Source organism: Comamonas sp. MYb21 (assembly GCF_037479395.1).
Classification (GTDB): Bacteria; Pseudomonadota; Gammaproteobacteria; order Burkholderiales; family Burkholderiaceae_C; genus Comamonas.
This window is the reverse complement of record NZ_JBBGZC010000018.1, coordinates 1-56,248: the sequence shown is the minus strand read 5'-3', so window position 1 is coordinate 56,248 and position 56,248 is coordinate 1. Positions and strand designations below refer to the sequence as shown.

Below are 56,248 nucleotides of genomic sequence, written 5' to 3'. Positions count from 1 at the left end.
GCAGCCGCAAGTTCTTCCGCTCAGCCTGCTGGACCTCTGCCGAAAGAAGAGTTACTGGTTCTCTCTGCCGCATATGGTGTGCTCCAGCGCTCCCTGGTGGTGAAGCCAGACGATCGCGCGCTGATTGTCGCGGCCACAAAGGGCATGCTTCGGGGTGCTGACCCGGATTCGGGTGAATACTTTACCGCGGACGAGTTTGAAGCGTATCGTCAGCCTAGGCGAGCGAACCTAGAGTCAATTGGTGCGGAAGTCAAATTTCGAGATGGCCGATATCTTCTTGCACCGTTGGAGGGTAGTCCAGCGGCTCAGGCAGGAATTGTGTTCCCGGACCAGCTGTATGCAATTGATGGTGTTCGGATCAAGGGGCTCGATGCGTCTCTGGTGGCAGAGAAGCTAGCAGGACCTCCTGGAACCACTGTTGCGCTCACCGTTTTTCGTGAATCCACGCTTTCCGTGCACACTTTCCAGGTAGAGCGCAAAGCTTTTACAGTGCGAGGCGCCCAGCTTTCCCGCTTGGCGGCAAATGTAGTACACCTGCGCGTTGCCCATTTCACAGCTTCCTCCCTGCAGGAAGCAGCTGATGCTCTAAAGGCAGCTTGGCAAACTGAGCCGTTTCAGGCGATCGTTCTCGATTTGCGCGGATGTCCGGGTGGTCTCCTTGACTCCTCGGTGGGGTTTGCTGCCATGTTCTTGCGAAAAGATGCCATGGTGGTGCGGACGGCAGGCGCTAGCACTGAGTCAAACATCACCTATCTGGCAGCTCCCGCGTTCTACCTAAGAAAAGGGAGCCCCGATCCGTTGGCTGGCTTGCCTACAGAGGTCCATACCATGCCCGTCGCAGTGTTGGTCGACAACGCCACGTCATCCGGTGCAGAGATAGTGACAGCCGCGCTGCAGGATCACAACAGGGCGGTGATCATTGGACGTCCGACTTTCGGGCGGGCCAGCATTGAAACTGTGCAGCCTTTGCAAATTGGCGGTATCAAGTTCACCAGTTCTTACTACTTTCCGCCTAGTGGTCGCAGGATACAGGGCGTCGGAGTAATCCCTGACCACATTGTCGAAGATGCATCTGCACCCGACACAATGCGTGTCGCACTGAGAGAACTAAAGCAAGGGAAAGAATGATTCGGTTAGCAGGGGTTCAGAGTTACAGGTCCTTCTCACTCGATTTTCGTCGCCCTTCCAGCTAGACGAAGGATGCAGCAGTAGTAGGCCAGTAAGCTTCGCGCAATTGCCCAGGTTAGTGAGGAAATATCGGAGATTCCAGCAGGGGTTCGATATAACCATCAACCAGTCAATGACCATGTCTAAATGCGTAAAACCCGAACGGAAAAGACGTGCAGAGCCCACCATGCCGGTGGGATCCACACAAAACCACTCAACCATCAATCAATCTTCAAGCCAATCGCGCTGATCACCGCGCCATAGCGGTCCAGCTCGGCCTTGGTGAATTTGGCGAGCTCGTCCTGGGTGCTGGCCTTGCTGCGCACGCCCAGTTTGGTCAGGCGGTCCTTGGCGTCGGCATCGGCCAGGGCTTCGTTCAGCGCCTGGTGGAGTTTGGCCAGCACCTCGGGGCTGGTCTTGGCGGGGGCGTAGAGGGCGTACCAGGCGTTCACGACAAAGTTGGGGTAGCCGCTTTCGGCAAAGGTGGGCACATTGGGCAGCTCGGGCAGGCGCTCGGTGCTGGCAACGGCCAGGGGCCGCACTTTGCCAGAGGTGATCAGTGGCGTGGCGCTCGTCAGCGTGTCAAAGATCATGTCGATGCGGCCGCCCATCAGGTCCATGGTGTGGGCATTGCCGCCCTTGTAGGGTACATGGGTCATGTCCACATTGGCGGCGCGCTTGAACAGCTCGGCACTCAAATGCAGCGGCGAGCCATTGCCGGCCGAGCCGTAGGTGAGGGTGGCCGGCGTCTTTTTGGCCTGTTCCACGACCTGCTTGACATCCTTGAATGGCGAGTTGGTGGCGACTTCCAGCACGATGGGGGCTTCGCCGATCATGCCGACCGGGGCGAAGTCCTTGATCGCGTCATAGCCTGGCTGGCGGTACAGGTGCGGGCTGATCGCATGGCTGGAGAGGGAGCCCAGCACCAGCGTGTAGCCGTCACCGGGCGCCTTGGCCGCCAGCGCGGTGCCGATGGTGGTGCCCGCGCCGCCCCGGTTGTCAACGATGACGGACTGCTTGAGGATCTCCCCCATCTTCTGGCCCACGATGCGGCCCACCGCATCGTTGGCGCCGCCGGCCGGGTAGGGCACGATCAAGGTGATGGGCTTGGCAGGATAGGCGGCATCTGCCGCCTGGCTGGCCAGCGGAGCGAGGCCCAGCAGCAGGCTGCTGGCAAGGAGGAAGCGGCGGCGCGTGGCGGCAGAAGCGGGGTTGGAAGCGAACATGGTGGGACACCTCAAGGGCTGGTGGTTCAGAAATGACTTCAGGGCTGAAGACGGAATGGTTTTTGGTGGTTATTTGATCAAAACAATCAAAATTGATAATTTTTTGAACGCTTCGATCAGAACTCTTTTTACCAAAGTCTCCAATCAGGACTTTCCCCGAGTTGGTGCATGCACCATGGTGCGGAATTGCTGCACATTGGCGGTGCGTGCGCGGGCCTGATGCTACGGTTTCAGCCTGATTTCACTGCTTCAACGATCAAATCGATCATTATCGGTGCGTTAAATCTAGGGTTAACCCTTGTTTTATGTTGCTTTTAATCAATTATGATTGAATCAATCAATTTTAAGGCTTGGCGTGATGACTGAGTCGACCGAAAGCCCCGCATGAGCCCGCGTTCCCTCCCGCACTACCTGGTTGTCGCCGACGACCTCTCCGGCGCAGCCGACTGCGCTGCGGGGTTTGCGAGCGCTGGCCTCTCCACCAGCGTGCTGCTGGATGCGCAAGCCAGCGCTGGTGCCCAGGGTGATGTGGCGGTGCTCACGGTAGACACCAACAGCCGGCGCGATACGGCGGCTGAGGCTGCTGCCAAGCTGCAGGCGGTGCTGGCTGCGCCTGCATCCCAGGGCCGCCGGGTGCTCAAGAAAATCGATTCCACCCTGCGGGGCGGCTGGGCGCAGGAGGTGGCGGTGTTGCAAACTGCGCTCCATGCCATTGCGCTGGTGGCTCCGGCCTTCCCGCAGATGGGCCGCACGATGCAGGGCGGCGTGGTGTATGTGCACGGTGTGCGCCTGGCCGCCACTGCTACCTGGCAGCTGGAGCATGCGGACCGCGAGGACCGCGCGGCGCAGCAGCTGCAGGCCGCAGGACTGCGCTGCGACAACCTACCCGCCAGCGTGCTCGATGCCGGCCCAGAAGCGACCGCGCAAGCAATTGCCAATGCACGTGAGCGGGGCGTGCAGGCGCTGGTGTTTGATGTGCTGACTGACGAACACCTGCAGACCTTGGCCCAGGCCAGTCTGCAGATAGAGCAGGCCTTTTGCGTCTGCTCTGCCGGCCTCTCGCATGCGCTGGCGCAGCAGGTGCAGCCAGTATCTGCCTCGGCCGCATCGCTGGAGGTACCGCATGCAGCCGGGCGTTTGCCCAGCGTGGTCACCGTCGTTGGCAGCATGTCGGCGATTGCGCAGCAGCAGCTCGCGTATTTGGCCGAGCAGCCACGCACGCGGCTGCATGTGGTGCCACCTGGCTGCTTGCGCAGCGACGTGCAGACGACCCAAGGCCAGACCCTGGTGCAGACGCTGGTGCAGACGCTGGTGCAGACCATCAGCGACGAAGTGGCCCAGGGCCTGGATGTTGTGGTCAGCCTGGGAGCGGACGCGCAGACGGATCCGGCCGAAGGCCCGATGCTGGCCCGGCAGCTGGCGCGTTTGCTGCACGCGCCCATGGCCGCCGCCGCAGGCCTGGTCATCACCGGTGGAGAGACGGCCCGGGCGGTACTGGAAGAACTGCAACTGCGCAGCCTGCGTGTGCATTCCGAGAGCGAACCCGGCGTGGTGCTGTGCATCACCGAGTACCAGGACATCGAACAAGACACCCGGCGCCAGTGGATTGCCACCAAGGCGGGAGCCTTTGGCCATCCCGCATCGCTGCAACGCGCAAGCTGCGCCATCCATTCATTGCTGGCCGCCCAAACCCCGGGCGGCCGCACCGATACCCTCCCTACAGAAAGCAAGCAAAGATGAGCCATTCTCTGCCCGTCATCGGAATCACCATGGGAGACGCTGCCGGCGTGGGCCCTGAAATCATTGTCAAGAGCTTTGCGAACGACAGCCTGTACAACCTGGCCAAAGCCGTGGTCATTGGCGACGCCAAGCGGCTGGAAAAGGCCAATGCGCTGCTGGGCACCCAGGTGCGTGTGCGGGCGATTGAGGACATTGCCGACGCCGCCTTTGAGCGGGGCGTCATCGACTGCATCGATCTGCAGCTGATCCCCGATGACCTGGCCTTTGGCAAGCTCTCGCCCGTGGCCGGGGACGCGGCGTTCCGCTTTATCGAGCGCGCGGTGGAGCTGGCCAAGGCCCGAAAGATCGATGCGATCTGCACCGCGCCGCTGAACAAGGAGGCACTGCATGCCGGTGGCCACAAGTTTCCCGGCCACACGGAGATGCTGGCGCACCTGACGGGCGTGGAAGAGGTCTCGATGATGCTGGTTGCGCCCAATCTGCGGGTGATCCATGTGACCACACATATCGGCTTGCTCGATGCCATCCGCAAGATCGAGCCGGGCCTGGTCGAGCGCACCATCCAGCGCGGCTACGACACCTTGCGCAAGGCGAGCATCGCCAACCCACGGATTGCAGTGTGCGGCATCAACCCGCATGCCGGTGAGAACGGCCTGTTTGGCTATGGCGAGGAAGAAGAAAAGATCATCCCCGCCGTGCAGAAGCTGCGCGAGAGGGGCATGGACATTGAAGGCCCACTGCCGGCCGACACGCTGTTCTTCCGCGCCGGGCGCGGTGATTTTGACCTGGTGGTCGCCATGTACCACGACCAGGGCCATGGCCCCGTCAAGGTGCTGGGCCTGGAGGCGGGCGTGAACATCACCGTGGGGCTGGATGTGATCCGCACCTCGGTGGACCATGGCACGGCGTTTGACATTGCGGGCAAGGGCATCGCCGATGAGCGCAGCCTGCTGGAGGCTTTGCGCCAGGGCGCAGAACTCGCAACGCGCATCTAAAAAATCCGGGAGACAAAGACATGCATATCCATAGCACCGTCCTGAGCGGCCACAAGGTCCTCGACGACATCCCCTACCTGGTAAGCGGCAAACACAAGCTGCTGTTTGTCAGCGACCAGAACATCTCCGGCATCGCAGGCGTGCAGGCGCTGCTGGCCCAGCTGCGGCGCGCGGCGGCCGAGGTGCTGTTGGTCGACGATGTGCCGCCCGAGCCATCCGATGCCGATGTGGAGCGCATTCTGCAGGAGCGCGATCTGCGCGGCGTGGATTTTGTCGTGGGCGTAGGCGGCGGCAGTGTGCTGGATGTGGCCAAGCTGCTGTCGGCACTGGCGCACCCGGAGTCGCCCAGCTTGGCCGAGTTGCTGGCGGGCACCAAGGTCACGCAGCGGGTCAAGGCGCTGATGGTGCCGACGACGGCGGGGACGGGCTCGGAAGCGACGCCCAATGCGATCCTGGCGATCCCTGCGCGCGAGACCAAGCAGGGCATCATCTCGCCGGTGCTGCTGCCCGACTATGTGGCGCTGGCGCCGGAGCTGACGGTAACCATGCCGCACAAGATTGCGGCCTCGACCGGTGTCGATGCGCTCTGCCACCTGATCGAGTGCTTTACCGCCAGCATTGCCAACCCGGTCGCCGACAACTACGCGATGATCGGCATGAAAAAGCTGTTCGAAAACATCGAGCTGTCGGTGGCCGAACCCGACAACCTCGAAGCCAAGCTCAACATGCTCTGGGCCTCGTACTACGGCGGCGCCTGCATTGCCCATGCCGGCACGCACCTGGTGCATGCCATGTCCTACCCGCTGGGCGGCAAGTACCACATCCCGCATGGCGTTGCCAATGCCATCTTGCTCGCGCCTTGCTTTGAGTGGCTGCGCCCGCTGTGCGTTGCCAAGCTGGCACGCGCTTACGAGCTGGTGCCCGGTGCCAATCTGGCACTGGACGACGAGGGCAAATCGCATGCGCTGGTCGCTTACTTTGCCGATCTGGTCAAGCGCCTGCGCCTGCCGGCCAGCCTGCAAGAGCTGGGCATTGGCCGCGACCACCTGCCCGATCTGGTGAAGGCCGCGCTCGATGTGCAGCGCCTCATCAAGAATGTGCCCGGGGCCGTCACGGGCGCCGATATCGAAAAGGTCTACCTGAAGCTGTTCAACTGAGACAACACCATGGCAAACAAGCAAAAACTCCAAGGCATTCTGACGGCCATCATCACCCCCATGGACGCGGAGGACCGCTTTGCCGAGGCACCGTTCCGCGAGCAGATCGACCGCCAGATCCAGGCGGGCAATGGCATTTTCTGCGGCGGCACGAATGGCGAATTCTTTGCACTGACCGAGGGCGAAAAGCGTCGCGTGGCCGAGGTGGCGATGGAGCAAGTCGCTGGGCGCGCCAGCGTGGTCGGCCATGTGGGCGAGGTATCGACGGCAGAATGCATCCGCGCCGGCCGTGAGATTGCCCGCCTGGGCGTGGATGCGGTTGCCGCCATCACGCCCTGGTTTGTGCCGCTGTCGCAGGACGACCTGCATGGGCATTTCAGCGCGATTGCCGATGCGCTGGAGGTGCCCGTCTATCTATACAACATCCCCGCACGCACTGGCAACACCATTGCGCCAGAGACCGCCAAGCGCCTGGCCGCGCACCCCAATATCGCTGGCATCAAGGACAGCGCCGGCAGCCATGAAAGCCTGAGCGGCTTTTTGAAAGTCGCCAAGGAAGTGCCGGATTTTGTCGTGTTCAACGGGCCTGACAGCCTGATCCACCAGGGCTTTGTCGAAGGCTGCGCAGGCGCCGTATCGGGCCTGGCCAATGCCGCGCCGCGCCAGATCAATGCGATCTGGACCCGCTTTGCCGCGGGTGACATTGCCGGCTCGCGCCAGCAGCAGGAGACCGTCACCAGCCTGCGCGAGACGCTCTACAAGGTCTGCTTTGCGCCGGCCGCCGTCAAGCGCGCCGTGCAACTGCTGGGCTACCACGTGGGCAACAGCAAGTACCCCGTGCGCATCAGCGCCGAGCAGGAGGCGCAGATGCGCGAAATCCTCAAGGCCCATGGCATCTCGGGTTAAGCTCTTATCCGTTATCGCTATTGTGCTGTAGCCAGCCACGCATCCCATGAAGGTCGCCAACCGTAGAGAGTCCATTTTGCATGCCGTGAATTCGGGCATGACCGATGTGGCCGCGCTGTGCGCGAGGTTTGCCATCTCCGAGGCCACCGTGCGCCGCGATCTGCAGGCGCTGCAGCAGGACGGGCGGCTGCTGCGCGTCTACGGTGGCGCCGTGGCGGCGCCGATTCGCCATGAGCCCGAAGAATCGCTGGAGCTGCGCAAGGTGCATGACGGCGAGGCCAAGGCCGCGATTGCGCGCAAGGCCATCAGCCTGATCGAGCCGGGCGACACCCTCTTTATCGATGGTGGCACTACCACCGATGCGCTGGCGCGCCTGCTGCCCAAGGACGATTCGCTGCGCATCATCACCAACAACCTGCTGGCGCTGAACACGCTGAGCAGCCGGGATATCCCCGTCACCTTGATCGGCGGCGACCTGCGCCGGGGCAGCATGAGTGTGTACGGGTCACTCGCTGACATGGCGCTCGAGCGCCTGACGTTTGACAAGGTGTTTTGCAGCGCCGATGGCATCGATGCCGAGTTTGGCGTTTGCGAAGGCTCGATCGAGCAGGCCTGGTTCAAGGAAAAGCTGTTCCGCCGCACGCGCGAGGTCTATATGCTGGCCACTGCTGAAAAGCTGGGCCGCAAGTCGCAGATGAACTGGTCGCCCATCCACCGCCAGTGGACCCTGATCACCGATGCTGCGCCCGAAAGCCATGCCGTGCAGGCCTTTGGCAACCACCCCTTTGTGACGGTGCTGCCGGTCGCCTGAGGGCATGGACCCCCGTCAAGGCCTGAGCAGCACCTTGCCTTTGCGGCCCGGCTGCAGGCTGGCTGCGGCCGCTTGGGCGGCGTCGCCCAGGTCATAGATGGCCTCGGTTGGCAGCTTCAGTTCACCACCCACAATGCGTTGGATCAGCTCAGTGATCAGGCGGCGTTTGTCCTGGGCGGACAGGGCCTCGCTCACCTTGCTGCCCCAAAAGCCCTTGACGGTGGCCTGTTTGAAGATCATCGCGCCCGAGTCAATCTGCATCGGCTCGCCGGCCATGGTGCCAAACGACACCAGGGTGCCGCCTTCGCCCAGCAAGGCCAATAGCGCTGCGCTGGATGCGCCGCCAATGGAATCGACGGCGGCGTAAGCACCTTGGGGGCCAAGCAGCGCGCTGGCGCTTTGCTTCCAGTCCGCTTGCGCGGTGGACAGGACGTTGGCAATGCCCAGCTGGCTGAGCTCCTCGACACCCGCATCGCGGCGCACCAGGTTGAGCACCTGCACACCCCGCGCACTGGCCAGCATGGCCAGGGTCTTGCCGACGGCGCCATTGGCCGTGTTCTGCGCAATCCATTGCCCGGCTTGCACGTTCAAAAACTCCAGCAGCATCAAGGCGCTGAGCGGCATGGCGATGAGCTGGGCGGCCACTTCATCGGGGATGGCTTCGGGCACGGGCACCAGCAGGCGCGCGGGCGCCAGAAAGTGCTCGGCCCAGGTGCCGTGGACGCCGGCCACCGCAACGCGCTGCCCCAGCGTGACGCCTTCGACGCCAGCGCCGAGCGCATCGACCAGGCCCACGGCCTCGCTGCCGCCAATGGCCGGCAGCTCGGGCTTGTAGCCGTAGCGGCCCCGGATGGTCCAGAGGTCATGGTTGTGGATGGGGGCGAGCAAGGTCTTGATACGAACCTCGCCAGCCGCCGGCTGGGGCATGGGCTGCTCGCCCAGGCTCAGGACCTCGGCGGGCTCGCCGAAGCTGGTGTGAATGGCACTGCGCATGGTGACTGTCCTTATTTTGCGAGCATGGACAGCAGGGCCTGGGCCACCGCTTCGCTGCTGGCGGGGTTCTGGCCGGTGACCAGGCGCCCATCGACCTCGACATGCACCTGCCAATCCGGGCCCTTCTGGTAGTCAGCGCCCAAGCGGCTGAATTCATCTTCAATCAAAAAGGGCACCACGGCGGTGAGGCCAACTGCGTTTTCTTCGCTGTTCGTAAACCCCGTCACGCGGCGGCCTGCCACCAGGGGCTGGCCATCGGCGGCCTTGACATGGATGAGGGCGCCCGGCGCATGGCAGACCAGGCCCAGCGGCTTGCCTGCGCGCTCAAAGGCCTCCAGCAGCGCAATCGACTTGGCGTCATTGGCGAGATCCCAGAGCGGGCCATGGCCGCCGGGGTAGAAGACGGCATCAAAGTCATCGGCCTGGATCTGGGCCAGTGGCGTGGTGGCAGCCAACGCGGCCTGTGCCTGCGGGTCCTTGCGGAAGCGCTCGGTGGCGGCGGTCTGGGCATCGGGCTCATCGCTCTTGGGGTCCAGCGGCGGCTGGCCGCCCAGCGGGGATGCGAGTGTGATGTCGGCGCCTGCGTCCTGGAAGGCATAGTAGGGCGCGGCAAATTCTTCCAGCCAGAAACCGGTCTTGCAGCCTGTGTCGCCAAGACGGTCGTGCGAGGTCAGTACCAATAGAACTTTCATGGGGACTCCTTGAGGGGTGGGTGGAGGGGTTGGGGTGAGGAGGGTGCCGATGCGCTGCAGGTCAGCAGGTGCACCGTGGCCGCCCGCGCTTGCAGCAGAGACGATCGGTCCTGGCTCAGCTTGGCCAGCAGCGCTGCGCCCAGCCACATCTGGTAGAGCACGCGCGCGACCACGAGCGACGGCGGGCCTGCGGGCAGCGAGCCATCGCCACGCGCCTCGTCAATGACGGCAGCAATCCTGGCCAGCAGCCGCTGCACGCCGCCATCGAGCACCTGGCGCATTTCTTCGGACAGGTCGGCGACCTCGGCCGCGAGCTTGACCACCAGGCATTCTTCGGCCCAGCCGCAGTGTGCATCACCGGGCGCCGCAATCCAGGCGTCCCAGTAGCGCATCAGGCGTTCATAGCCCGCGCCATCTGCTGCCAGCAGGCTATCCACCTTGTGGCCATAGCCATCGACATACTGCTGCAGCAACGCGCAGCCAAAGGCCTCTTTCGACGGGAAGTAGTGGTAGAACGAGCCCTTGGGCACGTTGCAGGACTTGAGAATTTCCTGCAGGCCCACAGCCGCAAAACCTTTGCGCAACACGAGCTGGTGCCCGGTGTCGAGGATGTGCTGGCGGGTGGCTTGCGCTTTCGGGGTCAAGGTCATGGGCCCGATTGTAGTAAAAAATAGACCGGTCGTCTACAAAGCGAAGGTGTTGGTTCCTGTGTCCCTGAACCTAGGGACCTGACCGCGTGGTGATCCGCCCGAATTGCGGCGCCCCAACCGTACGCTGGTCTGAGCCGAATCCTGCAGAAACCGCTACAAATCTGCCCGATGTTTCAAATGGATAGTAATGTAAACAATTGTTAACAAATCTTCCTTTGGATTTTTTAATTAATATTTTTATAGTTGTCACCGCTAAGATGGATGGACGCGACTTCCTGCTATTTTTTACCGCTGAATTTTCCATGCCTGGAATGACATTCTTCTGAATCAAGAGGCTATTTTTTGATAATGATTGAAGAGTGGATATATTCCTATCGCCCTATTCGTGGCGGATGCTGATGTTTGCTTGCTGGTGGCCTGTGTGATTTTTGACGTATGGGCAAGATGTCGTGAATGCTCTTGGTGGGGCTATTTATTATCAATACACGGCTTTGCCCATGATGATGTATAAAAATAATGCGACAAAATTTACAGGTGCTGCTGCACTCTTACTGGCTGCCGTGGCTGGCATGGGTAAAGCAGAGGCTGCCGCTTGCCGGGTATTGTTCAATGGTCTGAATACCTACCCTGCAGCGCAGTCGTTAATTCTCAATGGCGTGAATGTGGTGCCCACCAATTCGCCGTCCGCTATTTCAAATTTCTTGTCTGGTCCCAGCGCCAATTTGCCGCAGTATGATGCCATCTGGCTGCATTGGTATAACGCAACCTATTCTTCGGCGAGTACCCCTTCTGTTGCGGACGCCGCTGCATTGGTCGCCTACCTGGGCGGGGGTGGCCGGGTGCACTTTACCCAAGATTATGGCAATAATTTTTATAATGAATGGGCTGTAGGTGTCATGAATGCCAGAGTGGCCTCTGGCTCTGGCGGTGGAAGTATAGCAACCGGGCCTAATTCGGTTTATGGTGGTGCTTGGACAGTGAACAGCGCGGCTATTGGGAATATCGATGCCTTTCCGTTTTCGTTAGGTGCTTCGGTCATGTTTGATAACGGCGGTGTGTTGCTGGGCCCGATTCCTGCGCAGAATCGGCTGGCGTACCAAATGTCGTTGAGCGATCCTGCGGCACCGATCAGTGTGGCTGCCTTTGGCGAAGCAGATATGAACGGCAATGCCGGACGCATCACTTATTTTGGTGATGGCGGCAATCTAGGGGGAGCGAACCAAACCGATGCGAACATGCAGGTCATCAAGAACCTGCAGGCGTTTTTGCTGGCTCCATCAGCCTGCCGAGCCCCGCTGGCTGCGCAGGAGGACTCCGGCACGATGGATGCGGCCGGAGGGATTGCGATCAGCAATGTGCTGGCCAACGATGATATGAATCCAGGTGGTTTGCATGGGCAGGTGGTACCGACGCTTGGATCCGTCGTGACGATGGCGGAACTTCCGGGGAACAATACGTCCCCTGCGGGCTTTCCCATGGTCCTGGATACCAATACCGGCAGCGTGAGCCTGAGCCCCGCAACTCCGCCGGGAACCTATTCCTTGGACTACCAGTACTGCCAGATCAGCAAGCCTGATAACTGCGCGACAGCAACAGCGACCGTGACGGTCAGCGGGCCGACGGAGTTGAGTGCAGTGAATGATCTGGCCTACACCACACAGGGGCAGTCTGTCAGTATCGACGTTCGCGCCAATGACACCACGGTGCCGGCGGCGCAGAGCATCGGTGTGCCATCCATCAGCCAGCAGCCATCCCATGGCAGCGTGAGCATCGATGGCTCGGGCAACATGGTCTACACGCCCGATGCCGGTTTTTCCGGCACCGATAGCTTCGACTACCAGGTCTGTCTGGAGGCGGCACCTTCTGAGTGCAAGCCCGCAGTCGTGACCGTGAGGGTATTGGGCGTGACTGCCACGGCGGATTCAGCCAGCACCGCGATCAATACCCCCGTGACGATCCGCATTTTGGGCAATGATGCCTCCAGCGACACAGCCAGCGCGCCACTGGGGGGGATGGCGACAGGCGTGTCTGCGCCAGCGCATGGTGCGGTGGCCTACAACGCCGATGGCTCCGCCAGCTACACGCCCGCATCGGGATTCTCGGGAACGGATACCTTCACATACCAGATCTGCAGCCTGCAAGGCCCGTATCCGCAGCCGGTGTGCCAGACGGCGATGGTCACGGTGGTGGTGAGTCCCGTGCAAACACCGTCGGGTGCTGGTCCTGTACAGGCGGTGCCGGTCGATAGCCCTTGGGTGCTGTGGCTGGTATCGATGGGCTTGGTCGGTCTGGCAGCGCGTCGCTATCGCTTGCGTTGATCGCTGCAGCGGTGACGGGTAGGGGGGATGGCGCAGCCGACTGCCGCTGCGGTGCCTGGCAGTGCAAGCGGGCACTGGCGACGTCTCTGCCAGTAGGCTGCCCCGGCCTGCCTTGGCGTGGCCGGGGTTAGGCCGGATCACTCTGGTGGCTGCTTTGCCTTACCCATGGTCAGCGATCCTCTGCCAAACTCCCTGCCGTGGTCTGAGCGCGCTGTCAGGCGATCGGCTGCGTTGTTTTCCTTGGCCATAGCGACAGCTCGGCTGTAAATACCGCCTTGTGTCACCTCCAGATCCGCATCCCTTCGATTGGGCAAGGGCCATGCAGGCGACCGCCCTGGCTGGGCGGGGACCTTGCCCTTGGCTTGTGCCGATCCGCATTTCGGCTGGGTGATGGAGGCAATGAAAAGCCTTTGCACTGCCGCAGGCAGCAGATGCTGGCTTGACAGCTTGCGTCTGTATAATTAATATCCATCCGGTCGGAAATAAATATTGCTGCCATGGGACGCTCAAGAGTCATCGACCAAGATCAACTGCTGGATGCCGCCGAAGCGGTCATCGCGCGAGACGGTGCGGCCAAGCTTACGCTCGATGGGGTTGCGGCCCAGGCGGGTGTCAGCAAGGCCAGCGTCACCTACGACCACAAGACCAAACAGGGTCTGATCAAGGCCCTGGTCCACAGGGCCCTGGAGCGTGATAACGCATTCAACCAGGCCGCCGCCCGGCAGTTCAATGGTGGCGACGCTCAGACGGTGCGGGGGCGCATTGCGGCAGCGGCCCATCCGCTTCCGCCACCTCAGCGCGCCGTGGCCTTGAATCTGTGCGCGGCCCTGGCGCAGGATGGGGAGCTGCGCGCGCTGATGCAGGCCAACCAGGCCATGGTCATCGCGGCCCTGCAGGCCGACGCCGCCCAGCCGCGCGCGGCCCTGGTGGCCTATTTGGCGCTCGAGGGCTTGAAGCTTCTGGAAAGCCTGGACTTCCACTCCTTCGCTGCCGCTGACAGACAGCGCCTGCTTGCGGACATCGAAGCGCTGTTGGGCGCTGCTTCTGCAGCCGCACCGGTAGCTGCGGCGGACTAACTCCCATAGGTCTCCTGGCGTCGCTAGCGCGGGTCGCGCCGGCGCTCCCTTCTCGACGAGCCCGACGGGCTGCATGCGCAGCCTGTGGCCGCCCCCTTTTCATTGCTCATTGCCAGCCCATGTTTGATTCTTCACTTCCTTTGACAGCTTCGCACGCCATGTCTGAACCGCGCCTGCGCAGGCTTTTTATCACCGGTGGCAGCGGCTATGTGGGCCGCAATGTCGTGCGGCATTTTGTAGCGCAAGGCGTTGAGGTACACGCGTTGGCGCGCAGTGCCCAGGCGGGTCAATGCTTGCATGCGCTGGGTGCCAAGCCTGTCGAGGCAGACCTGTTTTCTGCGCAACTGCCACTGGCCATGCAAGGCTGCGACGCGCTGGTGCATGCAGCGGCGGACACCCGGCATGGCCTGGCGAGCCGGAGCCAGCATCTCGTCAATGTCGAAGGGACTCGTCGGGTGCTGGCTGCCGCAGCCCAGGCACAGGTCGCGCGTGTGGTGCACATCAGCACGGAGTCGGTGTTGCTCGATGGCCGGGCGCTGGTCCATGCCGACGAAAGCCATCCCTATCCTCTGCGGCCTGCCGGGGGCTATTCGGCCAGCAAGATAGAGGCGGAACAGATCGCCTTGGCCGCAGCGCAGCGGGGCTTGCATGTTTGTGTGCTGCGCCCGCGCTTTGTCTGGGGGCGGGATGACACGACAGCCCTGCCGCAGCTGCTGCAAGCGGTCGACGCCGGCAAGTTTGCCTGGGTTGGTACGGGGCGGTACCGTACCTCGACCACCCACATTGGGAACCTGGTGCATGGCATAGAGCGGGCATTGCTGGCGGGCGAGGCCGGGCAGTGCTATTTCATTGCCGATGCGGATGTGGTCGAATTTCGGACGTTCATCAGCGACCTCCTGGCCACCCAAGGGCGGTGCGCGTCTGGCAAGTCGGTGCCTCGGTGGTTGGTGTATAGGTTGGCCTCGGTCTGCGAAGGTATTGCGCCGTGGTTGGGCGGGCGTTGGCAGCCACCGGTGACGCGGCAGGCGCTGGCCACCTCGGCCGTCGAGGTAAGTCTGAATATCGACAAGGCCCGCAACAGCCTGGGTTATGCCCCAGTGGTAAGCCGGGCTGATGGTTTGGAGGAGCTGCGGCAGCTGCGCAAAGCCCAAGCGCAGCGCAAGGATGGAAACGCCAGCGAGGCCGCTTAGCTGGAGCCCGAACCGCTTCCGCTTGGCGCTCTGCAGTGCCAGCAATTGCCGACACCTGCCGAAAGCCTGGCCTGCATCGGGAGCGGGTGCCCGCCAATTGTGCTTGGGCCCGGCGCCGCCTTCTTGGGCAACAAGCGGGCCGGCATGGCCAGCGTCGCTGGGAGCAGAGGCTGGACATCGGGAATGTCTCTATGGCAGGTGCTCCATGTTTGGCTGGGGAGGGCGGGTCTGTTGTCAGCCATTGCCGCAAGTGACTGTTCTTGGGTGCTGCATATGAAACAAGCCGGTACTCCTATGCTATGTTTGTGACAGCCGCAGGATGACAACACGCGACCGGTCGGAGGGTTGTGTGTTGCAGACCTGATTTTTCATTGCGATGCGCCCGAAGAGGAGGCCGTATGAGATCCCGTGCAAAGTCTTTGTCGGAATTGCAAATCACCGTGGTCACCCCCGACCAGATCAAGCTGTTCAAGATGGCTTATCTGGCAGGCATTACCGATGCGGCAGCCATTTTTGATGCCGACAGTGAACTGGTCGCCAGTGACGAGGTGGCCGAGCGTATTACGCAGGCCTTGGACGAGGCGGTAGCCTCTTTTGAAGACGATTGCCTCTCGGTGGGGCCCTGCCATCTGGCACCCGAATCCGATACCTAACGCCCCTTGCTGCGCCCAGCCAGCCCCGCCTGCGGGGCTTTTTTACGCCCGTAGCGAGGGCAGGTCTGGGTTCAGGGTCATTAAAAAATTCATCTGATACAGCTGTTGAAAGTTGTTCGTTAACTTTAAAATGAAACGGTCGTCACAAAAATGGATGAGCGATGGATGCTGTTAAATGGTTGCTGCTGACCTATAAAGTCCCGGCTGAGCCCACGGCCAAACGCATGGCGCTGTGGCGGCGCCTCAAGGCTCTGGGGGCCGTGTACCTGCAAAACGGTGTGTGCTTGCTGCCCAAGACCGATGACCATGTGCGCCGGCTCAAGGTGCTGGAGAACGACATTGCCGCGATGGACGGGGATTGCGTGCTGCTGGAGACCATTGCGCTCGACCGGCTGCAGGAGGACAAGGTCATCACCCGCTTCAAGGCCGACCGCGACGACCAGTACCGCGAACTGCTGGGCCGCTGCCAGGATTTCGAGGCCGAGATCGCCAAGGAGATCGCGATCGAGAAGTTCACTTATGCCGAGCTGGATGAAGAAGAGACCGACCTGAAAAAACTGCAGGCCTGGTACGAGAAGATCCGCAAGCTGGACTTCTACGACGCGCCACTGGCAGTGACGGCGGCCGAGCGCCTGCAGCACTGCGAATCCTTGCTGGAGGCCTACGCCCAACGGGTGTACGACGCGCATGACGAAAACCGTTGAACCCCAACAACCCGCAGGCGACAGCGCGTTGCAGCGCGGCGCACGCGCAGTGCCGCGCAGCGTCTGGGCGCTGGGCTTTGTCTCGATGCTGATGGATATCTCGTCCGAGATGGTGCATGCGCTCTTGCCGATCTACATGGTGGCAGTACTGGGCACCTCGGTGCTGGCGGTGGGCCTGATCGAGGGCATTGCCGAGGCCACGGCCTCCATCGTCAAGGTGTTCTCCGGCGCGATCAGCGACCGTTTTGGCAAACGCAAGCTGCTGGCCGTGCTGGGCTATGGCCTGGGCGCACTGACCAAGCCGGTGTTTCCGCTGGCGGGCGGCCTGGAATGGCTGGTGGGCGCGCGCTTTGTGGACCGGGTGGGCAAAGGCATTCGCGGCGCGCCCCGTGATGCGCTGGTGGCCGATGTGACCCCGCCGCATTTGCGCGGCACCGCCTACGGCCTGCGCCAGACCCTGGACACCATCGGTGCCTTTACCGGCCCCTTGCTGGCCATCGGCCTGATGTGGTGGACGGCGGACAACTACCAGCTGGTGTTCTGGCTGGCGGTGCTGCCGGCATTTGCGGCGGTGGCGGTGCTGGTGTTTTTTGTGAAGGAGCCCGCATCTCCTGTCGCCAAACAGCCGCGCCAGCTGCCCTTGCGCAAGAGCGAACTGCAGCGTTTGCCCCGGGCTTACTGGATGGTCGTGGGCCTGGGCCTGGTGTTCACCTTGGCGCGGTTCAGCGAGGCGTTTTTAATTCTGCGCGCGCAGTCGGCTGGCCTGCCTCCGATGTGGGCGCCTGCGGTGCTGGTCGTCATGGGCCTGGCCTACGCGCTGTCGGCCTATCCGGCCGGGGTTCTGTCGGACCGCCGCCCCCGGCAGGATGTGCTGCTCGCCGGCCTGGGCTTGCTGGTGGCCGCCGATCTGGTGCTGGCCTTTGTGCCAGGTGTGCTGGGCCTGGGGCTGGGCGTGGCGCTGTGGGGCCTGCACATGGGTTTTAGCCAGGGCCTGTTCAACGCGATGATTGCCGACAGCGCGCCGGCCGAGCTGCGTGGCACGGCGTTTGGCATTTTCCATTTGCTCACCGGTGTGGCCTTGCTGCTGGCCAGCGTGATTGCCGGGCTGCTCTGGGACGCCATTGGCTACCAGGGCACCTTTGTCTGCGGCGCGGGCTTTGCGCTGCTGGCGGCGCTGGGGGTGCTGCTGCAGCGCCGGCGGGGTTGAGCCGCCCGGCTGGCCCCGCGTTGGTTTCAAACGGCCCTTCGGGGCCGTTTTTGACGGGGCCGTTTGCAGCGTAGGCATTGCGCTGGCTCCTCCATTGCGGCTCTCATGGCGCTGGGCCGCAGCATTATCGGTGTTCAAATATTTATCAAGACTCATTCTCATTTAAAATACCGCGCGGCGCTGCCAGGCCTGCGGTATGACAGGCATGCTCTGGCGCCCCGGGCCATGCCGCAGTGGCGGGCCCTGCTCACAGGATGGTCAAGATGCAAACAGTCCCCAACCCCCCACCAGCACCCAGCCTGCTGGGCTACCGCACGCGTGTCGCGTCGCGGGCCATCGCCGCCATCGGCGGCGGTTATGCCTTGGCAGCGGCTTCTGCCGCAGCGGGGGCCGTGGGCTTTCAAGAGTTGGGCATGGCCCGGGTGGATGCAACGATGGCGGCCACGATGCTGGCCTTTGTGGTCTACGCGATCGCGGCGATGTGGGCCTTTGGCTGCGCAACGGCACTGCGCGCCTGGCTGGGCATTGCCTTGCCGACTGGCGCATTGGCACTGATCGCCTGGGCATTGGCACCGGGAGCAGCGGCATGAGGGTCGACGGCAAACCGGAGGGCCTGCGCCAGTCGATGTCCTGGTTGCATACCTGGAGCGGGCTGCTGCTGGGCTGGCTGCTGTATGCGGTGTTCTTTACCGGCACCTTGAGCTTTTTCCGCAATGAGATCACCGACTGGATGCGGCCCGAGCTGCACCAGTCCGTGCCCGATGCGGGCACCGCCCAGCGCGGGCTCGATGCCATGCAAGCGATTGCGCCCAAGGCCACGACCTGGACCTTGTCCCTGCCCAACGAGCGCCAGACGGCGATTGAGGCCTCTTGGCGCGAGCCCGGCGCCGCCGCTGGCCGTGCCGGCACCCAGCGCACCACCTTGGATGCCGGCACCGGCGAGCAGCTGCAGCCGCGCGAGACCCGGGGCGGCGCCTTTTTGTACCGCTTCCATTTCGAGCTCTATGCGATGCCGCGTATCTGGGGCCGCTGGATTGTGGGCTTTGCGACGATGCTGATGCTGGTGGCCATCATCAGCGGGGTGATTACGCACAAGAAGATCTTCAGCGACTTCTTCACCTTCCGCCCGCGCAAGGGCCAGCGTTCCTGGCTGGATGCGCACAATGCCACGGCCGTGCTGGCGCTGCCTTTTCACCTGGTGATCACCTTCAGCGGCCTGGTGCTGCTGATGAATATGCTGATGCCCTGGGGCGTGCAGACGGCCTACAACGGCGACAGCAACGCCTATTTCTCGGAATTGCGCGGCAACCGCCAGGCGCAACCGGGTGCGGCCAATGGCAACGCTGCGCGCGAAGGCGGCCGCGCCAACCGGCAGGCCGATGCCGCAGCCGACACGCCCATCGCCATGGCCCCGGTAGGCCCGATGCTGGACGCCGCGCTACAGCAGTGGCCCGCCCATGGCGTGGGCAGCATCACCGTCAACGCACCGAACACCGCCCGCGCCACGGTGGAGCTGCGCGAGGGCGGTGGCTCCAGCCTGGTCAACCGGGGTGCGGCATCGACCTTGTTGTTTGATGGCGTGACAGGCGAGCCACGCCAGGCGCCCGAAGCGGCCGCCATCTCCTGGCCACGTGCGACCAGCAATGTGGTGTCCAGCCTGCACCTGGGCCGCTTTGCTGAGCCGCTAGTGCGCTGGCTGCTGTTCTTGAGTGGCGTCGTCGGCACCACCATGGCGGCGACCGGCATGGTGCTCTGGGTCGTCAAGCGCCTGCCCGAGCGGCGCAAGCTGGGCCGCACGCCCCATGGCCACCGCCTGGTGGAGGTGCTCAATGTGGGTGCGATCGCCGGCCTGTCGGTCGCTACCGCCTCGTTCTTCTGGTTCAACCGCTTGCTGCCTGCCGATCTGGTTGGCCGCAGTGATTGGGAGATTCGCGGCTTCTTTACGGTGTGGGCGCTGTGCCTGCTGCACCCCCTGCTGCGCCCGCACCGCCAGGCCTGGCGCGAGCAGATGCTGCTGGCCACCGTGCTGCTGGCCTTGTTGCCGCTGCTCAATGGCCTGAGCGGCGGTGCATGGCTGCCACAGAGCATCGCTAATGCGCAGTGGAGCATTGCCGGTTTTGATTTGATGATGCTGGCGTTGGCGGCCTTGCATGGCTGGGTCGTGTGGTGGCTGGCACGCAGCAGGCAAACTGCGACGCCCGCTGCGCGCAAACCCGCAGCCGCTGCCAAGCCTGCAGCCGCTGATGCCGGTTTGCTGGCGCCGCATGCAGCTGTAGCCAGCGCGATGGAGCAGCAACGATGATCGCTATCGCAAGTCTGCTGTGGGCCTTTGCCGGTTTTGCGGCGCTGGCGGCCGCCATGGACCGCCATGAGGAACAACTGGCTACCGCCGCGCTCGCCACCACAAAGCGCCATGGCTGGCAAGCGGGCGGCAGCGCCTTGCTTTTGCTATCGCTGCTGGCCTGCTTGCAGCGCTGGAACGCCTCGGTCGGCATCGCTGCTTGGCTGGGCCTGTTGACGTTGGCGGCGATGGCCTGGGGCCTGGTGCTGACCTATGCGCCCGAGCGCGCGCGTCGCTTGGCCCTGGCTGCCGCTGCCTCGGGGCTGCTGGCAGCGGCCCTCGCCTACTGAACGCAGAACGCCGCGCCAGGCAATGACCTGACGCGGCGTTATTGTCTCAAAGGCAGTCTGTTTTAGCCCTGGTTGGTCTGCTTGTAAGCGCGGTTGGCGCGTTCCCAAGCGGCCTTTACGGCGGGCTCAGCCTCTGGCCAGCCCAGGCGGCTTTGCGCACGCTCTGCCTGCCAGCGGCGTTCCCAGTCGCTGCGCGCATCGTCCCAATCGACCAGGCCATCGCGCACCGACTGGTAACCGGCGCGGTAGGCGGGCGCGTAGTCGTCATAGGTATAGCCGTCGGCAAAGTAGGGCTCGCGCTGGTAGGCGTCCGACCAGTAGGCATCTTCAGCGGTGGGGTTGACGGCTTCGGCAGCGCCCTTGCCGGCCAGGCCGCCAATCACGGCGCCAACGACACCGCCCACGGCGGTGCCGACGGGCCCTGCGACCGAGCCTGCGGCCGCGCCGGTCAGCGCGCCACCAGCGGCGCCAATGCCCGTGCCAATGGGGTGGGCGCCGGGCTCATCGGTGATCGGATCGGGGTTGAGTTTGGGGTCATGGGGATGGGTCATGCTGTGCTCCTGGGTTCGGTGGAGGACTTGGGTCCTGGTGCCTCCATGGTGCGGCGCTGACCGCGCCCGGGCCGTAGGACAAGCGCAGCAGCGCTGGTACGACGGGCCTGTGCAGGTCTGTCACCCCCGCCTTGCAGCCAGGTAGTGGGGGACCACAAGGGAGCAGGGCGTTTGCCTGACAGACGGCGTCTGCATCTGGCCGCACACTGGTTGCAGCGCAGCCGTTTGCCAATGGATGCGGGCTGGGTCTGCCACCAGCCAGGAATCTTCCTCAACGATGGCCCAGAAGCCCACGCCATGATTCGACTGCAGTTCTCTTTGGAGCTTGCCTATACGGTGCTGACCCCCAGCGCCGACTTTTTCTTCAACTTCCACCCCGCCTTCACCCCGCAGCAGTCGGTGGTGCAGGAGCACCTGAGCGTCAACCAGGCCGGTGCCACCTGGCAGTTGCAGCAAGATGCCGATGGCCAGCGCAGCCTGCGGCTGCAAGCGCAAACCGGCCCGCTCCAGCTCAACTACCAGGCCACCGTCGAGATGCGCCACTACTGCGACGACCCCGAGAGCATTGCCGAGGTGCCGCTCTACCAGTTGCCGCTGGAAGCGCTGCGCTATATCTACCCCAGCCGCTACTGCCAGTCCGACCGGCTTGCCGCCTATGCCTACGATTTGTTTGGGCAACAGGCCCCCGGTTATGCGCGTGCCCAGGCCGTGTGCGACTGGGTGCAGCAGCATGTGAAGTTCCGCTCCAACAGCAGCAGCGGCACCACCTCGGCTGTCGATACCTTGGTCGAGTGCGTCGGCGTTTGCCGCGATTTTGCGCACCTGATGATCGCCATGTGCCGCGCCATCAACCTGCCGGCCCGCTTTGTGACAGGCACTGACTATGGCGCCGACCCCGCCCTGGGACCACCGGATTTCCATGCCTATGTGGAGGTTTACCTGGGCGGGCGCTGGTACCTGTTTGACCCTTCGGGCACCGCCATTCCCATGGGCATGATGCGGCTCGCGACCGGCCGGGATGCCGCCGACGCAGCGTTTGCGACCATCTTTGGTGGCGTGACCAGCGAGGCGCCGCGCATCGAGGTGGTGGCTGAGCACGATGGCGGGCAGTGGCAGCTGCCAGTGCACACCCGGCAGGGGCTGTCGACGGCGCTGGTCTGAGCTGTTGTCCATGCATGGAGGTAACGGCTAGCTCATTTGGCAAATGAAAGGAGCCATTGAATCTGGCTCGCTACCAAAGCGGGTTGTCAATGTAAGTGAGTGCCAATTGACATTTTTATTTCTTTGCAGAAGAGAAACAGAAAATTCGTACTGAATTTTGCGTGTTTTTTTGCTAGGCACGCCTAATTTTCTGCTTCTACTCCCTCAAGGGCAGCGGTTGTTTGAAATGCACGCGTTGATTTGTATAAATTTAGCAACATTTCGGCGCTGAAAAGTCTGATTTTAGGTTTCCAAGGGTAAGTGAATTGTTATTGCTGTGACAATTCTTGCGCGAATCTTACCCATTGGAAAATGTATGCATCTATTTGAAGAGTTGTTTAAGCGATGTGGTGCGGCGAGGCGCGCTATTGCCGCTGCCATGCTGGCGTTTGTTGCTGTGCTGCCAGGCACCGTTTTGGCGCAGGATGTGCTCTACCTCACACCTGATAACGCCACTCCCGATAACTACGGCATTTTGACGTTCACCGCCGGTGGATTGACCAACCGCTTTGGCCCGGCTGGCACTGGCTGGGTAGATGGCCGTGGTTGGCTATCCAGGGCTACCCCGCTGGATCCGGCGATATTTGACGGCAAGAAACTGGTTGTGGTGACGACGGTATTTGAGCCGCTGAATCTCAACCAGATCGATGTGCTCAAGACCGCAATCACCACCCGTCCAGACACGGCTTTTGTGATATTTGCGGATGGCTGTTGCCAAGCGGATCGCAATCTTGCCCCGATTGCGTCCATTCTGAATGACGCGACTAACTGGGGTATCAGCATTGCTTCTACGCAGACTGGCGGCGCCATTGCCTCGCCGCTCAACACAGCGTCGCCCTACCAGGCAAGCTTTAACGGCTTGAACCCGCTCCAGGGCTCCGCCTATCGCACGATTCAGAACGTTCCAACAGCCAATGCGCTGTATCTACCTCAGGGGGCCAGCATTCCGGTGGCCGCTGCACGTACCTCGGCTTACGGCTTTTTCGCGCCGAAGACCGCGATGAACGGTGGCAGCTGCACTTTCCTCACGGCCGATGCATCACCATTTGGTACAGACAGCGGTGCTAACCAGGCACGCGCAAATCGGATCATTGATGCGTTTGCGAAGGCGGCGTTGGATGAGGATGGTGCTTGCAAGCAGGCGGTGCCGGATGTCGATTTGGCCGTCAGCTTTGACGGCCCAGCGGCGCTGGGCGCTGTGCCGCAAGCCTATACCCTGGACGTGAAGAACCTGGGTGCGACGGCCAGCACCGCGAATACGACAGTGACGGTGACACTACCTTCGGGCTATTCGGCCCAGCAGTTGCCAAGCGCTTGCGCAGCACTGGCTGCACCGCAAAATGGCTTTGCGTGTACCGTAGGCCCATTGGCTGCGCTAAATGGCCAGGCACGCTATAGCGTAGCATTGCAGCGCGCCGTTGGCGCTGCACCGGCTTCGAGCTCGGCCGTGGTTGACGCCGCTCCCAATGGCGAGACGGTCACCGCCAACAACACTGCGACTTTGTTGTTCACCACCGCTCCGGATGTGGCGATCGACTTGGGTGGGCTGCCCCTGTCGGGCACGGTAGGCAGCGCCTATAGCGGTAGCTTCCAATGCACGAACAGCGGCACGGCGGACATGGCCGATGCTGCCTGCACCGTGACCGGTTTGCCCGAAGGCGTGCAGGTCGGCGCCTGCACCCTCCATGGTGCTGCCTGGTCCTCTCCCGGTGTGATTCCTGAGGGGCAGTCAGTGGTCTGCCAAGTCAGCGGCACTGCTAGCCAGGACAGCGTATTTGCAGTGCAAGGCACAGGCGGCTCCAGCACGGCAAATGCCAGCGTGACCATTGGTGTGCCAGCGCCCGATCCAGATCCAGTTCCTGTTGCAGCAACCCCGGTGCCAACGCTTTCACTGTGGAGCCAATCACTGATCAGCGGTCTGTTGGTGGCTCTGGGCTTGGTGGCGGTGCACCGTAGGCGCAGCCAGCGCTGATCTGCACGGGCCGCTGTGGGTGCGAGCCTGCACTGCAAGTGCAAGCTTGCGCAAGCCCAGCCAAACCGCATGGCTTCCCCGCGGCCCGCTTGCGGCAGGTGCAAGCACCTGTTGGTGGCGAGATTGCGCGATGCTGATTTGTTGATGCAGCACAAAGACTCGCCATTGCGCTTGGCAACTGCGTAGCCCAAAAAAATGCCGCCCCAGTGGGGCGGCAGTGCATTCAAGAAGAAAGCCGATCCTGAAAAACAGGGTGTCCATGCAAATCAAGAGAGGGAGGGAGGGTACGCATGAACTCGGCGAAAGCGATGGTCAAATTCTAGGACGGCTATCGCGGCTCAATGGGCTAACGCATGGCGCAATCGTCAGCAATTGACAAAAAAAAGAGCCCGCATGACTGCGGGCTCCAAGGTCGTTTTCCTTTTCTTCTACTTCTACCTCCCTCCAGAGGAATCGAGATCATATGTCAAAACTATGACTAGCTGATAATCATAAATTCAACAAATGTCAGCTTCTTGAAAGCTAGAGAATTTCAAGCAGAAATTCACCAATCTAATGCTAAATGCTATCAACCTGTCAAATTGATAAATGCTGCAGTGGTTGCCTGTGCGGCAGCCGGATTTTCCATAAACAGCGGCGTCGAATCAGCAGGTTGCACGCGCCGCTAGTTGGTGTCAATCGTTACCGGATGCATTGCTGTTTAGCATGCACTGGGCGCAACTGATTGTTGACCGTGCAATATTATGTACTAATTTTGATAGCGAAAAGCCGCAGCTTGCCGAGCGCGTGACAGCATGAAGAAGCGCTTTGGTGCGGCGGGGCGGGCTTAACGGCGATTTGGAGGGCCGGCGAAGCAGGCCAGCCCTACGAGAGGGCTGGCGTCAAAGGCAGATTGCGTCTTTGAACAGACTCTTAGGCCACCGGCTTGCGGCCCACCGTGCGGATCAGCTCACCCACGCGCAGCATGTACTGGTCAAAGGCCTGGTTGGCAGCAGCCTGGCTGCCGGTGGGCTGGGCAACGGTGCGGCCTTCGGCCTCCAGGCGGGCACGGATCTCGGGGTTTTGCAGCGCCGCGCCAATGGCATTGCGCAACAGGCTGACCCGCTCGGCCGGGCAGCCTTGCTTGACAAAGTAGCCGCCACTGATGGTGTAGGCAAAGTCAGGCAACTGCTGGCTTTGGCTGATCAGCGGGATATGGGCCAGGGGGGTGGGCAGCTCCTTGGAGAAGCTGGTGACCACCTTGAGCCGGCCCTGGGCCTGCATCGCATCAAAGCTGGTCTGGTAAGGCAGGATCGCCAGGTCCACCTCGCCACCAGCCACGCCTTGCAAGGCGGGGGCGCCGCCCTTGTAGGGCACATGCAGCAAGGGCGCGCCCACGCGTGTGGCCAAGGCCTCGCCCATCAGGTGGTAGATGGAATCAATGCCCACGGTGGCGTAGGTGAGCGGCTTGGCGCTGCTTTGCTTGGCCAGCGCAATCACCTTGTCCAGGGAGTCGGCCTGCAGGCCATTGCGGGCCAGCAGCACGATATGCGCTTCGCTGATCGGCGCGACCAGGCTGAAATCCTTGGGTGCGTAGCGGGCCGAGGGGTTGAGCATGGGCGCCAGAAACACCTCGTTGATCGAGCCATGGAAGAACGTATAGGCATCGGCCTGCGCGCTCAAGACCTTGTTGGCGCCGATGAGGCCGGTGCCGCCGCCGTAGTTCTCGACCACGACCTGCTGCTTGAGCGTCTTGCCAATGGATTCGCCAAAGATGCGGGCGGCGGTATCGCTGGCGCCGCCTGCTGGGTAGGGCACCACCAGCGACAAGGGCTTGCTGGGGTAGCCATCGGCGGCCCAGGCCGGTTGTGTGGCCAGCCACGGGGCGCCTGCCAGCAGGCTGGCGTATTGAAGGAACTGGCGGCGATGGGTTGCGGTCATGGTGCTCTCGCTAGGTGGGGGTTATTGCAGATAGCTGTGTGCCAGGCTGGCCCAGAAGGCCGCGCCGATGGGCAGGGCCTTGTCATTGAAGTCATACAGCGGGTTGTGCACCATGCAGCCGCCGTCCTGCCCCAGGCCATTGCCCAGCCGCACATAGGCGCCGGGGCGGTGCTCCAGCATGTAGGCAAAGTCCTCGCTGCCCATGACCGGGCCGCGCGTGACCACGTTGTCGGCGCCTAGCAGTTTGGCGGCCACTTCGCGGGCACGCTCGGTCTGCGCGGCATGGTTGACCAGCACCGGGTATTTGCGCTCGTACAGCAGATCGGCCTGGAGCTGGTAGCTCTGCGCCTGGGCGCTGACAAAGTCGCGCAGCCGGGTTTCAATCTGGTTGCGCACCTCGGGGTTGAGCGCGCGGATGCCGATCTTGATCGTCGCGCTCTCGGGCACGATGTTGTAGGTGGCGCCCGCCTGGATCGAGCCCACGGTGATGACGGCCGATTTGAGCGCATCGACCTCGCGGCTGACCAGCGACTGCAGGCCCAGCACGATGCTGGCAGCCGCCTGCATCACATCGATGCCATGGTGGGGCATGGCGCCGTGCGCCGAGCGCCCGGTCAGGGTGACGGTGGCACGGTCAAACGATGCCATGGCCGGGCCGGTGATCATGCCGATCTGGCCCACCGGCAGGCCCGGCGTGTTGTGCAGCGCATAGATTTCATCGCAGGGGAACTGCTCGAACAGGCCGTCATCGACCATGCGCAAGGCGCCGCCTTCGTTCTCTTCCGCTGGCTGAAAAATCAGGTTCAGGGTGCCGCTGTAGTCCACCGATTCGGCCAGGTAGCGCGCCGCGCACAGCAAGATGGCCGTGTGGCCATCGTGGCCGCAGGCATGCATCTTGCCGCTCAGGGTGCTGGCATAGGGCAGGCCGGTTTTTTCCTGGATTGGCAGCGCATCCATGTCGGCACGAATGCCCAGGCTGCGGCTGCCCTGGCCTTTTTTGAGGCGGCCCACGACACCGGTGCTGCCCAGACCCCGGTGCACTTCATAGCCCCAGGCCTGCAGGCGCTCGGCCACCAGGTCACTGGTGCGCAGCTCTTCAAACGCCAGCTCGGGGAAAGCATGGATCTGGTGGCGGATGCCGACAAACTCAGGCGCAAGAGCCTGCACGGCAGATAGCAAGGAGGGTTTGATAGGTGCGTTCATGGTGGGGCCGTCACAAAAAAGTCAAACCATTATCGAAACTGCCATCCGTCGCGTCCATGACAACGCCGGCAATCAAACGTTGCAAGAATCGCAACAATGGGCGGAGGCAAGCGATGTTGAACCTGGGTATGGACGATGTGCTGGACCGCAAGCGGGCGTTGTGCCTGCTGCAGATCATGGAAACCGGCTCGGTGCGCGGCGCCGCTGAGGTGCTGGCCGTGGACCCGTCGATGGTCAGCCGCACGGTCGCCCGGCTGGAGCAGGACACCGGCCTGGTGCTGCTGGAGCGGCGCGGCCGGGGCGTGGTGGTGACCGATGCCGGGCGCATGCTGGCGCTGTTTGCCCGCCGCCAGCAGGATCTGCACGACACCTTTGTCGCCGAGGTCAACAGCCTCAAGAACGCCCAATCCGGCCATCTGGACCTGGTGCTGGGCGAGGGTACGCTGGATATGGTGATGGCGCCGGTGCTGCAGCCATTTATCAAAGCCCATGGCGATGTGCGCTACCACATCAAGGTGGCGGGCACCGAAGAGGCCGTGCAGTGCATTCTGGAGGACCGCGCGCATATCGGCATCGTGTTCCAGCCACCCAACGATGCGCGCCTGCGCTCCCACCATGCGCGGCTGGCCCCCGTGCGGGTGCATGTACGCAAGGGCCATCCGCTGGCCAGCCACCAGGGCCCGCTGAGCCTGGCCGATCTGGCGCCTTACCCGGGCGCGGCACTGGAGGAATCCTTTGGCGTGCGCAAGCACATCCAGGCCGCCGAGCTGGAGGAGAACATCCGCCTGCAGCCGATGCTGACCACCAACTCCTTCAAGGTTCTGTGGGATTTTGCGGTGATGGGCCTGGGCTACATCATGACGCCGCGCTCCATTCCGCTCCAAGGCGTGGCGCTCGATACCTTGGTGTCGCTGCCACTGGCCAGCCCGGTGCTCAACCACAGCCAGCTGCATGTGGTCACCCGCAGCGGCCGGCCGCTGTCGCCGGTGGCGTCGCAATTGCTGCGCCATATGCTGGCGGCGTTTTCTGCGGCTTGATGTGGCGCCGCAACGGGACGGGCGGTGCAACGGGGCAGCGCAAGAGGGCGGCCTACCGGCCGCAAGCCCCGGCTCTGAGCCTTAGCCTGGCCGCCGTGCCAAGAGCGCCCAGACCCCGGCGGCCGACAGCAAGCCACCTCCCGCCATGTTGAACCAGCGCAGCGACCTGGGTGAGGACAGCAGCTTTCTGGCAGACGATGCAAAGGCGGCATAGAGCGTGGCGTTGAGGGTGGCCATCACGACAAAGGTCAGGGCCAGAATCCAGAGCTGGCGCGCAAGCGGTGCCTCGGCGCTGATGAACTGCGGCAAAAACGCCACGAAGAACACAATGCCTTTGGGGTTGAGCGCCGTGACCAGGTAGGTATTGGCAAACAGCTTCCAGCGCGAGCTGGAGGCAGGCGCGGCAGCCAGCTTGGACGGCGAGATGCCAGCGCGCAAGAGCTTGATGCCCAGGTAGAGCAGGTAGAGCCCGCCTGCCCATTTGACGACGGTGAACCACCAGGCCGACGCCGCCAAGAGCGCCCCCAGCCCCAACAGCGACACCACCAGCGCCGTCGAATCGCCTAGCGCCACTGCTGCGACAAGCGGTACATTGGCGCGGCGCCCCTGGGCCATCGAATAGCTGATGACCGTGAGAATCGTCGGTCCCGGAATGATGAGCAGCACGGCAGATGCTGCGACAAAGGCAAACCACAGTTCGATCGGCATGGAGGCTCCTGGTGGCGGCGGGGCAAAGCGGGATGGGGCGGGAGTCACGCGCCGGGTACTGGCGACTATGTTGGTGAGCGGGCCCTGGCGCTGTGCCATGGTACGGCGAATTGCCCCCGGGCGCTGTCTGTCGTGCGTCCCTGCCTGCGCAACCAGCCATCCACTACCAAATATCTTGGGCTGGTGTGCCCTGGTGGTAGCGCAGCTGCCAATGGCCATCTGTCAGCAACCAGATCGACGAGCGCAGCGTGTGCTTGCTGCGCAGGCCCTGCGCATCGCGCTGCGCGCTGCGGTAGGTGAGCAGCGCCACGCCGGGTGCCAGCTCGGTAGCCGCATAGCCGTCTGCCACGATCTCGGCGGCGTCCAATTCATTGCGCAGCGCCTCCAGTACCCGCTCTCGGGTATAGCGCTGGCCGGAGCGGCCTGTCTCTTCAAAGGCCGGGTGCAGCAGCTGCGACACGCGTTCGGGCTGGTGGCGGATCTCCGGGTGCTGGAGCTGGGCTTCCCGTTGTGAAAGCTGCTGTGTCAGGGTGGGGTCCATGCGCGCGTGCCTGTAGGTGTTGTTGGTGCTGGTTGCCCGCGAGGGGCAACAGGCATCCTAGCAGGCGCGCCATGCCAACCCACCAGCACCAGCAGGAGCACTTGCACGAGGGCCAGCACTAGCCAAACGTAAACGCATAGCCCTGCGCACCCGCATCCAGAAACTCGATCTCCACTGTGCGTTGCTTCACTGGGCCCTGCTGGCGCACCAGCTGGTAGAGCCGCGTGGCATCGACCTGGCCGTAGCCCTGGGCATCGACATCGCTGCCGTGGTGGATGCCTGGGGGCTGGCCGTCGATGGTCAGGCGAAAGCGCAGCGGGCCAGCACCGGCAGCGCCCAGCACCAGGTTGGCATCGCGGGCCTCAAAGCGCAGCGCCAAGCGCCCGCCCGCCTCATTGGCTTGCACCAATTCGGGCATCAAGGTCCAGTTGCCCTGCAAGGTCCAGGTGTTGAGGCGCAGCGACGCGGGCTGGTAGTCTGCCGCCTTGTCGGGGGCGGGGCGGCCTGCCAGGCGCAGGCTGCCGCCTTTGTCATAGCCCAGGTAGAGCTCCGGGCTGCGCAGGCTGGCGGTGTCGGCGGCCATGCCCAAGCCCTGGGTGTCGGGGACCGTGTTAGCAGTAGACGCAGGTGCCGTTGCCGCCGATGGCGCCTGGGCTTCGCGCAGCAGCTCGTTGAGCGCACGCTCGGTAGCCGCATAGCCGCCTTCGCCAAACTGGTGGTGGCGCACCCGCCCTTGCGCGTCGACCAGGTAGAGGGCCGGCCAGTACTGGTTGTTGAAGGCGCGCCAGATGCGGAACCCGTTGTCCTGCACGACGGGGTAGCTGATCTTGAGCTGCTGCAAGGCCTTCTCGACATTGCGGCGGTCCTTCTCGAAAGCGAACTCGGGCGCATGCACCCCAACCACGACCAGGCCGCTATCGGCATACTTTTGCGCCCAGGCCTTGACATACGGCAGCGTGCGCAGGCAGTTGACGCAGGAGTAGGTCCAGAAATTGACCAGCACCACCTTGCCGCGCAGCGCGGGGATGGATTGCGGCGCAGCATTCAGCCATTGCGTGCCGCCGTCCAGGCTGGGGCGGGTCGATTCCACCGGCAGGGAGCTGGTGTAAGGGGCGCCATCATCCAGCTGTGCTGCGGTACTGCCCGCCCGCTCGGCCGCTTGGGCCGAAGGCATGGCCGCTTGCAGCAGGCTGCTTTCCAGCCCATTGCTGCCCAAGCCGTTCAATGCGCCTGATTGTGCGAGCAGGCGGCTGTCCAGCCCGGTGGCAACGGCCAGCACGGCGGCCAGCATCGCGGCGCCTGCGGCGCGCCGGCCGCGCTCGCCTGGCAGCCAATGGGCCCGCAGGCGTGCCATCGTGCCGGCGCTGATGCGCAGGGCCGCCCACAGGGCCAGGCCGGCACCGGCCGCATAGCTCAGCAGCAGCGCGCTGGTGGCGGTGCCCGGCCCCGCCAGCGCAGCACCCGACAGCAGCAGGCCCAGCACCGGGCCGGCGCAGGGCGACCAGATGAGGCCCGTGGCCACGCCCAGCAGCGCGGAATGCAGCCAGCGGTTCTGGGTTTGCTGGGCGGCCAGCTTTACACCCATCTGCACCAGCGGCCGGCTCCACCAGGCGGTCAGGCCGGGGAACAGCAGGGAGGCGGCAAACACGCCCAGCGCCAGCAGCGCCAGGCCCCGGCCAAATTGGCTCAGCTGTACCGCCCAGGCACCGGCGGCGGCGGCCAGCGATGCAGCGGCCGCAAAGGCCAGCGCCATGCCGATCAAGAGCGGCAGGCTGCCGTGGCGGCTGGGTTGGCCCTGGCGTGCAAAGACAAAGGGCAGAACGGGCAGGATGCAGGGGCTCAGCACGCTGAGCACCCCGGCGGCAAAGGCAACAAGGTACAAGGCCATGGCAGCTCCATTGGTGGCTGGTTGGGGGTTACAAGCGGGTGACGTCAATCATGGCCTGGGCAAAGGCGGCGGGTGCCTCTTGGGGCAGGTTGTGGCCAATGCCGCCCTCCAGGTTGCGGTGCTGGTAGGGGCCGCTGAACTTGGCGGCATAGGCAGCAGGCGCGGGGTGTGGCGCGCCATTGGCATCGCCCTCCATCGTGATGCTGGGCACGGCGATGCGCGGCGCGCTGGCCAGCCGGGCCTCCAGCGCATCAAAGCGCGATTCGCCCGGTGCCAGGGCAATGCGCCAGCGGTAGTTGTGCACCACGATGGCGACATGGTCGGGGTTGTCAAAGGCCTGGGCGCTGCGCTGGTAGGTGGCATCGTCAAACTGCCATTGGGGCGAGGCCTGCTGCCAGATAAAGCGGTTGAAAGCGGCGGGGTTGGCGGCATAGCCGTCGCGGCCCCGGTCGGTGGCCAGGTAGGACTGGTACCACCAGGCGTATTCGGCAGCAGGCGCCTGGGGCTTGGCATTGGCCTGGGGGTTGCCGATCAGGTAGCCGCTCACCGACACCAGGCCGCTGACCCGCTCGGGCCAGATCGCCGCCATGATGCAGGCGGTGCGCGCACCCCAGTCAAAGGCGCCCAGTACCGCCTGGCGCACGCCCAGCGCATCCATCAGCGCAATGATGTCCTGCGCAACTGCGCCCTGCTGGCCATTGCGTACGGTGCTGGCGGACAGAAAACGCGTGCCGCCGTAGCCGCGCAAGTAGGGCACGATGACGCGGTAGCCCGCAGCCGCCAGGCGCGGTGCCACATCGGCAAAGGCATGGATGTCATAGGGCCAGCCGTGCAGCAGGATGGCGACGGGGCCGTTGGCGGGGCCCGCTTCGGCATATTCCACCCGCAGGTCGCCGGCATCGATCTGCTTGAGCGGGCCAAAACTCGTCGCGCCGCTGGGGCTGGCTGCACGCGCGCTGCTGGCCAGCAAGCTGCCCATGGGCGCCAGGGCCAGGCCCAGGGCGGCATGGCCCAAGAAGCTGCGGCGGGAGGAGGTAGTGATCGGGTTCATGGGGGGCCTTTGCTTGGTGAAGGTGGTTGGATAGCTGGGTGCCGAAACTTGTGTGTCTTGGCTGTCAGCTAGTAGACCGCCGCCATGTATGTGGCATGTGTCATGCGCAGCCCCCAAATGCATGGCCGTGTAGCACGCGGCGCGGGCAGATACACAGCCATACAAAGCTGTGATGGCGGAGCCCGGAAACGCCACCGCCACCTCAAAGGTGGCGGTGTTGGGGGTGGTGGGGTTGCTCGGGCTTTTTAAGCGCGGGGCCCACGCTTGCGCAGCGGGGTGCTGCTGCTGGCCAAGGGGCAGGGCCGGCCTGCGGGCGAGGCGATTTCAGCAGCCGCACAGCCCAGCAAGAACATGCATGTGTACAGCCATTTGCGAACCCTAAACATCCTGGGCCTCCACCTGAGCGGCAAACACATAGCCCTCGCTGCGGACGGTCTTGATATAGCGCGGCTCGCGGGCATCGTCGTTCAGGCATTTGCGCAGGCGGCTGATCATCAGATCGATGGAGCGCTCAAACAGCTCGGCCTCGCGCCCCTGGGTGATGGACAGGATCTGGTCGCGGCTGAGCACCTTTTGCGGGTGGTCCACCAGCACACGCAGCAGCCGGTATTCGGCGCCGCTCAGCGACACCATCACGCCTTCCTGGTCCAGCAGCACGCGCTCCACCGTATCGAGCCGCCAGTCGCCAAAGGCCAGAAAGCGCGCCTCTTCGCTGCTGCGCATATTGGGCGGCAGCATGCGGGTGCGCCGCAGTACCGATTTGATGCGCGCGAGCAGCTCGCGCGCGGCAAAGGGCTTGGGCATATAGTCATCGGCGCCCATCTCCAGGCCCAGCACCCGGTCAGTCTCATCGCCGCGTGCCGTCAGCATGATGATCGGCGTGGTCTTGAACTTGCCGGCACGCAGGTCGCGGCACAGGGTGAGCCCGTCTTCGCCGGGCAGCATCAGATCCAGGATGATGAGGTCAAACGGCCCTGCCGTCTCCAGCAGCTGCCGCATATGCCGGCCTGTGGGCGCGGTGGTCACGCGCAGGCCATTTTTTTGCAGGTAGGCGCTGACCAGGTCGCGGATATCCCGGTCGTCATCCACCAAGAGAATGTGGTCGCTGGCAGGGGAGGTGCTTGTCATGGCAGAAGGTGGCGATGGTGTCAGTGGATGTCAGTGGATATCGGTGGTATCAGCGGGTAGCCGGCAGCTGCAGGCTGGCGCGCAGGCCGCCTTCGGGGCGGTTGTGCAGGCTCAAGGTGCCGCCCAGCGACAGGGCCAGCTGGTGGGCAATGGCCAGGCCCAGGCCGGAGCCGCCGGTGTCGCGGTTGCGGGAGGCCTCGACCCGGTAGAAGGGCTGCAGCACGGCTGTGAGCTGCTCCTCGGGGATGCCGGGCCCGGTATCGCAGACATCGATGTAGCAATGGCCCGCTTGCAGGCGCAAATGCACATCGGCGCGCTGGCCGTATTTCAAGGCGTTGTCGATCAGGTTGCCCAGAATGCGTCGCAGCGCATGGGGGCGGGTGTGGATGGGCTGGCCCGCAGCGCCATCGAGCGTGACCGGGCTGCCAGTGTCGGCATAGTCATTGACGATGCTGCGCAGCAGCGCATCCATGTCCAGGCGCCGCACTTTCTCGTCGGAGCCTTGCAGGGTCTTGGCGTAGTTGACGCCTTCGTGCACCAGGCTGCGCATGGCCTCCAGGTCCTGGCGAAACTTGTCGGCATCGGGCATATCGTCCATCAGGTCCACCCGCAGGCGCATGCGCGTGATGGGGGTCTGCAGATCGTGCGAGATGGCCGCGAGGATCTGCATGCGCTCGTTCAGGTAGCCGGCAATGCGCTGCTGCATGGCGTTGAAGGCACGCGCAGCGCGCACCACCTCGGCCGGGCCCGCTTCGGCGACGACGACGGGCTGCAGGTCGGGCCCCAGCTGGTCGGCCGCCGTTGCGAGCCTCTCCAAAGGGCGGGTGACCAGGCGCACTGCCAGCCAAGCCAGGCCCGCCAGCACCAGCAGCTGGCCCGCGAGCAGCCAGGTGACCCAGCCCGACACGGGCATTGGCACACGGCGCGCGACGATGTAGAGCGGCGAGCCATCGCTCAGCCGCAGCTGCATGCGCACAGCATCGGGCCGGTCGCCGAGCTGGCCCATCGCCAGTACCGGAAAAGGCTGCAAGGCATCGGCCACCACCTGCGCAAAGCGGGCCAGCGCCGGGTCAGTGGGGGCGGCGCTGCCAACCGTGCCCTCCAGAGAAAAGCTGTAGTTGGGCCGCTCCAGCTTGGGGAACCAGTCCTGGCGCTCGCCCGCCGGCAGCCGGTCGATCAGCGCCACCGAGCTGGCGATATCGCGCTCGACCCCGCTGACCATCAGCCGCATCAGCGCCTGCTCACGCTCATGGCGAATGGCCATATAGGTGAGCAGCTGGGCGACACCCATGCCCAGCACCACCAGCAAGGCGACGCGCGCCAGCAGGGTGGAAGGGACAAGCCGTTGAAAAAATCTGCGCATGGAGGTCAAGCCGGGTGGGGAGCCAAGGGGCGATCAGGCCACGGAAAGATCGACCTGGATATTGCCGCGTGTCGCCTTGGAATATGGGCAGATCTGGTGCGCCGCCTGCACCACGGCCAGCGCCTGGTCATGCGCCACGCCGGGTACCTTGACGTTGAGCCGCGCGGCCAGCGCAAAGCCCTCGGCGTTTTGCACCAGGTCCACCTCGGCATCGACCGCCAGGTCTGCTGGCAGCTTGACGCCCAGCGGCTGCGCCGCCCGTGCCATCGCCCCCATAAAGCAGGCCGACCAGCCCGCCGCAAACAGCTGCTCGGGGTTGGTGCCTGTGCCCGCCGTGCCGAATTGGGTCAGGCGAATATCCAGATGCCCGTCATCGCTGCGCGATGCGCCGGAGCGGCCGCCGGTGGTGGTTGTGCGGCCGGTGTAGAGAACCTTGTCTTGTGCTGCGCTCATGGTCAAATCCTTGTGGAGGTGCTGTTTTGTCAAACTGACGGAGCGATTGTTCAAGCCAGCGGCGCTTTGGCAAAGGGGTTTTCTGACCGAATGTAGCGCTGCGAGAGGCAGTGTACAAAACTATACAAAACGCCTGGGCTTGGGTGGCGGGTGGCGATGTATCCGCCTGGCAAGGCCTAGCAAAAAGCTCGCCTGCGGCTGCTGGAGTGGCGCGGCAGCTTGCCTGGTGGCAGCGCCGATGGGCGCGATCCACCAGCAAGAAAGCGCCCGACCTGTGCCGATGCACCAAGGGCCTGAGCGCTGCGCCTGGCGCAGGCGAAGGCAGCCATCACAGCGCACACCAGCGCCTCTAGGGGCCAGGATGGCATTGGCACAGGCAGAGCAAGGAGTCACTGGCGGATAGCCAGTACCAGCGCGAGCGCAGCGCACAGCGTCACCACGATGACCAGTAGCTCGGCCCATACCAGCCGGCGCTCCTGGCGCGTGTCCTCGGTTTGCAGCTTGGAGAAGCGAGACGATGGATCGGTCATTCGAGAATCCGGCCTTTTCCAGTTTTGATGGTCTTGTCCCAACGGCGATCCGCTCCCTTGGCTTCTGCCAGGATGGCAGCGAAGGCGACGGCACCGTTGAGTGCGCCGTATCCGATGGTCATGACCAGCAGGTTGCGCAGCCAATGGGGCAGCAATCCACGCTTTTCTGCGACATAGAGCGCCCATATCGCCACCATGCTGAGGCTGCTCCAGCTATAGGCAAGAAACATCAGGCTTGCCGTATAGGGCCCGGTGCTGTGGCGGCTGAACTCAACGATGGACGCCCACATGAAAAACAGGCTGATGAGTCCCGGATAGGTCAAACCCTGCAGCCAAGTCCGTCGCCCCGTAGGCGGGTCGATCAGCATGGCGAAAAGGGTAATAAAGAAGTAGATCAACGCGCTGACCATCCAGAAGTGCCTGAGCGTGCTGCCCGCCAGGCCTGGATTGACAAAATGCAGAGCCCACAAACCCAGCGACGACAGGATCGCCAGCAAAGGCACGGCCACCGTTGACATCCAGACTATGCCAAACCATGGCCCACCCAGGCGCGGATGCACGGAAGGGCGAAACCACAGCTTGCGGTAGGTTCGGGTCAGTTGAAGGTTGCCCCGGGCCCAGCGCAAGCGTTGCTTCCACAGGGACTCCAGGCTTCCCGGCTCTTCGGCCCAGACGACGGCGTTGCCATCGAACACGGCCTTGCGCCCGTTCAACTGCGTTCTGAGGGTGGTGTCCGTGTCCTCGGCGAGCGAGGAGGTATCGATGCGGCCACCCATGTCCAGGAGGTTCTGCCGCGTGTGCAGCTGAGCGCCCCCGGCCATGCACAGCAGCGCGCCGGTCACATTCTGCGAGCGCCTGGCAGCCGCCTGTGCGGCAATGTATTCAAACGCGATGAACCGCGTCAGAAGATTGCCCGGCCGGCTGCCTTCCTTGATGTAGGCCGTCACAGCACCTACTTCGGGATCGGCCAGATGCCGGGCCATGCGCCGCAGCGTCAATGGCGGGAACAGCACATCGGCATCCATGATGACGATGGCTTCTGCCCAGGGCTCCTGCAGCACCGTCTCCAGCCCGAAATTCAAGGTATGGGCTTTGCCTTGCCCGCCATTTTCCCGCCGCAGATGAAACACCCGGCCCGCAAACTCGCGCTGGGCCTGTTGCAAGATCTCAGGGGTGTCGTCGGTGCTGGCGTCATCGACCACCATTACCCGTATGCACTGCACCGGATAGTCCAGCCGCATCAGGCATTCGATGGTGGCGCGAATGCTGGCGCCTTCATTCCATGCAGGCACGATGAATGCGACATTGGGGGTGGTGTCTTGGCAGCGTGCATAGGGCTTGCCAAGCCCATGCAGGCCTACCAGCACAAACTGAATGAAGGAGACGAGCAAGGGAACGGTGCCGGCAAACACCCACGCTATCAACAACCATTCAACACCAGGTCTCATCAGTTCCATGTCGTTGGCACTTCAGCTCTGAACCAGAATAAGATAGTACTTTTTGCAAGCTCCATTCGCTCATGAAAATCTTGATCACCGGTGCTGGTGGACCTTCGGCCATCAGCGTTTGGAAGAGCCTCCACAGCGATCATCAACTGTTCATGGCGGATATGGATCCGTGCGCAACGGGGCTCTATCTGGTACCCGCTGCGCAACGTCTGATTGTGCCTCGCGGCGATGATCCTTTTTTCTCGCAGCGTCTTTTGGCGCTGTGCCTGCAGCACCACATTGAACTGGTGATTGCCACGGTCGACGCGGAATTGGTTCCACTGGCCATGAAAATCCAGGAGTTCCAGGCCCAGGGGATCCAGGTGCCCTTGTCGCCGCTCAAGGCGCTGGCGCTGTGCGCCGATAAGCTGGCGCTTCTGCAAGCCGCGCAAGCTGTTGTGGCCGTGCCGCAATTTGAGCCTTTTGTGGGCACCTCGGGCCTTTTGCAATCGGCCACTGCTCCGATGTTTATCAAGCCGCGCCGAGGGGCCGGCGGGCGGGGGGCGCAGATCGTCAGAGGTCCGCAGGATCTGGCCGCCATCCCTCGCGATGGCTCGTATCTGCTGCAGGAATGGCTACCCGGCAATGAGTACTCGGTGGACGTGTACCTGCGCGCCGATGGCGTGGCCATCGCTGCAGTGCCCAGGCTCCGCATGAAAATTGACTCCGGCATCGCCATGGCGGCACGCACGCAGCATTTGCCGGCATTGTCCCAAGCCGCGATCGATGTGGCCCAGGCCATGGGGGTGCGGTTTGCGGTGAATGTGCAGTTTCGGGAGGATGCAGACGGCGTGCCCAAGCTTTTGGAGATCAACCCGCGCTTTCCTGGCACGCTGCCACTGACCCAGGCCGCGGGCGTGGACATGCCCGCCTTGCTGGTCGCGGAGATGCAAGGGCAGCCCATGCCCGATGGGCTGCAGCCGTTCAAGGAAGTCATGGCGGTGCGTTATCTGGTGGAGCAACTGGTGGAAATCAAGGAATGGGAAACACTGAACAAGGCCTGAAGCTGTGGATCGTGCGCCATGGTCAAAGCACGGTCAATGCAGGGGCGGTGGCGCATCCGGACGCACCGCTGACTGCGCTGGGCCATGCCCAGGCCCAAGCCCTGGTCGAGCGCTTTAGCAGCGCCCCCGATCTGGTGATCACGTCGCCGCTGCTGCGCGCAAGACAGACGGCTGCCCCCTTGCTCGGCCACTGGCCGCGCACGCCAGCGGAGGTCTGGCCCATTGAGGAGTTTTGCTACCTGAGCCCATCGCGTTGCGCAGGCTCCACGGTCGAGACCCGCCGCCCCTGGGTCGGCGCCTACTGGGACCGCTGCAGCCCCGACTACGCCGACGGAGCGGATGCCGAGTCCTTTGCTGATTTCATGGCGCGTGTCAGCGCATTCCACCAACGCTTGATGGTGCGGGGCTCCGGCTTTGTCGTGGTGGTCGGCCATGGGCAGTTTTTGCGTGCCTACCAATTGGCGCTGACCCATGGCTTCGCCGCCAGTGCCGATGCCATGCGCCGCTTTCGCCAGAATGAAACGACCCATCCGTTAAGGAATGCCGAGATCGTCGATCTTGGCAGCGTTCTTAACGATCGAGCTGCCGAATGATCTCCAGGGGCTCCACCAGTCCATAGCCAGCATGGCGCCCCCAATAGCGGGCCGTTGCAGAAATGTACGCAGAATCGAGCCCAGCGTGCTTTGCCACCTGGCTGTGGTACTTCTGGATCATCTGCACCTTCTTGTCCATGTGATTCGTGATGTCCACGAACAGGTTGGGGCGGAAGTCCGTCGTCGATGAGGGCGATTGGTAGCAATAAAGGTTCGGTGTGTGCCTGGCCGCTACCAAGGTGGCCAGGTGCGCATTGCGGTGGTCCTGGTGCGAGTCATGCGAGGAGTGGGTGTAGATATGGGTGGGTGCGATTTCACGCACGACGCGCTCGATCAGCTCAATCGTCTGGGCCCCTTCTGGAACCTGCGAGTCTGGCAGATCCCCCACCTTCAGCGTTGCATTGAGCAGCATCGATGCCTGCTGCGCCTCCTCCAGGCGCAGATTGACATCCCCCCCTTTGGCGCCACGGCTCAGTATCAGCACGACAACCTCATGGCCCATGGCACGTTTTTTCAGCAACGTGCCGCCGCAGCCGATCTCCACATCGTCCGGATGGGCACCCACGGCAAGCGTGACCTGGCGCTGGCGCGCACGCTGCTCGCGCTTTTCATGGACGAGGGTGTAGATCTGATCGAGTAGTTCACTGCAGGAGTAAGTTCTGAGCAAGACATTGTCGACTTGCTGGCTCAGCGCTGCGCGGATGTTCATGACCCCAAGTTGGCGCACGATGCCAAGAACAGGCACGCCCCAGCCACCCAAGCGCGGCAAAGCGGTCGGCAGCGCTGCCAGCGCAACCTCATCGAGGTTGGCAATGATCAAGTCCCAGGGGTCTGCGTACAGCACACGCTGCAAGTCTGCGCCCGGCGCGCAGCAAGTCAGCTGCATGTCTGCGCGGTCCGCAAGCCATGCCGATACCTGGCGGGCATGCAGTTCATCACAATCGATCAGCAAGATGCGGAACTGGGCCGCTGCCGGCGGGGTGAACTGCGCCTCGCCTAATTCCAGTATTTGCGCCACCCTAGCTCCACCTGCGTTTCACGGTTGAGGGAAAGGTGCCGAATCGTTGCCAGAATGGCACCTTGCTGACCAATGGGGAGTACCGCTCGCCCATACACATCCGTTGCATTGGGAGAGGTCCCATGGCTGGTTCCAAGCACCCAGAGCATGTGACCGGGTCCTTGCCGTACCGCCTCCAGCGCCAAGGCGCGGCGGTGGCTGTCCTGGTCGATGTTGTGCTCCGAGTAGAGGCGCACCACCGCTTGCCAGCCCGCGCCCAGGCCGATGCCCAAGCCCAGATGGCGCAATTGCGACCGCCAACCAGAACCAAAGCTCTGTCGCAGTCCCCCGGACAAGAGCAGCCCCTCGGTGATCTGGTACTCGCCTTCCACGCCCAGGCGTCGCTGCGTTGCAGTGTCATCGCGCTCAATGTGCTCTGCGCTCAGCCGGATGCTGTAGTACGACGGCACCTGCCACCGGTAGCCGACGGCGACCGAGGTCGAGGGTAGCAAGCGGCTGTCTGTCGGCCGGTCCAGAGGCCCGACATCGACGCTGTTGCGGCGCAGGTCCACATCCAGAACCTGTCTCGCATCGATGGCGGTGGAAAAGCCCAGGCTGCCACCCCAGAGCTTGCCGACATCGTTGCGGAGATAGCTGCCTTTGGCATCCAGCTGGTAGCGGAACACGTTGTCGGACTGCGCAAGCCCTGCGAGGGCTTCTGCATTGTGCGGATGGGCCTCGAGCGTTTGCCCAAACCCTTGCCGGGCCTGGGCAACGTCATAGTCCGCCAGCAGCACCCAGGCCATTCCATTTTTCGCCTCCGGGTCCGCGGGATCCTCGGCGAGGATTTGTGCGTAGATGCCGCGCGCCTGCGAAAGCTGGCTCTGCGCCCTGGCCACCCGCGCAAGCCCCAAGAGCGCCGCACGCTTGTCGCCCGGATTGCTGGAGGCTGCACTCTCGCTATAGATCTCGCGTGCAAGCTCGAACTGGCCGGAGTGCTCCAAATTCTGCGCCCGCTCAAGGGCTGGCTGTTGCGCTGGTGCTGCAAAAACGCTGGCTGCAGCAAGGGCGATGGATCCAGCCAACAGGGGTTTGAGGAACATGGCGAAGGCGCGGTAGGTCAGAAATCGAAGTGCAAAAAATTATTTCAGAAAATATGAGAATTGTTCATTTCTTTACAATTTTCTATGGACTGAATGGTGAACAATTCTTTCCTGCACTGCAGCATCGCTGCCAGCGCTGGGCCCAGGCCTGCCATCCCGGCGAATGGGATGTCAGCCGGAATGGCGAGGTGTGAGGCTGGGCAGCATCCGGCTTGGCCCTGCTGCGCAAACAGGGGCTATGAGCGACTGCGATCAGTCCGCTGCAGAGGCTCTCTCGCCCCGCTTCTTTCTGCGGACAAGCCCCGCTGCGCCGGCCACCAGGCCTGTGAGCAACAGGGCGCCCAGGCCACCGAGTGCAGGCACGGGTGTGGCGGCGCGCGGCCCGGAGGGTGATACCACCGCATTGACGACCACCGTCACCTGGGCAGTGGCACAGGTCCTGATCGGCTCTTCCTGGCAAACCTCGTAGCTGAAGCTATCCGTGCCGGTAAATCCAGCATGGGGGGTGTAGACGGCAAGCCCAGAGCTATTGATGGTGACCGTGCCATTGGCTGGCTGCTGCACGATGCTGGGATCGGTCAAGCCAGTTGCTGGCGAGGCGGCGCTGTCATTGGCTCGCAGGTCGATCGTGACTGGCTGGCCCTGCGCAGTGCTGGCGCTGTCATTGACTGGTGCAGGGCTGGGGGCCGCTGTGCAGTCGGCCGACCAGGGCGTACTCCTCGTCGCACTGTCCCAGACCAGGTCATTCGCCGAGCCCGTAGACGGAGAGAGAAAATTCGGACATACCGCGCTGTTTGGCTCGAAGTAAGTCGCAAATGACGGGTTCGATGGTGCAACAGGAATGCTTCCGCTCAAGCGGTTGTAGCCCACACGGAAACTTACCAGCTCAACCGCATCGGCAAAAGAGGGGATCGCGCCTGTCAGCTGGTTGTATTCAGCCGAGAAAATACGCAAGCTGGCAAGTCCAGGCCCCGTTAGTTCAGGCAGCGGACCCGTCAATTGGTTGTTGGCGACGTTGAAGGTGTTCCATGCCGTTTGCCCCGTCAGCACCGGAATGCTGCCCGTCAGCTGGTTGCCGTCAACATTGAATACCTCCAAGTCGGGAAACCCTGTTAACGGCGGAATGGTGCCGGACAACTGGTTGTTTTCAGCTGTAAATCCCCGCAGCTTGCTGTTTGGCCCGAATGCAGGAATGCTGCCTGTCAATTGATTGCCGGACACATAGACTTGCTCAAGGTTGGGAAAGCTCACCAAGGATGGCAAGCTGCCCGTCAAATTGTGCCCGGGAAGAAAAATTCCCCTGACTGAGGTTCTATCTGCCGTGCACAAGATGCCATACCAGCTGTTGTCACAGGGGTCACCCGCCAGCCAGGTACCTTGAAAGGACCAGGTCGGGCCTCCGTTGTTGTTATACAGATCCACCAGCGCTGCACGTTCAGCCGGGTTCATTGCCGCCTGCGCCACCGCAGGTAACGCCCCGGCTGCCATGAGGCACAGCGCTGCGATGGCCTGTTTGGCCCCTGCAGCCCCGTCTTTTGACACCCGCTCAGATGTGCATCGCTGCACGCCTGCGAACCAATCAGGAATACGCATGGCCTCATCTCCAATCTCAAATTTATACACAAGGACACGCGGTGCTGAGACAGACGTGCCAACCATGCCATCGCACAGCGACTTGGATACCATTGCTTACATTGAGAAATCATAGCCATTAACCGGTGGATTTTGTTCAAGCTCCTTTTTGTTAACGGTTTTTCAACATTGGCGTTGTATTTTGTGAGTTTTATAGTTAATTGCTTATTAAGCAATAATATTTTTATAAAAACAAAGAACCATTTTTGCAGTTGTGCTAGCTGTTTTTTCAAAAGGCTGCGTTTATGAAAATAGGTCGCCTGCCATAGGCGGTGAAATATCAGCTCTCTGGTGATTTTCAACTGGGCGCTGCCTTTGCAAGGGCGTGCCGTATATTCAGGCTTAGGTCTAATGGCGAATGCCGAGGCAACTGGTATTTTTTTCGTCCTGTAACGCTGCCGCTGACGATGCAGAGCCGATGGCGCTGAGACATGCCTGCCTGGGGTGGAACACAGGCCACGCTGAGGCTCAGCCGGGACCTTGGTGGGGTGGCTTTTAGATGCTGCAACTATCCCCATCCGTTGCAAGCAAAACGCCGGTGGTACTGGCTACAATCGGCGCCAGTCATAACCACTGGCCTGACCTCCGCAAGTAGCACGGTACCCCTCTTGGCGCACACCCGCGCAGGGTTTGCCAATCCGGAGCGCAGGCTGATCGCAGCGAACCGTGCTATCTCCTTTGATCCCTCGTTCTCATCGAATCCTGTGCCAGCCACCATGCGGCCATGGGTGGCGCAGCTTGGCACCATGAATGCGCGCGTCCCCAATGGCGATGTGGCGCCCGACGATGGATCCCCGGCAAGCGGCGCGCTGGCGCGCACCTACCAGCGCCTGCGTGCGCCCTTGCAGCGGCTGCTGCGACGCAGTAGCGCGCGCAGGGAAGATGCCGAGGATGGGGTGCAAGAGGTGTTCCTGCGCTATGCCGCCAGCAACAAGCAGTTGCCCGAGGACGAGGAGGCCGCCTACCTGCATACGGCAGCGCGCAATGTCTCGCATACTGCCTGGCAGCAGGCCCAGCGGCGCGAGCGCGTTGAGGCAGTGTCGCTGGAGGACTGCAGCGAGATGGCAGAAGGGCTGGCCGCTGATGAGGCCAGCGATCCTCTGCATTGCGCCGAGCACAGCCAGCGCCTGGGCCTGATGGAGCAGGCACTGGCCGAACTGCCGGAGCGACGCCGCGAGGCCTTTGTGTTGCATGCCATCGATGGGCTGACGCAGACCGAGGTCGCGGCGCGCATGGGCATCACACGCCGCATGGTCCACAACCATGTGACCCTGGCCTATGCCTATTGCCAGATGCGCGTGCAGTACCGCAGCGCCGAAGACATGAAGCTCGCCCAGGCCCTGCAAGCGGAGGCCTCGCCATGACCCCCCTCAACCCTGAACTGGCGCAGCGCCACCAACGGGCTGCCGATTATTTTGTGCGGCGGCGTGAGCACGACTGGACGGGTTCGGACGAGCGCGAGCTCAACGCCTGGCTCAGCGATCCGGTCAACCGCAGCATCTTTGAAGACCTGAGCCGCGTGGCACTGGACCTGCGCCAGATTCCCCGGCCCCAGCTGGCATCTGACCGGCCTGTGCAAGGCAGGAACGGCCACGAGACGCCAGCACCTTCTGCCATGCTAGAGCCCGCAGCCAGCGGCCAGGCCAGCACGGCATGGCAAGCCCGGCGCCGTGCGCTGGTTCCTGCATTGCTGGCGGTACTGTTGATGAGCGGCGGCGGCTGGCACTGGTGGAACAACCATGCCAGCTATGACATGACCGTGACCACGGGGCCGGGCGAAACCCGCGAGCTGGATCTGCCCGATGGCAGCCATGTTGCGCTCAACTTTGGCAGCAGCCTGCGCATTCGCTTTTACCCCCAGCGCCGCGAAACCGAGCTCAGCGCCGGGGAGGCTTTTTTCAAGGTGGCAGCGGATACAAGCCGGCCCTTCACCGTGGACAGCGGCCACAGCCAGGTACGCGTGGTGGGCACGGCCTTCAATGTGCGCGCTGCGCCGCCGCAGCTCACGGTCAAGGTGCTGGAAGGCAAGGTCGAGGTGCGCCCTGACCGGCGCCGTGGTGACCAGCGGGCGCTGCTGCTGACTGCTGGCAAGGGCGTCCGCATTGACCCCGACACCGGCCAGCATGCACCGGTTGCAGCCCCCGCCAGCATGGTGGGCGACTGGCGCAATGGACAGCTGGTGTTTGAGCAGACCCCCCTGGCCGATGTGGCCGCCGAGCTTGCCCGCTACCTGGGTGAGCCGGTCTCGGTCGATGGCGCGCAGCTGGGCAAGCTGGCCGTCTCCGGCATGGTCATCACAACTGCCCCGGCGGCGTTCTTGCGCTCGCTGCCCGATCTGTTGCCGGTGCGGGTGGACCGGGCGGCGCAGGGTGGATGGCGGATCAGCCCGCGCCGTTAATGTAAATAAATGTAAATAAGCCGGGATTCTCATCTCCGGACGTTCTCACTTTGTCCGCGGCAACGGTTGATCTAGGTAGGGGGCAGGATTTTGCCCCGAGGTTGCCAGCCAGTGCCTGCCCGGAGCAGATCAGCCAACAGCCATTACCGCGCGATGCGCGTGCGGGTTGTCACACGCTGATGTTTCGGATCGCTGGCCAAGGCCTGGGCCTGCTGCATGCCCACCTGATTCGCTTGTCTCGTCCTGATGACCCTCGCGCTGCGCATTCGGCCCCCGTGGGCAACAAAAACGGATAACGCAGGATTTGGACATGCGAGCTAAGCAGCATTTGAGGGGCGCCATTGCCAGTGGCGCATTGGCAGGACAGGTTCAGGGGAGCGCATGGCGCTGGCAGCCCGCAGCCGCGGCCTGGTGGGTCGCGGTGGCTGTCGCTGCCATGGCTGCGCCGGCGCAGGCCCAGGAGGCGATCGCCTTTGATATTCCGGCGCAGCCGCTGGCTGGCGCCTTGCGGGTGTTTTCGCAGCAGGCCAAGCAGCAGGTGCTGTTTGACCAGGCCACCGTGGCAGGGCGCTCGGCACCGGCACTGCAGGCGGCGCTGACGCCCCGGCAGGCACTCGACCGCTTGTTGGCCGGTACCGGCATCGTGGTCGTCCAATCGCAGCCAGGGGCCTTTACGCTGAAGGCAGCGCCGCCCGCTGCGCCGCAGGCAACGACCACCACGCTGGCAACGGTGACCGTGACCGCCCAGGCCGAGCGCGAAACCGCAACCGGCCCGGTCGGTGGCCTGGTTGCCAAGCGCAGCGCCACCGCCTCCAAGACCGATACGCCGCTGATCGAGATGCCGCAATCGATCTCGGTGATTCCGGCAGAGCAGATGGAGCTGCTCAAGCCCCGGGATGTGGCAGAAGCGCTGACCTACACCGCCGGCATCAACCGCGCCGCCTGGGTGGACCGCGTCTCCGACCAGTTTGTGGTGCGGGGTTTCACCAGCACCCAGCCTTATCTGGACGGCATGCGCTACCAGGTCGGCATCTACGACGGCCAGATGGAGCCCTATGGGCTGGAGCGGGTGGAGGTGCTCAAGGGGGCTGCCTCCACCTTGTACGGCTCCTTGCCGCCCGGCGGGCTGATCAATGCCATCAGCAAGCAGCCCACGACAGAGCCGCTGCGCGAGATTGCCACCGATATCGGCAGCTTCCAGCGCAAGCAGGTCTCGGCAGATTTTGGCGGTGCGCTGACCGAGGACAAGACCTGGTCTTACCGGCTGACCACGGTGCTGCGCGACAGTGATGCGCCGCAGGACCACACCAATGATGACCGCGCCTATATCGCGGGCTCCTTGCGCTGGCGCCCCGATGCCGCCACCACCTTGACCTTGCGCGCCGAGGTCCAGCGTGACGGCACGGTCTATCCGGCCGGCTACCCCCTCTACGGCACGGTCTATGCCAGCCCCTATGGCGAGATACCCACCAGCCGCTTTATCGGCGAACCCGGCTTTGACAGCTTTGATGTGAACCGCAAGGTCGCGGGCTATCTGCTGGAGCGCGATCTGAGCGATTCCCTCAAGCTGCGCCACGGCCTGCGCTATTACCAGGGCAGCATCCACCGGCGCGAAACCTGGGCGCGCAACTACTTTGGCTTTGCCGGTGACCAGCGGACGTTCACGCGCCGGGGCCATGAGCGCTACCAGACCTCCAAGGGCGTAACGATGGATACCTCGCTGCAGTCCACATTCCAGACTGGGGCGGTCCAGCACACGGCGCTGGTGGGGCTGGATTACTCCAAGACCACCTGGCGGGACGAGTACTACATCTACACCATGTCCGACCTGGACCTGTTCGATCCCGTCTACGGCGGCACCATCGGCCCGCAGCAGCGCTCGGACAGCAACTGGGGCCAGCGCAACATCAAGCAGACGGGTCTGTATGTGCAGGACCAGATGAAGCTTGGCGAGCGCTGGGTGCTGCTGGCCGGCGGACGGCAGGACCATGTGCGCTATGACGACTACAACCCGCTGACCGGTACGGTGGCGGCCGATGGCGAGAAGTCCAGCAAGTTCAGCGGCCGCCTGGGTGTGGTCTATCTGGCCCCCAACGGCTTCGCGCCCTTTGCCGGTTTTAGCCAGTCCTTCCAGCCCCAGGCGGGCTCGGATCGTCTGGGCGCGCGCTTCAAGCCGACCGAAGGCGAGCAGTATGAAGTGGGTCTGCGCTACCATGCGCCCGGCTCGGACACCCTGGTCAGCGCCGCCATCTACCAGCTCACCCAAAAGAACGTGACGGTCTCCGACCCGTTTGACAACAGCTTCAGCGTGCAGATGGGCGAGGTGCGCTCACGCGGCTTTGAGCTGGAGGCACGCACCCGACTGGGCCGCCACGCCAACCTGATCGCTGCCTACTCCTATACCGATGCGCGCACCGTCAAAAGCAGCCCGTTGACGCCGGACGAAGAGGGCAAGCGATCCGCCTATACACCTCGCCACCAGCTGTCCGCCTGGGCCGACTACGGCTTTGGCGCTTTCGACATGCCTGGGCTGCGCGTTGGCGCTGGCGCCCGTTACACCGGGGCCACGCGCGAGCAGGGCAGCAGCTTGTCACTGCCGGGCTATGTGCTGTTCGATGCGATGGTCAGCTACACCACGGGGCCCTGGAAGCTGGCCCTGAACATGAAGAACCTGGCGGACAAGCGCTATGTCACCTCCTGCTCGTACCACACCTGTTTCCTCGGCGAGCCGCGCACGGTGATCCTGTCTGCGGCTTACCGCTGGTAGCGGATGCCCGGGCCGCTTGGCCACAGCGATGTGGCCAGCGGTCTGTGAAGGATGCCTATTTTGGCCTCTGATAAATAAGATGAATTCTCATTTGCATTTATAATGCTCGGCTTACCGTCTCGCTACGCGCTACAGATCCAGCGGCCGCCACATCTTGCTTGCCACCTGACGGGCAATACCAATGCAAGGGATGGGGCTCGATTCGCTGTGGCTGCGCATGCTTATTACAAAGAACTGCTGAACTTCTGCGCTCGCAGCTTGAAGGACCGTGACTCGGCGGCCGATCTGGTGCAGGAGGCCTATGTGCGCCTTTTTGGCGTGCAGCAGTCGGGCACCCAGGTGGCAGATCCGCGCGCGCTGCTGTTCCGCACGGCGCGCAATCTGCTGACGGACGAGTACCGGCGCGAGCAGGTGCGCAGCCACCAAAGCCTGGAAGCGCTGGACGAAGCGCAGCAGCCGCTGGCACCCAGGCACCTGCAACCCGAGGAAGTGCTGGCCTTCAGCCAGTATGCGAGGGCCGTTTACTTGGCGATTGAGAGCCTGCCACCGCGCTGCCGTGAGGCCTTTGTGTTGAACCGCTTCGATGGCCTGTCGCACCAGCAAGTGGCCGAGCGCATGGGCATCTCCCGCAATATGGTGGCCCAGCATGTGATCCGTGCGGTCCTGGTCTGCAAGGCCTGTGATGACCGTTTCCATGGCCGTGCCGCCGCAGCAGCGCCCGCTGGCCATGGCGCCGGTACAAAGGATCCGCGCCCATGAGCCAGCCAGACCTCCACCACCGCCACAGTGCGCCCAGCAGATCGCGGCCAGCTTCCCCCCAGGAGGCGGCGGATGCGCGCGACTATGCCGAGTTCATTGCCGGCCAGGATCCGCTGGAGGTGGAGGCCATCGGCTGGATGGTGCGCCGCCAGGACGGGCTGACTGCCGCAGAAGAGGCGGAATTGCAGGAATGGCTGGAGCGCGACCCCGAGCATGCCAAGGCCTTGGAGCAGGCCGAAGGTGTCTGGGGCCGGATGGACCAGCTACCCGAAGCCGGCGTGGATGCGCTGAAGGCGGGCTTGCCACCCAGCGCTGAAGGCCCAGCAGCCTTGGCGCCGCCACCGATGGCGGACCGTGCCGCTGCGGGCGAGAGTCGCCGCCCATCAGGCGCGCCAAGCTCGCCCGGCCGCCGCGCCTGGTTGGCCAACCTGGGCTGGCTGCTGCCCCAGGCTGGCGTGGCCGCTGTCGCGCTGGGCATGGTGGGCAGCGGCTGGTATGGCTGGAATATCTGGCAGCAGCAGCCGACCTTTACACAAAGTCTGGCGACGGCCCGTGGCGAGCAGCGGCAGCTGGCGCTGCCCGATGGCAGCACCCTGTGGCTGGACACCGCTACGCAGGTGGAAGTCAGCCTGTACCGCCAGCGCCGCGAGGTGCGGCTGGTGGAGGGGCAGGCCTTCTTTACCGTGCAGCCCAACAGCGCCCAGCCTTTTGATGTGCTGGCCGGCGCGACGCGCGTCACGGTCGTGGGCACACGCTTTTCCGTGCGCAACACGCGCAGCGGGCTGGGGGAGCAGGGGCGCGTCAGCGTGGCGGTGGAGCAGGGGCGCGTCAGCGTGGCGGTGGAGCAGGGCCGCGTGCGCGTGGCCAGCCGCCAGAGCGCGCAGGAGCTGGCGGGTGCCGGCGCCGCAGTGGAGCTGGTCGCAGGCCAGTCCGTCAGCACCGATGCCAGCGGTCTGCCCGGGCCGGTGCAGCACGAGGCCGCACCTGCGGACAACTGGCGCGAAGGCCGGGTCAGCTTTAACGGCAGCACGCTGGCCCAGGCGGTGGCCGAGTTTGAACGCTATGGCGATACCGGTCTGGTCATCCGCGATCCGGCCGTCGGCGCGCTCAAGGTGCATGGCAGTTTTGAGCTGCGGCAGCTGGCAGCCTTTGCCCGGGCCTTGCCCCGGGTGCTGCCGGTGCGCTTGGTGCCCAAGGATGGCAAGACGGAAATTACCGCTGCACGTGGTGGTTGAGGCCATGGTGGAAGCAGCGGAGGGCGGCGCAAATGCAGGGCATGGGCAAGCGTGCGAGATGGGGGTACAAAAATTTCAGAATTTTTTTGTTGCCGACCTCAACACCTCGGCCCCTCATGCGTCAGCACAGCTAGGAACCTAACTTTCTACTGTGGAGATCGCATTCATGCCGCAACCGCGCTTTCAACTCGCGCCCCTCGCTCTGGCCACCGTGCTCGCCCTGCCGTTGCTGGCGCTCAGCGCCTTGCCCGCCCATGCCCAGGCCGGGGCCACCTTGGCCATCTCCTTGCCAGCGCAGCCGCTGGGCACGGCCTTGAACGAGCTGGCGCGCCAGGCCCGCTTGCAGCTGATGGTGCACCCTGACCTGGTCGCAGGCAAGCAGGCGCCTGCCGTGGCAGGCAACCTCACGCCCCGGCAGGCGCTGGACCGGGTGCTACTGGGCAGCGGCCTGGTCGCGGAGCTGCAGGGCGCCGAGGTGATCGTCAAAAAAGCGCCGACCGCCGATCCCCGGGATGCAGCTACCTTGTCGACGGTGACGGTCACTGCCCAGTCCGACGCGAGTGGCGTGACCGAGGGCACGGGCGCCTACACCACCCACAAGGTCCGTACGGCCACCAAGATGGACCTGTCCATCCGCGAGACGCCGCAGTCGGTCAGCGTGGTGACGCAGCAGCAGATGCGCGACGCCAATATGCAGTCGCTCGACGATGTGACCGAAGCGCTGCCCGGGGTGACCTACAGCAAGCTGGGCACCGAGCGCTCTTACTTCTATTCGCGCGGCTTCCAGATCACCGACCTGCAGATCGACGGCATGTCCACCAGCATGGCCGAGAGTTTTTCAGCCGATGCCATGTCGCTCAACAACATGGCGATCTATGACCGGGTCGAGGTGGTGCGTGGCGCCAATGGCTTGCTGCAAGGCTCGGGCAATCCGTCGGCCGTCATCAACCTGGTGCGCAAGCGGCCTACGCGCGAGTTCCAGATGAGCGCCGAGCTGGGCGCGGGCTCCTGGGCGGATTACCGTGCGCAGCTCGATGTGTCCGGCCCGCTCAATGCCGCTGGCAGCTTGCGCGGCCGTGCCGTGGTGTTCGACAACCAGGCCAACAGCTTCAAGCAGGGGGCCGAAGCCGACAACCGCATGCTCTACGCCATCGTAGAGGCCGACCTGGGCAGCGCAACCACGGCCAGCCTGGGCTTCAGCGCCCAGCGCGACAACCACCAGGGCTATGACTGGGGCGGCTTCAACACGCGGGCAGATGGCACCTTTTACGATCTGGACCGCTCGGCCTCGCTGTCTGGCGCGGGCGCGCACCTCAACCGCGATAACTACAGCGTCTTTGGCGACATCAAGCACCGCCTGGACAATGGCTGGAGCCTGACGGCCGCCTTCAATGCCGTGCGTTCTGACGCCAGCTTTGTCGCCAACTACCCGGCGCGCGTCTCGGACACCGGCCAGACCCTGTCCTGGGTGGATGCGGAGTACCAGGACAAGCAAGTCGCCTTTGACCTGCATGCCACCGGCCCCTACACACTGTTTGGCCGCGAGCACCAGCTGATGCTGAGCCTGAGCCGCCGCCGGGACAATTTTGACTACGACATCTTTGCGGCCCAGGGCTCGCAGACGATCGATATCAGCAGCTTTGATTTCTCGTCGATCCGCGTGCCGGGTTTCAGCCGCACGCCCACCACCTATGCACTGGAGCGCAATGAGAAGGGCGCAGCCGTGGCCACCCTCCTGCGCGCGACGGATGCGCTGAGCTTTATCATCGGCAGCCGCCTCAGCTGGTCGGACTATGCATCGCGCAGCCCCTACACCAACGCGTCCTTCGACTCGGGCCGGCAGGTGATTCCGTATGCGGGCGCGGTCTATGACCTGAGCGCTGCGCATGCGCTCTACGCCAGCTACACCGACATCTACTCGATCCAGCAGTACTACAGCCCGAACGGCCTGCTGGCGCCGGTCAAGGGCAAAAACTACGAAGTGGGGATGAAGAGCCAGTTCTTCGATGGCCGCCTGCAGACGGCCGTGGCCCTGTTCCAGACCGACCAGCTGAACCTGCCAGTCGCCCTGAACATGGCCTCGACCTGCGGTCTGACCGGTGCCACCCGTTGCTACACCGAAGGCGCCAAGGTGCGCAACCGGGGCATTGATCTGGAGGTGTCGGGCTCGCCCACCCCCGGCTGGAACCTGGCCGCCGGCTTTACCTACAGCGATCCGAAATACGTGGCCGGCCCCAATAACGGCCTGCCCTACAACACCACCTTGCCGCGCAGGATCTTCAAGGTATCGACCGACTACCGCCTGCCCGGCGGGAAGTGGCGCCTGGGCGGCAATGTGCAGGCGCAAAGCGCCATGTCGTACAGCGGCAGCGGCTATCGCATCCAGCAAGGCGGCTATGCGCTGCTCAACCTGCATGCGGCCTACCAGTTCAACAACCATCTGCGCCTGCAGCTGAACGTGCGCAACGCGCTGGACAAGCACTACTACCAGTCGATCCCTACCAACAACAACTACGGCGGCGTGTTTGTGGGCACGCCGCGCAGCTTTGCGATGACCTTGCGCTATGACTACTGAGCGACTGCCAGAGACTGCGATCCCAGCGGCTGAGGCGGGCCCCGGCACCAGCACCAGCACCAGCACCAGCACCTGGAGGCACCGTTGCCCCCACCGCTGATCGAACTGCGCGGCATCCGCAAACGCTATGGCGGCAGCAGCAGCGGCCGGCCCGAGGTGGAGGTGCTGCATGGCATTGATCTGTCCATCCAGGCCGGAGAGTTTGTCGCCATCGTCGGCCAATCGGGCTCGGGCAAATCCACGCTGATGCACCTGCTCGGTTGCCTGGACCGGGCGAGCGAAGGCAGCTACCACTTCAATGGCAGCGATGTGGCGGCGCTGGATGCCGACGCGCTGGCCTGGCTGCGGCGCGAGGCCTTTGGCTTTGTGTTCCAGGGCTACCACCTGATAGCGACCGACTCGGCCCAAGAAAATGTGGAGATGCCCGCCGTCTATGCGGGCAGCGCAAGGCCAGCGCGGGAATCGCGTGCACAGGCCTTGCTCAGCCGGCTGGGGCTGGCAGACAAACGGCATCTGCGGCCGAATCAATTGTCGGGCGGACAGCAGCAACGGGTATCGATTGCGCGGGCCTTGATGAACGGCGGCCGCATCATCCTGGCCGATGAACCCACCGGCGCGCTCGACAGCCAAAGCGGCGCCGAGGTGATCGCCCTGCTGCACGAGCTGGCCGATGCCGGCCACACCATCGTCTTGATCACCCATGACCGCAAGGTAGCGGCGCAGGCCCGCCGCGTGATCGAGATCCGGGACGGCTGCATCGTCAGCGACAGCAACGCTAACCCGGCCAAAGCGCCATCGCAGGCCGCCTTGCCACCGCCAGATATGGACGAGGCAATGCAGAAGTATGGCACCCAACCCTTCGCCGACCTGCGCGAAGCGCTGCGCTCGGCCTGGCGATCCATGCGCATCCACCGCGCACGCACGGCCTTGACCCTGCTGGGCATCGTCATCGGCGTGGCCTCGGTTATCGTGATGCTGGCCGTCGGCATGGGCGCCCGCCAGGAGGTGGTGGCACGCATGGGCGCGATGGGAGCGACGGTGATGTACATCAACAACCGCAAACCGCCGCAAGGCGGGCCGACTGGCGTGACGACCTTGGCGGACCTGGAGGCAGTAGAACAGCTGCCCGAGGTGGCCCATGCCATGCCGGTAGCGCGCGACCCGGCCACCGTGCGCTACGGCAATGTGGCCTGGCAGGGCGACACCATCGCCGCCACCAGCGCCTGGCCAGCCATCCACAACTGGCCCGTGGCGCAAGGGCGCTTTTTTACCGACGCCGAGGATGCGGAGCTGGCCCCCGTCGTGGTGATTGGCAAGAAGGTGCATGAGCGCTTTTTTGAAGGCCGCAAAGCGCTGGGCGAGCTGCTGCTGATTGGCACCACGCCTTTTCAGGTGGTGGGTGTCATGTCAGAAAAAGGCGCAGGCGATGGCGGCCAGAGCCAGGACGACCTGGTCGTCGTTCCCTACCGCTCGGGCATCTTGCGCATCTTCCCCAACGGCAAAAGTTTTGACCCGCACTACACCGTTATCCAGGCCCGCGATTCCCAAAGCGTGCTGCCCGCGCAAGCGGCGATCGAAAACCTGCTGCGCCTGCGCCACGGCCGCGAAGACTTCTATGTGGCCAACGCTGCCGCCCGCCTGCAGGCTGCAGCCCAGGCCAAGGATTCGATGACCACCATGCTCAGCCTGATCGCCGCCGTCTCGCTGCTGGTCGGCGGTATCGGCGTGATGAACGTGATGCTGATGGCCGTGAAAGAGCGCACGCGCGAGATCGGCATCCGCATGGCAACTGGCGCACGCCAGTGGGATATTCAGCGCCAGTTCATGACCGAGGCGGTGCTGGTAACCATGGTGGGCGGGACCGTGGGCGTGTTACTTGGGGTGTTGATTGGCGCGGTGCTGGTCTTTTTGGGGGGCGCTGTGGTGCTTTCGGTCAGTGCGATGCTGCTGGCTTTTGGCTGCGCGGTGGTGACCGGCTTGGTGTTTGGCTGGATGCCGGCGCGGCAGGCGGCGCGGTTGGAGCCGGTGGTGGCCTTGGGTGGGGGCTAGACTGATGGGTTCTGACAATTGTCTGGAGGTGCATATGAGAGACGATGATTTGAAAAGCGCATTTGAACTCATCGCGCGCTATAAGCTAGGCGAAATACCGCCAGGTACCACCGTTGACGATACGCAGATCGGTCTTTTGAAATTACTTTGCGCAGATCTCTTGCCTGATGAGAAATTCTCTCTAGAGGGCATGGATGTTTTGGTTCTAAAAATTGCGAAGGCTGACACCAAATGGAATAAAGAGTGCCAGATTGCCATTTCAAATATCTATGATCTGAGGCTTGCTGGGAAAAACAATGAAGCAGAACAGGCTCGACATACTTTTGTGAGTGCCTGTCCCTCGTCGTGGTACCAAGAAATTATTGAAAGTGTCTAGAGGTGTTAGCGCCGCTGACGACATGGCTGATGGCGCCATGATCTGCGCAACACAGGGCTTTAGGTAATTCACCCATCTATGAAGGCGAAAGACTTTGCCGGGCGAGTACTTAAGGTGAACCATGCAGGGGAGCATGGCGCTGTCAACATCTATGCCGCTCAGATCCTGGTCGCGCGATGGACTGCGCCATCCATCGTTACAACGCTCCAGGCATTCAAGGCGCATGAAGAATCGCATCGCAGCATCTTCTGGGACGAGCTTCAGCGCAGAGGTTTCAGCCGGTGCCGCAGCTACTGGTTGTGCGGACTGGGTGGATTTGCACTGGGCTCGATAACGGCACTTTTGGGATTGCAGGCGATTTCCGCAACGACCGCTGCTGTAGAGCGCGTAGTGCTGGGCCACTTGAAGCACCAAATCCACTTGCTGGAAGGTCAGGATGATGCAGCGGTTGCGGCCATTGCAAAAATCGTGGCGGATGAAGAGCAGCATCTGGAGCAGTCTGTCGTGCATCTGGCGCCTGGCCAGTTCTGGCCCAAAGTGTTGACGCCGGTGGTCGCTGCATCGACACAAACCGTTATCTGGTTGGGAATGCGGTTATGAGGGCTTGTTGAAACGCCTACGCGCGACGAAGCAATACCAAGCACGAAAAAGTCCTCTAACGCCAGCCTGAGGGCGCTGAGTTTATCTCCTTAAACGCCCAAGCACTGACCCCACACATCGCCAGTGAGTTGGAGCGCATCAATGCCATAGACCGTGACGGCTTACCGATCCGGCCGGGCCGGTACCGCTTCATTGAGGAGGACCGAGAGGCTCGGGCAGAAGAGGGGGCCAATAATGCGGCACACCTAAACACTCCCATTCCTGCCGTGCTACAGTTACGCCGCTGCGCCAGTCAAGCACAGCCGGGATTGGCGTCCTGTCACATTGCTGCGACGCAAGCCGCAGTCTCCTCCGCAGAGTACCTGCGGCTTGTTTGTTCGTGCCCCTTTTATGGCGGCTCGGGCAGGGAGCCGCGAGGCTCGCCGGTTTGCGCAAGCGGTGTCCGGTACGCCAACCTGCTCGAGCTGCCGCCCTGATTGGCGTCCGGGTGGTGGTTTTTGCAAATCACACTGCTTGGAGTCCACCATGGCTCAGTCTTCCCTCGCGCGCATCTCTGCGCCCACTTCTCGCCTGGGCGAATCCGCCCGTATCCAACTCCATCCCGACGCGCACAACGCGCTGAACATGGTCGTACACGCACTTCCTCCACTGCGCAACCTGTCCCGGAGTCAGGAGGCGTCATCATGAATAGCATGCCCCAAGCTGCCCGTGCGGCAGCCAAAGCCGCTGCATCCATAGATACCAGCTCGGATGCCTCCGGCCTGGATAGCGCTTACGCCGATGTCATCCGGGCCATCGCGGGCCATGGCGACCAGCCTCTGGACATTCACGACATTTGCAGGCTCCGGCGGGCTTGCGGCTTCACCGACGACCTGGTGCTGACGGAGTCGGAAGCCCAAGCGATCAACACGCGCTTGTATAGCTTGAGTGCTATATCTGAATCGCCCCGACTTGGCTAGACACTCTTGAGCCGTTGGGAATGGCGCTGTTCAAACTCGATGGGCGATAGCCC

General features: G+C 63.4%; 51 protein-coding genes (1 of these 51 cut by a window edge). 32 read left to right on the top strand and 19 right to left on the bottom strand.

Features of this window, described 5'->3' with window-relative positions:
* A protein-coding gene (locus WH367_RS22515; protein WP_339537751.1) for a S41 family peptidase crosses the window boundary here: on the top strand, positions 1-1,128 show its 3' portion. It extends 84 nt beyond the left edge of the window; 1,128 of the gene's 1,212 nt are visible here — the last part of the coding sequence; the start codon falls outside the window, past its left edge; it ends in the stop codon at positions 1,126-1,128.
* Between the two features lie 260 nt (positions 1,129-1,388).
* On the opposite strand, the gene WH367_RS22510 is transcribed toward WH367_RS22515, so the two are convergent.
* Positions 1,389-2,393 carry a Bug family tripartite tricarboxylate transporter substrate binding protein gene (locus tag WH367_RS22510; protein WP_339537750.1) on the bottom strand — a complete coding sequence of 335 codons (1,005 nt, stop codon included), beginning with the start codon at positions 2,391-2,393 and terminating at the stop codon, positions 1,389-1,391.
* On the opposite strand from WH367_RS22510, the gene WH367_RS22505 reads away from it, so the two are divergent.
* The 6 genes from WH367_RS22505 to WH367_RS22480 all read left to right on the top strand — a co-directional run bounded on the left by WH367_RS22505 (position 2,392) and on the right by WH367_RS22480 (position 8,002).
* Positions 2,392-2,613, top strand: coding sequence for a hypothetical protein (locus tag WH367_RS22505; RefSeq protein ID WP_339537749.1), 222 nt, complete (start codon positions 2,392-2,394; stop codon positions 2,611-2,613). The genes WH367_RS22510 and WH367_RS22505 overlap by 2 nt on opposite strands.
* Before the next feature lie 164 nt (positions 2,614-2,777).
* Positions 2,778-4,133, top strand: a complete 1,356-nt coding sequence (locus WH367_RS22500) for a four-carbon acid sugar kinase family protein (protein ID WP_339537748.1) — start codon at positions 2,778-2,780, stop codon at positions 4,131-4,133.
* The gene (pdxA, locus tag WH367_RS22495; RefSeq protein ID WP_339537747.1) at positions 4,130-5,128 is read left to right on the top strand and encodes a 4-hydroxythreonine-4-phosphate dehydrogenase PdxA; all 999 of its coding nucleotides are present in this window, start codon (positions 4,130-4,132) and stop codon (positions 5,126-5,128) included. Before WH367_RS22500 ends, pdxA begins: the two co-directional genes overlap by 4 nt.
* Before the next feature lie 20 nt (positions 5,129-5,148).
* Positions 5,149-6,285 (top strand): iron-containing alcohol dehydrogenase, encoded by a 1,137-nt coding sequence (locus WH367_RS22490; protein WP_339537746.1) that lies wholly within the window; start codon positions 5,149-5,151, stop codon positions 6,283-6,285.
* Positions 6,286-6,294: 9 nt separating this feature from the next.
* A complete protein-coding gene (locus WH367_RS22485) occupies positions 6,295-7,191 on the top strand; it encodes a dihydrodipicolinate synthase family protein (RefSeq protein WP_339537745.1) in 897 nt (298 codons plus the stop codon).
* 46 nt (positions 7,192-7,237) lie between these two features.
* Complete coding sequence (locus WH367_RS22480) at positions 7,238-8,002, top strand: DeoR/GlpR family DNA-binding transcription regulator (RefSeq protein WP_312990213.1); 765 nt, start codon at positions 7,238-7,240, stop codon at positions 8,000-8,002.
* Between the two features lie 15 nt (positions 8,003-8,017).
* Here WH367_RS22480 and WH367_RS22475 read toward each other — a convergent pair whose 3' ends face one another.
* The 3 genes from WH367_RS22475 to WH367_RS22465 are packed head-to-tail and all read right to left on the bottom strand — an operon-like array spanning position 8,018 to position 10,337.
* A complete protein-coding gene (locus tag WH367_RS22475) occupies positions 8,018-8,995 on the bottom strand; it encodes a zinc-binding dehydrogenase (protein ID WP_339537744.1) in 978 nt (325 codons plus the stop codon).
* Positions 8,996-9,006: 11 nt separating this feature from the next.
* Positions 9,007-9,687: a type 1 glutamine amidotransferase domain-containing protein gene (locus WH367_RS22470; protein WP_339537743.1), complete on the bottom strand. Its 681-nt coding sequence runs from the start codon at positions 9,685-9,687 to the stop codon at positions 9,007-9,009.
* Positions 9,684-10,337: a TetR/AcrR family transcriptional regulator gene (locus WH367_RS22465; RefSeq protein ID WP_339537742.1), complete on the bottom strand. Its 654-nt coding sequence runs from the start codon at positions 10,335-10,337 to the stop codon at positions 9,684-9,686. The genes WH367_RS22470 and WH367_RS22465 overlap by 4 nt, the downstream gene beginning before the upstream one ends.
* Before the next feature lie 497 nt (positions 10,338-10,834).
* Here WH367_RS22465 and WH367_RS22460 point away from each other — a divergent pair, with 497 nt between their 5' ends.
* The 9 genes from WH367_RS22460 (at position 10,835) to WH367_RS22420 (ending at position 20,116) form a co-directional block, all read left to right on the top strand.
* Positions 10,835-12,655: an Ig-like domain-containing protein gene (locus WH367_RS22460; protein WP_339537741.1), complete on the top strand. Its 1,821-nt coding sequence runs from the start codon at positions 10,835-10,837 to the stop codon at positions 12,653-12,655.
* A 497-nt stretch (positions 12,656-13,152) separates the two neighbouring features.
* Positions 13,153-13,731 (top strand): TetR/AcrR family transcriptional regulator, encoded by a 579-nt coding sequence (locus WH367_RS22455; RefSeq protein WP_021025218.1) that lies wholly within the window; start codon positions 13,153-13,155, stop codon positions 13,729-13,731.
* 158 nt (positions 13,732-13,889) lie between these two features.
* Complete coding sequence (locus tag WH367_RS22450; RefSeq protein ID WP_339537740.1) at positions 13,890-14,921, top strand: NAD-dependent epimerase/dehydratase family protein; 1,032 nt, start codon at positions 13,890-13,892, stop codon at positions 14,919-14,921.
* A gap of 398 nt (positions 14,922-15,319) precedes the next feature.
* On the top strand, positions 15,320-15,574 hold the full coding sequence (locus tag WH367_RS22445) for a hypothetical protein (protein WP_148293016.1): 255 nt from the start codon (positions 15,320-15,322) through the stop codon (positions 15,572-15,574).
* Between the two features lie 161 nt (positions 15,575-15,735).
* Complete coding sequence (locus tag WH367_RS22440) at positions 15,736-16,278, top strand: Chromate resistance protein ChrB (RefSeq protein ID WP_339537739.1); 543 nt, start codon at positions 15,736-15,738, stop codon at positions 16,276-16,278.
* Positions 16,262-17,485, top strand: a complete 1,224-nt coding sequence (locus WH367_RS22435; RefSeq protein ID WP_339537738.1) for an MFS transporter — start codon at positions 16,262-16,264, stop codon at positions 17,483-17,485. The genes WH367_RS22440 and WH367_RS22435 overlap by 17 nt, the downstream gene beginning before the upstream one ends.
* A gap of 263 nt (positions 17,486-17,748) precedes the next feature.
* On the top strand, positions 17,749-18,075 hold the full coding sequence (locus WH367_RS22430; protein WP_339537737.1) for a DUF3649 domain-containing protein: 327 nt from the start codon (positions 17,749-17,751) through the stop codon (positions 18,073-18,075).
* Entirely contained in the window at positions 18,072-19,787 is a 1,716-nt protein-coding gene (locus tag WH367_RS22425; RefSeq protein WP_339537736.1) for a PepSY-associated TM helix domain-containing protein, read from the top strand. Before WH367_RS22430 ends, WH367_RS22425 begins: the two co-directional genes overlap by 4 nt.
* Positions 19,784-20,116 carry a DUF3325 family protein gene (locus WH367_RS22420; RefSeq protein ID WP_021025211.1) on the top strand — a complete coding sequence of 111 codons (333 nt, stop codon included), beginning with the start codon at positions 19,784-19,786 and terminating at the stop codon, positions 20,114-20,116. The genes WH367_RS22425 and WH367_RS22420 overlap by 4 nt, the downstream gene beginning before the upstream one ends.
* Before the next feature lie 62 nt (positions 20,117-20,178).
* Here the strand turns inward: WH367_RS22420 and WH367_RS22415 are convergent, their stop codons facing one another.
* Positions 20,179-20,667, bottom strand: coding sequence for a hypothetical protein (locus WH367_RS22415; protein WP_021025210.1), 489 nt, complete (start codon positions 20,665-20,667; stop codon positions 20,179-20,181).
* 297 nt (positions 20,668-20,964) lie between these two features.
* On the opposite strand from WH367_RS22415, the gene WH367_RS22410 reads away from it, so the two are divergent.
* Both WH367_RS22410 and WH367_RS22405 read left to right on the top strand, forming a co-directional pair.
* Positions 20,965-21,828: a transglutaminase-like domain-containing protein gene (locus tag WH367_RS22410; RefSeq protein ID WP_027010494.1), complete on the top strand. Its 864-nt coding sequence runs from the start codon at positions 20,965-20,967 to the stop codon at positions 21,826-21,828.
* A gap of 355 nt (positions 21,829-22,183) precedes the next feature.
* Positions 22,184-23,839, top strand: coding sequence for a hypothetical protein (locus WH367_RS22405; RefSeq protein WP_339519498.1), 1,656 nt, complete (start codon positions 22,184-22,186; stop codon positions 23,837-23,839).
* A 912-nt stretch (positions 23,840-24,751) separates the two neighbouring features.
* Here the strand turns inward: WH367_RS22405 and WH367_RS22400 are convergent.
* Both WH367_RS22400 and WH367_RS22395 read right to left on the bottom strand, forming a co-directional pair.
* Positions 24,752-25,759: a Bug family tripartite tricarboxylate transporter substrate binding protein gene (locus WH367_RS22400; protein WP_339537735.1), complete on the bottom strand. Its 1,008-nt coding sequence runs from the start codon at positions 25,757-25,759 to the stop codon at positions 24,752-24,754.
* 21 nt (positions 25,760-25,780) lie between these two features.
* Positions 25,781-26,962, bottom strand: coding sequence for a M20 aminoacylase family protein (locus WH367_RS22395; RefSeq protein WP_339537734.1), 1,182 nt, complete (start codon positions 26,960-26,962; stop codon positions 25,781-25,783).
* A gap of 128 nt (positions 26,963-27,090) precedes the next feature.
* Between WH367_RS22395 and WH367_RS22390 the strand changes: the two genes are divergently transcribed.
* Positions 27,091-27,999 (top strand): LysR family transcriptional regulator, encoded by a 909-nt coding sequence (locus WH367_RS22390; RefSeq protein ID WP_339537769.1) that lies wholly within the window; start codon positions 27,091-27,093, stop codon positions 27,997-27,999.
* Positions 28,000-28,080: 81 nt separating this feature from the next.
* Here WH367_RS22390 and WH367_RS22385 read toward each other — a convergent pair whose 3' ends face one another.
* From WH367_RS22385 to WH367_RS22345, 9 genes are all read right to left on the bottom strand, one after another.
* Positions 28,081-28,707, bottom strand: a complete 627-nt coding sequence (locus tag WH367_RS22385) for a LysE family translocator (RefSeq protein ID WP_339537733.1) — start codon at positions 28,705-28,707, stop codon at positions 28,081-28,083.
* 163 nt (positions 28,708-28,870) lie between these two features.
* Entirely contained in the window at positions 28,871-29,248 is a 378-nt protein-coding gene (locus WH367_RS22380; RefSeq protein ID WP_339537732.1) for a nuclear transport factor 2 family protein, read from the bottom strand.
* A 118-nt stretch (positions 29,249-29,366) separates the two neighbouring features.
* Positions 29,367-31,136 carry a cytochrome c biogenesis protein DipZ gene (locus WH367_RS22375; RefSeq protein ID WP_339537731.1) on the bottom strand — a complete coding sequence of 590 codons (1,770 nt, stop codon included), beginning with the start codon at positions 31,134-31,136 and terminating at the stop codon, positions 29,367-29,369.
* A 28-nt stretch (positions 31,137-31,164) separates the two neighbouring features.
* Positions 31,165-32,187 carry an alpha/beta fold hydrolase gene (locus tag WH367_RS22370; protein WP_339537730.1) on the bottom strand — a complete coding sequence of 341 codons (1,023 nt, stop codon included), beginning with the start codon at positions 32,185-32,187 and terminating at the stop codon, positions 31,165-31,167.
* Positions 32,188-32,565: 378 nt separating this feature from the next.
* A complete protein-coding gene (locus tag WH367_RS22365) occupies positions 32,566-33,315 on the bottom strand; it encodes a response regulator (RefSeq protein WP_339537729.1) in 750 nt (249 codons plus the stop codon).
* Positions 33,316-33,364: 49 nt separating this feature from the next.
* Positions 33,365-34,678 (bottom strand): ATP-binding protein, encoded by a 1,314-nt coding sequence (locus WH367_RS22360; protein ID WP_339537728.1) that lies wholly within the window; start codon positions 34,676-34,678, stop codon positions 33,365-33,367.
* A 33-nt stretch (positions 34,679-34,711) separates the two neighbouring features.
* A complete protein-coding gene (locus tag WH367_RS22355) occupies positions 34,712-35,131 on the bottom strand; it encodes an Ohr family peroxiredoxin (protein ID WP_312409300.1) in 420 nt (139 codons plus the stop codon).
* A gap of 389 nt (positions 35,132-35,520) precedes the next feature.
* On the bottom strand, positions 35,521-35,661 hold the full coding sequence (locus WH367_RS22350; protein ID WP_339537727.1) for a hypothetical protein: 141 nt from the start codon (positions 35,659-35,661) through the stop codon (positions 35,521-35,523).
* A complete protein-coding gene (locus WH367_RS22345; protein ID WP_339537726.1) occupies positions 35,658-37,118 on the bottom strand; it encodes a glycosyltransferase in 1,461 nt (486 codons plus the stop codon). The genes WH367_RS22350 and WH367_RS22345 overlap by 4 nt, the downstream gene beginning before the upstream one ends.
* 71 nt (positions 37,119-37,189) lie before the next feature.
* Between WH367_RS22345 and WH367_RS22340 the strand changes: the two genes are divergently transcribed.
* Together WH367_RS22340 and WH367_RS22335 are read left to right on the top strand one after the other, a co-directional pair.
* Complete coding sequence (locus WH367_RS22340) at positions 37,190-38,152, top strand: ATP-grasp domain-containing protein (protein WP_339537725.1); 963 nt, start codon at positions 37,190-37,192, stop codon at positions 38,150-38,152.
* Positions 38,128-38,745, top strand: a complete 618-nt coding sequence (locus WH367_RS22335; RefSeq protein ID WP_339537724.1) for a histidine phosphatase family protein — start codon at positions 38,128-38,130, stop codon at positions 38,743-38,745. The genes WH367_RS22340 and WH367_RS22335 overlap by 25 nt, the downstream gene beginning before the upstream one ends.
* Here the strand turns inward: WH367_RS22335 and WH367_RS22330 are convergent.
* Together WH367_RS22330 and WH367_RS22325 are read right to left on the bottom strand one after the other, a co-directional pair.
* Positions 38,723-39,763, bottom strand: coding sequence for a PIG-L deacetylase family protein (locus tag WH367_RS22330; RefSeq protein ID WP_339537723.1), 1,041 nt, complete (start codon positions 39,761-39,763; stop codon positions 38,723-38,725). The genes WH367_RS22335 and WH367_RS22330 overlap by 23 nt on opposite strands.
* Positions 39,742-40,845 carry a tetratricopeptide repeat protein gene (locus WH367_RS22325; protein WP_339537722.1) on the bottom strand — a complete coding sequence of 368 codons (1,104 nt, stop codon included), beginning with the start codon at positions 40,843-40,845 and terminating at the stop codon, positions 39,742-39,744. Before WH367_RS22325 ends, WH367_RS22330 begins: the two co-directional genes overlap by 22 nt.
* A gap of 29 nt (positions 40,846-40,874) precedes the next feature.
* Between WH367_RS22325 and WH367_RS22320 the strand changes: the two genes are divergently transcribed.
* Positions 40,875-41,039: a hypothetical protein gene (locus WH367_RS22320; protein ID WP_339537721.1), complete on the top strand. Its 165-nt coding sequence runs from the start codon at positions 40,875-40,877 to the stop codon at positions 41,037-41,039.
* 58 nt (positions 41,040-41,097) lie between these two features.
* Here WH367_RS22320 and WH367_RS22315 read toward each other — a convergent pair whose 3' ends face one another.
* Positions 41,098-42,438, bottom strand: a complete 1,341-nt coding sequence (locus WH367_RS22315) for an Ig-like domain-containing protein (RefSeq protein ID WP_339537720.1) — start codon at positions 42,436-42,438, stop codon at positions 41,098-41,100.
* Positions 42,439-43,223: 785 nt separating this feature from the next.
* Here WH367_RS22315 and WH367_RS22310 point away from each other — a divergent pair.
* From WH367_RS22310 to WH367_RS22265, 10 genes are all read left to right on the top strand, one after another.
* Entirely contained in the window at positions 43,224-43,841 is a 618-nt protein-coding gene (locus WH367_RS22310; protein ID WP_339537719.1) for an RNA polymerase sigma factor, read from the top strand.
* Positions 43,838-44,875 (top strand): FecR family protein, encoded by a 1,038-nt coding sequence (locus WH367_RS22305; protein ID WP_339537718.1) that lies wholly within the window; start codon positions 43,838-43,840, stop codon positions 44,873-44,875. Before WH367_RS22310 ends, WH367_RS22305 begins: the two co-directional genes overlap by 4 nt.
* A gap of 421 nt (positions 44,876-45,296) precedes the next feature.
* Entirely contained in the window at positions 45,297-47,642 is a 2,346-nt protein-coding gene (locus WH367_RS22300) for a TonB-dependent siderophore receptor (RefSeq protein ID WP_339537717.1), read from the top strand.
* A gap of 207 nt (positions 47,643-47,849) precedes the next feature.
* On the top strand, positions 47,850-48,401 hold the full coding sequence (locus WH367_RS22295) for a sigma-70 family RNA polymerase sigma factor (RefSeq protein ID WP_339537716.1): 552 nt from the start codon (positions 47,850-47,852) through the stop codon (positions 48,399-48,401).
* Positions 48,398-49,636, top strand: coding sequence for a FecR family protein (locus tag WH367_RS22290; protein WP_339537715.1), 1,239 nt, complete (start codon positions 48,398-48,400; stop codon positions 49,634-49,636). The genes WH367_RS22295 and WH367_RS22290 overlap by 4 nt, the downstream gene beginning before the upstream one ends.
* 166 nt (positions 49,637-49,802) lie before the next feature.
* Positions 49,803-52,211: a TonB-dependent siderophore receptor gene (locus WH367_RS22285; protein WP_339537714.1), complete on the top strand. Its 2,409-nt coding sequence runs from the start codon at positions 49,803-49,805 to the stop codon at positions 52,209-52,211.
* Positions 52,212-52,295: 84 nt separating this feature from the next.
* The gene (locus tag WH367_RS22280; protein WP_339537713.1) at positions 52,296-54,260 is read left to right on the top strand and encodes an ABC transporter permease; all 1,965 of its coding nucleotides are present in this window, start codon (positions 52,296-52,298) and stop codon (positions 54,258-54,260) included.
* A 34-nt stretch (positions 54,261-54,294) separates the two neighbouring features.
* Entirely contained in the window at positions 54,295-54,636 is a 342-nt protein-coding gene (locus tag WH367_RS22275) for a hypothetical protein (RefSeq protein ID WP_339537712.1), read from the top strand.
* 78 nt (positions 54,637-54,714) lie between these two features.
* Positions 54,715-55,236 carry a demethoxyubiquinone hydroxylase family protein gene (locus WH367_RS22270; protein WP_339537711.1) on the top strand — a complete coding sequence of 174 codons (522 nt, stop codon included), beginning with the start codon at positions 54,715-54,717 and terminating at the stop codon, positions 55,234-55,236.
* A gap of 683 nt (positions 55,237-55,919) precedes the next feature.
* Positions 55,920-56,195 carry a hypothetical protein gene (locus tag WH367_RS22265; protein ID WP_339537710.1) on the top strand — a complete coding sequence of 92 codons (276 nt, stop codon included), beginning with the start codon at positions 55,920-55,922 and terminating at the stop codon, positions 56,193-56,195.
* Positions 56,196-56,248: the final 53 nt, after the last annotated feature.

Excerpts from the sequence above, each read along its gene's own strand:
- WH367_RS22505 (WP_339537749.1), top strand. The coding sequence starts at position 2,392 with ATGGTGGGACACCTCAAGGGCTGGTGGTTCAGAAATGACTTCAGGGCT.
- WH367_RS22510 (WP_339537750.1), bottom strand. The coding sequence starts at position 2,393 with ATGTTCGCTTCCAACCCCGCTTCTGCCGCCACGCGCCGCCGCTTCCTC.
- WH367_RS22500 (WP_339537748.1), top strand. The coding sequence starts at position 2,778 with ATGAGCCCGCGTTCCCTCCCGCACTACCTGGTTGTCGCCGACGACCTC.
- pdxA (WP_339537747.1), top strand. The coding sequence starts at position 4,130 with ATGAGCCATTCTCTGCCCGTCATCGGAATCACCATGGGAGACGCTGCC.
- WH367_RS22490 (WP_339537746.1), top strand. The coding sequence starts at position 5,149 with ATGCATATCCATAGCACCGTCCTGAGCGGCCACAAGGTCCTCGACGAC.
- WH367_RS22485 (WP_339537745.1), top strand. The coding sequence starts at position 6,295 with ATGGCAAACAAGCAAAAACTCCAAGGCATTCTGACGGCCATCATCACC.
- WH367_RS22480 (WP_312990213.1), top strand. The coding sequence starts at position 7,238 with ATGAAGGTCGCCAACCGTAGAGAGTCCATTTTGCATGCCGTGAATTCG.
- WH367_RS22475 (WP_339537744.1), bottom strand. The coding sequence starts at position 8,995 with ATGCGCAGTGCCATTCACACCAGCTTCGGCGAGCCCGCCGAGGTCCTG.
- WH367_RS22470 (WP_339537743.1), bottom strand. The coding sequence starts at position 9,687 with ATGAAAGTTCTATTGGTACTGACCTCGCACGACCGTCTTGGCGACACA.
- WH367_RS22465 (WP_339537742.1), bottom strand. The coding sequence starts at position 10,337 with ATGACCTTGACCCCGAAAGCGCAAGCCACCCGCCAGCACATCCTCGAC.
- WH367_RS22460 (WP_339537741.1), top strand. The coding sequence starts at position 10,835 with ATGATGATGTATAAAAATAATGCGACAAAATTTACAGGTGCTGCTGCA.
- WH367_RS22455 (WP_021025218.1), top strand. The coding sequence starts at position 13,153 with ATGGGACGCTCAAGAGTCATCGACCAAGATCAACTGCTGGATGCCGCC.
- WH367_RS22450 (WP_339537740.1), top strand. The coding sequence starts at position 13,890 with ATGTCTGAACCGCGCCTGCGCAGGCTTTTTATCACCGGTGGCAGCGGC.
- WH367_RS22445 (WP_148293016.1), top strand. The coding sequence starts at position 15,320 with ATGAGATCCCGTGCAAAGTCTTTGTCGGAATTGCAAATCACCGTGGTC.
- WH367_RS22440 (WP_339537739.1), top strand. The coding sequence starts at position 15,736 with ATGGATGCTGTTAAATGGTTGCTGCTGACCTATAAAGTCCCGGCTGAG.
- WH367_RS22435 (WP_339537738.1), top strand. The coding sequence starts at position 16,262 with ATGACGAAAACCGTTGAACCCCAACAACCCGCAGGCGACAGCGCGTTG.
- WH367_RS22430 (WP_339537737.1), top strand. The coding sequence starts at position 17,749 with ATGCAAACAGTCCCCAACCCCCCACCAGCACCCAGCCTGCTGGGCTAC.
- WH367_RS22425 (WP_339537736.1), top strand. The coding sequence starts at position 18,072 with ATGAGGGTCGACGGCAAACCGGAGGGCCTGCGCCAGTCGATGTCCTGG.
- WH367_RS22420 (WP_021025211.1), top strand. The coding sequence starts at position 19,784 with ATGATCGCTATCGCAAGTCTGCTGTGGGCCTTTGCCGGTTTTGCGGCG.
- WH367_RS22415 (WP_021025210.1), bottom strand. The coding sequence starts at position 20,667 with ATGACCCATCCCCATGACCCCAAACTCAACCCCGATCCGATCACCGAT.
- WH367_RS22410 (WP_027010494.1), top strand. The coding sequence starts at position 20,965 with ATGATTCGACTGCAGTTCTCTTTGGAGCTTGCCTATACGGTGCTGACC.
- WH367_RS22405 (WP_339519498.1), top strand. The coding sequence starts at position 22,184 with ATGCATCTATTTGAAGAGTTGTTTAAGCGATGTGGTGCGGCGAGGCGC.
- WH367_RS22400 (WP_339537735.1), bottom strand. The coding sequence starts at position 25,759 with ATGACCGCAACCCATCGCCGCCAGTTCCTTCAATACGCCAGCCTGCTG.
- WH367_RS22395 (WP_339537734.1), bottom strand. The coding sequence starts at position 26,962 with ATGAACGCACCTATCAAACCCTCCTTGCTATCTGCCGTGCAGGCTCTT.
- WH367_RS22390 (WP_339537769.1), top strand. The coding sequence starts at position 27,091 with ATGGACGATGTGCTGGACCGCAAGCGGGCGTTGTGCCTGCTGCAGATC.
- WH367_RS22385 (WP_339537733.1), bottom strand. The coding sequence starts at position 28,707 with ATGCCGATCGAACTGTGGTTTGCCTTTGTCGCAGCATCTGCCGTGCTG.
- WH367_RS22380 (WP_339537732.1), bottom strand. The coding sequence starts at position 29,248 with ATGGACCCCACCCTGACACAGCAGCTTTCACAACGGGAAGCCCAGCTC.
- WH367_RS22375 (WP_339537731.1), bottom strand. The coding sequence starts at position 31,136 with ATGGCCTTGTACCTTGTTGCCTTTGCCGCCGGGGTGCTCAGCGTGCTG.
- WH367_RS22370 (WP_339537730.1), bottom strand. The coding sequence starts at position 32,187 with ATGAACCCGATCACTACCTCCTCCCGCCGCAGCTTCTTGGGCCATGCC.
- WH367_RS22365 (WP_339537729.1), bottom strand. The coding sequence starts at position 33,315 with ATGACAAGCACCTCCCCTGCCAGCGACCACATTCTCTTGGTGGATGAC.
- WH367_RS22360 (WP_339537728.1), bottom strand. The coding sequence starts at position 34,678 with ATGCGCAGATTTTTTCAACGGCTTGTCCCTTCCACCCTGCTGGCGCGC.
- WH367_RS22355 (WP_312409300.1), bottom strand. The coding sequence starts at position 35,131 with ATGAGCGCAGCACAAGACAAGGTTCTCTACACCGGCCGCACAACCACC.
- WH367_RS22350 (WP_339537727.1), bottom strand. The coding sequence starts at position 35,661 with ATGACCGATCCATCGTCTCGCTTCTCCAAGCTGCAAACCGAGGACACG.
- WH367_RS22345 (WP_339537726.1), bottom strand. The coding sequence starts at position 37,118 with ATGGAACTGATGAGACCTGGTGTTGAATGGTTGTTGATAGCGTGGGTG.
- WH367_RS22335 (WP_339537724.1), top strand. The coding sequence starts at position 38,128 with ATGGGAAACACTGAACAAGGCCTGAAGCTGTGGATCGTGCGCCATGGT.
- WH367_RS22325 (WP_339537722.1), bottom strand. The coding sequence starts at position 40,845 with ATGTTCCTCAAACCCCTGTTGGCTGGATCCATCGCCCTTGCTGCAGCC.
- WH367_RS22315 (WP_339537720.1), bottom strand. The coding sequence starts at position 42,438 with ATGCGTATTCCTGATTGGTTCGCAGGCGTGCAGCGATGCACATCTGAG.
- WH367_RS22310 (WP_339537719.1), top strand. The coding sequence starts at position 43,224 with ATGAATGCGCGCGTCCCCAATGGCGATGTGGCGCCCGACGATGGATCC.
- WH367_RS22305 (WP_339537718.1), top strand. The coding sequence starts at position 43,838 with ATGACCCCCCTCAACCCTGAACTGGCGCAGCGCCACCAACGGGCTGCC.
- WH367_RS22290 (WP_339537715.1), top strand. The coding sequence starts at position 48,398 with ATGAGCCAGCCAGACCTCCACCACCGCCACAGTGCGCCCAGCAGATCG.
- WH367_RS22285 (WP_339537714.1), top strand. The coding sequence starts at position 49,803 with ATGCCGCAACCGCGCTTTCAACTCGCGCCCCTCGCTCTGGCCACCGTG.
- WH367_RS22275 (WP_339537712.1), top strand. The coding sequence starts at position 54,295 with ATGAGAGACGATGATTTGAAAAGCGCATTTGAACTCATCGCGCGCTAT.
- WH367_RS22270 (WP_339537711.1), top strand. The coding sequence starts at position 54,715 with ATGAAGGCGAAAGACTTTGCCGGGCGAGTACTTAAGGTGAACCATGCA.
- WH367_RS22265 (WP_339537710.1), top strand. The coding sequence starts at position 55,920 with ATGAATAGCATGCCCCAAGCTGCCCGTGCGGCAGCCAAAGCCGCTGCA.